The 56,705-nt window shown below is 64.0% G+C and carries 54 protein-coding genes and 1 pseudogene (2 of these 55 running past the window's edge); 33 read left to right on the forward strand and 22 right to left on the reverse strand.

What is annotated here, in order from left to right; genetic code table 11:
• The 10 genes from NKH06_RS02755 to NKH06_RS02800 all read left to right on the forward strand — a co-directional run.
• Positions 1-1,588, forward strand: the 3' portion of a protein-coding gene (locus NKH06_RS02755; protein WP_023809421.1) for an oxidoreductase. It extends 482 nt beyond the left edge of the window; 1,588 of the gene's 2,070 nt are visible here — the last part of the coding sequence; its start codon lies off the left edge, out of view; the stop codon is at positions 1,586-1,588.
• 82 nt (positions 1,589-1,670) lie between these two features.
• Positions 1,671-2,273 (forward strand): ANTAR domain-containing response regulator, encoded by a 603-nt coding sequence (locus NKH06_RS02760; RefSeq protein ID WP_013530455.1) that lies wholly within the window; start codon positions 1,671-1,673, stop codon positions 2,271-2,273.
• 2 nt (positions 2,274-2,275) lie between these two features.
• On the forward strand, positions 2,276-3,514 hold the full coding sequence (locus NKH06_RS02765; RefSeq protein WP_031212563.1) for a CmpA/NrtA family ABC transporter substrate-binding protein: 1,239 nt from the start codon (positions 2,276-2,278) through the stop codon (positions 3,512-3,514).
• Positions 3,515-3,870: 356 nt separating this feature from the next.
• Complete coding sequence (locus NKH06_RS02770; protein WP_023809419.1) at positions 3,871-5,187, forward strand: CmpA/NrtA family ABC transporter substrate-binding protein; 1,317 nt, start codon at positions 3,871-3,873, stop codon at positions 5,185-5,187.
• 70 nt (positions 5,188-5,257) lie between these two features.
• A complete protein-coding gene (ntrB, locus tag NKH06_RS02775; protein ID WP_023809418.1) occupies positions 5,258-6,148 on the forward strand; it encodes a nitrate ABC transporter permease in 891 nt (296 codons plus the stop codon).
• Between the two features lie 10 nt (positions 6,149-6,158).
• Positions 6,159-6,956 carry an ABC transporter ATP-binding protein gene (locus tag NKH06_RS02780; RefSeq protein ID WP_023809417.1) on the forward strand — a complete coding sequence of 266 codons (798 nt, stop codon included), beginning with the start codon at positions 6,159-6,161 and terminating at the stop codon, positions 6,954-6,956.
• Positions 6,957-6,960: 4 nt separating this feature from the next.
• Positions 6,961-9,411 (forward strand): nitrite reductase large subunit NirB, encoded by a 2,451-nt coding sequence (gene nirB / locus NKH06_RS02785; protein ID WP_023809416.1) that lies wholly within the window; start codon positions 6,961-6,963, stop codon positions 9,409-9,411.
• Between the two features lie 62 nt (positions 9,412-9,473).
• On the forward strand, positions 9,474-9,803 hold the full coding sequence (nirD, locus tag NKH06_RS02790) for a nitrite reductase small subunit NirD (protein ID WP_023809415.1): 330 nt from the start codon (positions 9,474-9,476) through the stop codon (positions 9,801-9,803).
• A 4-nt stretch (positions 9,804-9,807) separates the two neighbouring features.
• Complete coding sequence (locus NKH06_RS02795) at positions 9,808-12,684, forward strand: nitrate reductase (protein WP_023809414.1); 2,877 nt, start codon at positions 9,808-9,810, stop codon at positions 12,682-12,684.
• A gap of 99 nt (positions 12,685-12,783) precedes the next feature.
• A complete protein-coding gene (locus NKH06_RS02800) occupies positions 12,784-13,050 on the forward strand; it encodes a BrnA antitoxin family protein (protein ID WP_023809413.1) in 267 nt (88 codons plus the stop codon).
• 17 nt (positions 13,051-13,067) lie between these two features.
• Here the strand turns inward: NKH06_RS02800 and NKH06_RS02805 are convergent, their stop codons facing one another.
• From NKH06_RS02805 to NKH06_RS02845, 9 genes are all read right to left on the reverse strand, one after another.
• A complete protein-coding gene (locus tag NKH06_RS02805; protein WP_023809412.1) occupies positions 13,068-13,424 on the reverse strand; it encodes a cupin domain-containing protein in 357 nt (118 codons plus the stop codon).
• Between the two features lie 9 nt (positions 13,425-13,433).
• Entirely contained in the window at positions 13,434-14,816 is a 1,383-nt protein-coding gene (locus NKH06_RS02810) for an NAD(P)/FAD-dependent oxidoreductase (protein WP_023809411.1), read from the reverse strand.
• Between the two features lie 29 nt (positions 14,817-14,845).
• Positions 14,846-15,955 carry an ABC transporter ATP-binding protein gene (locus NKH06_RS02815; protein WP_023809410.1) on the reverse strand — a complete coding sequence of 370 codons (1,110 nt, stop codon included), beginning with the start codon at positions 15,953-15,955 and terminating at the stop codon, positions 14,846-14,848.
• Between the two features lies 1 nt (position 15,956).
• Positions 15,957-16,745 carry an ABC transporter permease gene (locus tag NKH06_RS02820; RefSeq protein WP_023809409.1) on the reverse strand — a complete coding sequence of 263 codons (789 nt, stop codon included), beginning with the start codon at positions 16,743-16,745 and terminating at the stop codon, positions 15,957-15,959.
• Positions 16,742-17,650: an ABC transporter permease gene (locus NKH06_RS02825; protein WP_023809408.1), complete on the reverse strand. Its 909-nt coding sequence runs from the start codon at positions 17,648-17,650 to the stop codon at positions 16,742-16,744. The genes NKH06_RS02820 and NKH06_RS02825 overlap by 4 nt, the downstream gene beginning before the upstream one ends.
• A gap of 24 nt (positions 17,651-17,674) precedes the next feature.
• The gene (locus NKH06_RS02830; protein ID WP_023809407.1) at positions 17,675-18,754 is read right to left on the reverse strand and encodes an extracellular solute-binding protein; all 1,080 of its coding nucleotides are present in this window, start codon (positions 18,752-18,754) and stop codon (positions 17,675-17,677) included.
• 3 nt (positions 18,755-18,757) lie between these two features.
• On the reverse strand, positions 18,758-19,450 hold the full coding sequence (locus tag NKH06_RS02835; RefSeq protein ID WP_023809406.1) for a helix-turn-helix domain-containing protein: 693 nt from the start codon (positions 19,448-19,450) through the stop codon (positions 18,758-18,760).
• 135 nt (positions 19,451-19,585) lie between these two features.
• On the reverse strand, positions 19,586-20,680 hold the full coding sequence (locus tag NKH06_RS02840; RefSeq protein ID WP_023809405.1) for an ROK family transcriptional regulator: 1,095 nt from the start codon (positions 20,678-20,680) through the stop codon (positions 19,586-19,588).
• A gap of 57 nt (positions 20,681-20,737) precedes the next feature.
• Positions 20,738-21,388, reverse strand: coding sequence for an SGNH/GDSL hydrolase family protein (locus tag NKH06_RS02845; protein ID WP_023809404.1), 651 nt, complete (start codon positions 21,386-21,388; stop codon positions 20,738-20,740).
• A 342-nt stretch (positions 21,389-21,730) separates the two neighbouring features.
• Between NKH06_RS02845 and NKH06_RS02850 the strand changes: the two genes are divergently transcribed.
• The 5 genes from NKH06_RS02850 (at position 21,731) to NKH06_RS02870 (ending at position 27,081) form a co-directional block, all read left to right on the forward strand.
• Positions 21,731-22,810, forward strand: a complete 1,080-nt coding sequence (locus tag NKH06_RS02850) for a substrate-binding domain-containing protein (protein ID WP_023809403.1) — start codon at positions 21,731-21,733, stop codon at positions 22,808-22,810.
• Positions 22,811-22,891: 81 nt separating this feature from the next.
• Positions 22,892-24,403: a sugar ABC transporter ATP-binding protein gene (locus NKH06_RS02855; RefSeq protein ID WP_352892136.1), complete on the forward strand. Its 1,512-nt coding sequence runs from the start codon at positions 22,892-22,894 to the stop codon at positions 24,401-24,403.
• Positions 24,404-24,413: 10 nt separating this feature from the next.
• On the forward strand, positions 24,414-25,376 hold the full coding sequence (locus NKH06_RS02860) for an ABC transporter permease (protein WP_352892137.1): 963 nt from the start codon (positions 24,414-24,416) through the stop codon (positions 25,374-25,376).
• Between the two features lie 3 nt (positions 25,377-25,379).
• Positions 25,380-26,333, forward strand: a complete 954-nt coding sequence (locus NKH06_RS02865; protein WP_023809400.1) for an ABC transporter permease — start codon at positions 25,380-25,382, stop codon at positions 26,331-26,333.
• A 64-nt stretch (positions 26,334-26,397) separates the two neighbouring features.
• Entirely contained in the window at positions 26,398-27,081 is a 684-nt protein-coding gene (locus NKH06_RS02870) for an SGNH/GDSL hydrolase family protein (RefSeq protein WP_023809399.1), read from the forward strand.
• Positions 27,082-27,228: 147 nt separating this feature from the next.
• Here NKH06_RS02870 and NKH06_RS02875 read toward each other — a convergent pair whose 3' ends face one another.
• A complete protein-coding gene (locus tag NKH06_RS02875) occupies positions 27,229-27,600 on the reverse strand; it encodes a hypothetical protein (RefSeq protein ID WP_245273087.1) in 372 nt (123 codons plus the stop codon).
• A gap of 108 nt (positions 27,601-27,708) precedes the next feature.
• The gene (locus NKH06_RS02880; RefSeq protein ID WP_023809397.1) at positions 27,709-28,812 is read right to left on the reverse strand and encodes a histidinol-phosphate transaminase; all 1,104 of its coding nucleotides are present in this window, start codon (positions 28,810-28,812) and stop codon (positions 27,709-27,711) included.
• Between the two features lie 130 nt (positions 28,813-28,942).
• Here NKH06_RS02880 and NKH06_RS02885 point away from each other — a divergent pair, with 130 nt between their 5' ends.
• The 8 genes from NKH06_RS02885 to NKH06_RS02920 all read left to right on the forward strand — a co-directional run bounded on the left by NKH06_RS02885 (position 28,943) and on the right by NKH06_RS02920 (position 37,328).
• The gene (locus tag NKH06_RS02885; RefSeq protein ID WP_023809396.1) at positions 28,943-29,716 is read left to right on the forward strand and encodes an SDR family NAD(P)-dependent oxidoreductase; all 774 of its coding nucleotides are present in this window, start codon (positions 28,943-28,945) and stop codon (positions 29,714-29,716) included.
• Between the two features lie 207 nt (positions 29,717-29,923).
• Positions 29,924-31,246 (forward strand): histidinol dehydrogenase, encoded by a 1,323-nt coding sequence (gene hisD, locus NKH06_RS02890; RefSeq protein WP_023809395.1) that lies wholly within the window; start codon positions 29,924-29,926, stop codon positions 31,244-31,246.
• 15 nt (positions 31,247-31,261) lie between these two features.
• Positions 31,262-32,287 (forward strand): zinc-dependent alcohol dehydrogenase, encoded by a 1,026-nt coding sequence (locus tag NKH06_RS02895; RefSeq protein WP_023809394.1) that lies wholly within the window; start codon positions 31,262-31,264, stop codon positions 32,285-32,287.
• Positions 32,288-32,319: 32 nt separating this feature from the next.
• A complete protein-coding gene (gene hutC, locus NKH06_RS02900; protein WP_023809393.1) occupies positions 32,320-33,051 on the forward strand; it encodes a histidine utilization transcriptional repressor HutC in 732 nt (243 codons plus the stop codon).
• 109 nt (positions 33,052-33,160) lie between these two features.
• Positions 33,161-34,459 carry a hypothetical protein gene (locus NKH06_RS02905; RefSeq protein ID WP_023809392.1) on the forward strand — a complete coding sequence of 433 codons (1,299 nt, stop codon included), beginning with the start codon at positions 33,161-33,163 and terminating at the stop codon, positions 34,457-34,459.
• A 200-nt stretch (positions 34,460-34,659) separates the two neighbouring features.
• Entirely contained in the window at positions 34,660-35,667 is a 1,008-nt protein-coding gene (locus NKH06_RS02910; protein WP_031212560.1) for an ABC transporter substrate-binding protein, read from the forward strand.
• A gap of 100 nt (positions 35,668-35,767) precedes the next feature.
• On the forward strand, positions 35,768-36,535 hold the full coding sequence (locus tag NKH06_RS02915) for an ABC transporter permease (protein WP_031212557.1): 768 nt from the start codon (positions 35,768-35,770) through the stop codon (positions 36,533-36,535).
• A 10-nt stretch (positions 36,536-36,545) separates the two neighbouring features.
• Positions 36,546-37,328, forward strand: coding sequence for an ABC transporter ATP-binding protein (locus NKH06_RS02920; RefSeq protein ID WP_023809389.1), 783 nt, complete (start codon positions 36,546-36,548; stop codon positions 37,326-37,328).
• 104 nt (positions 37,329-37,432) lie between these two features.
• Here NKH06_RS02920 and NKH06_RS02925 read toward each other — a convergent pair whose 3' ends face one another.
• From NKH06_RS02925 to NKH06_RS02945, 5 genes are all read right to left on the reverse strand, one after another.
• On the reverse strand, positions 37,433-37,879 hold the full coding sequence (locus NKH06_RS02925; protein ID WP_245273084.1) for a hypothetical protein: 447 nt from the start codon (positions 37,877-37,879) through the stop codon (positions 37,433-37,435).
• 161 nt (positions 37,880-38,040) lie between these two features.
• On the reverse strand, positions 38,041-38,481 hold the full coding sequence (locus tag NKH06_RS02930; RefSeq protein WP_023809387.1) for a DUF411 domain-containing protein: 441 nt from the start codon (positions 38,479-38,481) through the stop codon (positions 38,041-38,043).
• 41 nt (positions 38,482-38,522) lie between these two features.
• On the reverse strand, positions 38,523-39,869 hold the full coding sequence (locus tag NKH06_RS02935; RefSeq protein WP_245273082.1) for a multicopper oxidase family protein: 1,347 nt from the start codon (positions 39,867-39,869) through the stop codon (positions 38,523-38,525).
• A gap of 222 nt (positions 39,870-40,091) precedes the next feature.
• The gene (locus NKH06_RS02940) at positions 40,092-40,454 is read right to left on the reverse strand and encodes a hypothetical protein (RefSeq protein WP_245273081.1); all 363 of its coding nucleotides are present in this window, start codon (positions 40,452-40,454) and stop codon (positions 40,092-40,094) included.
• A gap of 163 nt (positions 40,455-40,617) precedes the next feature.
• Positions 40,618-42,426: a dipeptide ABC transporter ATP-binding protein gene (locus tag NKH06_RS02945; RefSeq protein ID WP_352441998.1), complete on the reverse strand. Its 1,809-nt coding sequence runs from the start codon at positions 42,424-42,426 to the stop codon at positions 40,618-40,620.
• A 190-nt stretch (positions 42,427-42,616) separates the two neighbouring features.
• On the opposite strand from NKH06_RS02945, the gene NKH06_RS02950 reads away from it, so the two are divergent.
• Together NKH06_RS02950 and NKH06_RS02955 are read left to right on the forward strand one after the other, a co-directional pair.
• Positions 42,617-43,975 (forward strand): LLM class flavin-dependent oxidoreductase, encoded by a 1,359-nt coding sequence (locus NKH06_RS02950; protein WP_023809383.1) that lies wholly within the window; start codon positions 42,617-42,619, stop codon positions 43,973-43,975.
• A 21-nt stretch (positions 43,976-43,996) separates the two neighbouring features.
• Positions 43,997-44,233, forward strand: a pseudogene (locus NKH06_RS02955) (DUF427 domain-containing protein); the annotation flags it as partial.
• Between the two features lie 8 nt (positions 44,234-44,241).
• Here the strand turns inward: NKH06_RS02955 and NKH06_RS02960 are convergent.
• Entirely contained in the window at positions 44,242-44,448 is a 207-nt protein-coding gene (locus NKH06_RS02960; RefSeq protein WP_352892185.1) for a hypothetical protein, read from the reverse strand.
• Here NKH06_RS02960 and NKH06_RS02965 point away from each other — a divergent pair, their 5' ends adjacent.
• From NKH06_RS02965 to frp, 7 genes are all read left to right on the forward strand, one after another.
• A complete protein-coding gene (locus tag NKH06_RS02965; RefSeq protein ID WP_352892142.1) occupies positions 44,449-44,772 on the forward strand; it encodes a DUF427 domain-containing protein in 324 nt (107 codons plus the stop codon).
• 34 nt (positions 44,773-44,806) lie between these two features.
• The gene (locus NKH06_RS02970; protein WP_352892145.1) at positions 44,807-46,444 is read left to right on the forward strand and encodes an ABC transporter substrate-binding protein; all 1,638 of its coding nucleotides are present in this window, start codon (positions 44,807-44,809) and stop codon (positions 46,442-46,444) included.
• Between the two features lie 7 nt (positions 46,445-46,451).
• A complete protein-coding gene (locus tag NKH06_RS02975; protein ID WP_023809380.1) occupies positions 46,452-47,411 on the forward strand; it encodes an ABC transporter permease in 960 nt (319 codons plus the stop codon).
• Positions 47,408-48,295, forward strand: coding sequence for an ABC transporter permease (locus tag NKH06_RS02980; protein WP_023809379.1), 888 nt, complete (start codon positions 47,408-47,410; stop codon positions 48,293-48,295). Before NKH06_RS02975 ends, NKH06_RS02980 begins: the two co-directional genes overlap by 4 nt.
• 70 nt (positions 48,296-48,365) lie before the next feature.
• Positions 48,366-49,388, forward strand: a complete 1,023-nt coding sequence (locus tag NKH06_RS02985; RefSeq protein ID WP_352892183.1) for an LLM class flavin-dependent oxidoreductase — start codon at positions 48,366-48,368, stop codon at positions 49,386-49,388.
• A gap of 42 nt (positions 49,389-49,430) precedes the next feature.
• Positions 49,431-50,078 (forward strand): ThuA domain-containing protein, encoded by a 648-nt coding sequence (locus tag NKH06_RS02990; RefSeq protein WP_023809377.1) that lies wholly within the window; start codon positions 49,431-49,433, stop codon positions 50,076-50,078.
• A gap of 61 nt (positions 50,079-50,139) precedes the next feature.
• The gene (frp, locus tag NKH06_RS02995; protein WP_023809376.1) at positions 50,140-50,484 is read left to right on the forward strand and encodes a fluorescence recovery protein; all 345 of its coding nucleotides are present in this window, start codon (positions 50,140-50,142) and stop codon (positions 50,482-50,484) included.
• Positions 50,485-50,825: 341 nt separating this feature from the next.
• Here the strand turns inward: frp and NKH06_RS03000 are convergent, their stop codons facing one another.
• Positions 50,826-52,847 (reverse strand): amidase, encoded by a 2,022-nt coding sequence (locus NKH06_RS03000; RefSeq protein WP_352892149.1) that lies wholly within the window; start codon positions 52,845-52,847, stop codon positions 50,826-50,828.
• A 146-nt stretch (positions 52,848-52,993) separates the two neighbouring features.
• Between NKH06_RS03000 and NKH06_RS03005 the strand changes: the two genes are divergently transcribed.
• Complete coding sequence (locus NKH06_RS03005; RefSeq protein WP_023809374.1) at positions 52,994-53,269, forward strand: hypothetical protein; 276 nt, start codon at positions 52,994-52,996, stop codon at positions 53,267-53,269.
• A 15-nt stretch (positions 53,270-53,284) separates the two neighbouring features.
• Here the strand turns inward: NKH06_RS03005 and NKH06_RS03010 are convergent, their stop codons facing one another.
• The 4 genes in view from NKH06_RS03010 to NKH06_RS03025 are tightly spaced (at most 39 nt apart) and all read right to left on the reverse strand, a layout consistent with a single transcriptional unit that may run on beyond the window.
• On the reverse strand, positions 53,285-54,370 hold the full coding sequence (locus NKH06_RS03010; RefSeq protein WP_352773605.1) for a Gfo/Idh/MocA family protein: 1,086 nt from the start codon (positions 54,368-54,370) through the stop codon (positions 53,285-53,287).
• A 39-nt stretch (positions 54,371-54,409) separates the two neighbouring features.
• Positions 54,410-55,174 carry an ATP-binding cassette domain-containing protein gene (locus NKH06_RS03015; RefSeq protein WP_023809372.1) on the reverse strand — a complete coding sequence of 255 codons (765 nt, stop codon included), beginning with the start codon at positions 55,172-55,174 and terminating at the stop codon, positions 54,410-54,412.
• A complete protein-coding gene (locus NKH06_RS03020; protein WP_023809371.1) occupies positions 55,171-56,172 on the reverse strand; it encodes an ABC transporter permease in 1,002 nt (333 codons plus the stop codon). The genes NKH06_RS03015 and NKH06_RS03020 overlap by 4 nt, the downstream gene beginning before the upstream one ends.
• A protein-coding gene (locus NKH06_RS03025) for a sugar ABC transporter substrate-binding protein (RefSeq protein WP_352551472.1) crosses the window boundary here: on the reverse strand, positions 56,169-56,705 show its 3' portion. Its footprint extends 468 nt past the window's final position; 537 of the gene's 1,005 nt are visible here — the last part of the coding sequence; the start codon falls outside the window, past its right edge; the stop codon is at positions 56,169-56,171. Before NKH06_RS03025 ends, NKH06_RS03020 begins: the two co-directional genes overlap by 4 nt.

Here is a 56,705-nt window from a genome sequence, read left to right on the forward strand (position 1 = left end):
GCTTGCGGGCTTCGACCTGGTCTGCCTCTACGGCGCGCATGGCTTCGGCATCATCCAGCACTTCCTGTCCACCGCCACCAACCAGCGCAGCGACGAATATGGCGGCTCGCTGGAAAACCGCTCGCGGTTGATGCGTGAGTTGATCGAAGAGGGCAGGGATGCCATCGGCGGCACTTGCGGCCTGACGCTGCGGCTGTCGCTGGACGAGATGATCGGCGAGCTTGGCTTCGCCAACTCCGAAGTGCGCGACATGATCGAGATGCACGCCGACCTGCCAGACCTCTGGGACCTGGCACATGGCGCCTGGGAGGATTGTTCGGGGCCGTCGCGGTTCAAGGAGGAGGGCGCGCAGGAGAGCCTGGTGTCCGGCATCAAGAAACTGACCTCGAAGCCGGTCGTCGGCGTCGGTCGCTTCACCTCGCCGGATGTGATGGTGAAGATGATCAAGTCCGGCACGCTGGATTTCATCGGCTGCGCGCGGCCATCGATCGCCGATCCCTTCCTGCCGAAGAAGGTGGAGGAGGGGCGAATCGAGGACATTCGCGAATGCATCGGCTGCAACATCTGCATCACCGGCGACATGACCATGTCGATCTCGCGCTGCACGCAGAACCCGACCTTCATGGAGGAATGGCGCAAGGGCTGGCATCCCGAACGCATGCAGGCCAAGGGCGATAGCGACAGCGTGCTGATCGTCGGCGCCGGCCCGGCCGGGCTGGAGGCGGCGCGTGCGCTCGGCCTGCGCGGCTATCAGGTGGCCATCGCCGAAGCCGGCACCGAGCTCGGCGGCCGCGTGGCGCGCGAATGCCGCTTGCCCGGTCTCTCGGCATGGGGACGCGTGCGCGACTACCGCCAGTACCAGATCAGCCAGATGTCCAATGTCGATGTCTATTTCGAAAGCCGATTGTCGGCGCAGGAGATACTGGACTTCGGCTTTCAGAACATTGCGCTTGCCACCGGCTCGACATGGCGCCGTGACGGCGTGGCGCGCGCGCATGTCGTGCCGATGCCGGCGGACCCGGCCATGCCGGTCTATACGCCGGACGATCTGATGGGCGGCAATGTGCCGACCGGCACTGTCGTGCTGTTCGATGACGATCACTATTACATGGGCGGCGTTTTGGCCGAGCTGATGGCGCGCCAGGGCGCGAAGGTGACGCTGGTGACGCCGTCCGCCTATGTGTCCGACTGGACCCGCAACACGCTGGAGCAGGGCGCCATCCACCGCCGGCTGGCCGAACTCGGCGTCGAGATCGTGTTGAACCGGATCGTGACGCGCATCGTACCGGGCGGTGTTGCCACGGCCTGCGCCTATACGGGCAGCCAATTTGACATCGCCGTGGACGCAGTAGTGCTGGTGACATCGCGCCAGCAGGACGATAGCGTCTGGCACGAGCTGAAGGCGCGGCGCGACGAGTGGGCCGACAGCGGCATCCGCTCGATCAAAATCATCGGCGATGCCGAGGCGCCGGGTCCGATCGCCTGGGCAACCTACGCCGGCCACCGCTTCGCGCGCGAGCTGGACGAAGCCGATATCGGCGACGCACTGCCCTTCCGCCGCGAGGTCACGGCGCTGGCGGCGGATTAGGCGCCTGCGGCGCGGTTAGCGAATCTCGGGTTGTTCAACCATACCGCATTGCACAATTCCTTCGCTTGGTCACAATGCAGGCATGGTTCGAACCGCACTCGCCGTCCTGGTGATCGACGAAAACCGCATCCGCGCCGCGATCATCGAGGCGGGGTTGCGCGAGGCCGGCCATGAGCGGGTCACCGTCATCCATGATGTGACCGGCATTGCGCGGCGGATCGCCGAGATCGAGCCCGATGTCATCGTCATCGATCTCGAAAACCCGAATCGCGACATGCTGGAAAACATGTTCCAGCTTTCGCGTGCCGTAAAACGGCCGATCGCCATGTTCGTCGACCGCTCGGACCAGGCCTCGATCGAGGCGGCGGTCGATGCCGGCGTTTCGGCCTATGTCGTCGACGGTCTGCGGCAAGAGCGCGTCAAACCCATTCTCGACATGGCGGTCAGCCGCTTCAACGCTTTTTCGCGCATGGCGCGCGAACTGGAAGAGGTTCGCGGCGAGCTCGAGAGCCGTAAGGTGATCGATCGTGCCAAGGGCATATTGATGAAGTCGCGCGGCCTCTCCGAAGAGGCCGCCTACACGCTGCTGCGCAAGACGGCGATGAACCAGAACCGCAAGATCGGCGACATCGCCCAGAGCCTGGTGACTGCCGCCGGGTTGCTGGGACCGGCGGAGGACGAATGAGCATGGACGCCGCGCACCAGATCACCGCTGGCTTCATGCCGCTTTTCGACAGCGCCGTGCTGGTCGCGGCCGGTGAGCTTGGCTTTGCCGCACGAGAAGGCATCGACCTCACCCTGCACCGCGAGACGTCCTGGGCTAACATCCGCGACCGCATCGCCATCGGTCACTTCCATCTGGCGCATATGCTGGGACCGATGCCGCTCGCCTGCAATCTCGGGCTGACGCCGCTCGCTTCGGAAACCATCGTGCCGTTCTCGCTCGGACTCGGAGGCAATTGCGTCACCGTCTCCAACACTGTGTGGGCCGGAATGGTGGCGCACAGCGCCGAAGCCGATCTCGACCCCGCGCGCGCCGGTGCGGCGCTGCGCGCGCTCATTCGCGAGCGCGCTGCGGCCGGTGGCGACCCGCTGCGCTTCGCCGTGGTGCATCCGCATTCCGGGCACAATTACGAATTGCGCTATTGGCTCGCCGCCTGCGGCATCGATCCGACGCGCGAAATCGAGATCGTCATCGTGCCGCCGCCCTTCATGGCCGATGCACTGGCCGCCGGCCGCATCGACGGCTACTGCGTAGGCGAACCCTGGAACAGTGCTGCGGTTGCCGCCGGCACCGGGCATATCGTCACCGTCAAGGCGCGGATATGGCGTAACAGCCCGGAGAAGGTGATCGGCGTGCGCAAGGCCTGGGCAGACGAAAACCCCGAGGCCTTGGCGGCGCTGCTGCGCGCGCTGCATCACTCGGCACGCTGGTGCCAGGATCCGGCCAACCATGGCGAATTGGCTGCCGTCATGGCGCAGGCCGGCTTTCTCGGCCTGCCGCCGGCCGTGCAGATGCCGATCCTGACCGGCCATCTCCGACTGGGCGGCGGCGCGGAGCGGAGCATCGACGACTTCTTCCTCCCCTTCGACAAGGCGGCGAACTTTCCGTGGAAGAGCCATGCGCTGTGGTTCTACACGCAGATGGTGCGTTGGGGGCATGTGGCGCATACGCCTGAAAACCTCGCCATCGCGCGGGATTGCTATCGTCCCGATCTCTATCGTTCGGCGCTGAAGCCGCTCGGCATCGCACTTCCCGGCGCCAATTCGAAGGTCGAGGGCGCGCTCCAAGTTGCAACCGCGGTCGGCGCGACAGGCGCCGGCCTTGTGCTCGGTCCGGACGGTTTCTTCGACGGCCAGATCTTCGATCCGGACGAGGTCGACGCGTACATTACCGGCCAGAAATCGGCTCGCGCGGAAGCCTGATCATTTCCGCGTCATTCTTGTGCATTGCACAAAAATTGTGCGCGCGATTGCCCGAATGAGCAATCTTTGACCTTCCGGCCATAGGACCCGGCGCGTCCGCGATCGGCGCTGGTTACTGATTTAATTGATCTTTTTCGCCTCTCTCAAAACTGGCACGGTTCCTGCTTTGAAATAGACAGGCCCTTCGCGGGTCACGGAACAGGCGCCCAATGGCGGGCGCCACAGGCAAAGCTGCCGCTCAGGTTAATACGCGCTCCCGGTCACCCGGACGCGAAGACCTGGCTGGCGGCTTTTTTGTTTTGATCAACACACAATCGACGACGCGGATCCCAAGCCGCGCCCAACCGGAGACGACGATGACGAAACGGATCAGGACTGGAACGACCCTCAAAGACATGACGCGCCGCGATTTTCTGGTCAGCAGTGCAATGACGGCCGGCCTGTTCGTGGCGGCCCGCAAGCTCTTCCCTTCCGGCGCCTATGCTGCGACCGCCACTCCGGAGGTCACCGGCGCCAAGCTCGGCTTCATTGCCCTCACCGATGCGGCACCGCTGATGATCGCCAAGGAGAAGGGGCTGTTCGCCAAGTTCGGCATGCCCGATGTCGAGGTGCTCAAGCAGGCCTCCTGGGGCGCGACGCGCGACAATCTGATGCTCGGCGGCGCCGCCAACGGCATCGACGGTGCCCATATTCTGACGCCGCTGCCTTACCTCATGCACACCGGCAAGGTGACACAGAACAACCAGCCGATGCCGATGGCGATCGTGGCGCGGCTCAACTACGACTGCCAAGGCATTTCGGTCGCCCAGGAATATGCCGGCACCGGCGTCGGCCTCGATGCCTCGAAGCTGAAAGACGCCTTTGCCGCCAAGAAGGCGGCCGGCAAGGAAATCAAGGCCGCCATGACCTTCCCGGGCGGCACCCATGATCTCTGGCTGCGCTACTGGCTGGCCGCCGGCGGCATCGATCCCGACAAGGACGTTTCGACCATCGTCGTGCCGCCGCCGCAGATGGTGGCCAACATGAAGGTTGGCAACATGGACGTGTTCTGCGTCGGCGAGCCGTGGAACGAGCAGCTCGTCCATCAGGGCGTCGGCTTCACCGCCGCCACGACGGGCGAATTGTGGAAGGGCCATCCGGAAAAGGCGCTCGGCCTGCGTGCCGAATTCATCGAGAAATACCCGAACGCCACCAAGGCGATCCTGATGGCCGTCATGGAAGCCCAGCAATGGTGCGAGGCCAGCGACAACAAGGACGAGATGGCCGCCATCATCGGCAAGCGGCAATGGATGAACGTGCCTGTCGCCGACATCATCGGCCGCCTCAAGGGCGACATCAACTACGGCAATGGCCGCGTCGCCAACGGCACCGATCTCTACATGAAGTTCTGGAAAGGTGGCGTCTCCTATCCGTTCAAGAGCCATGATGCGTGGTTCCTCGCCGAGAACATCCGCTGGGGCAAATTCGCGCCGACCACCGACATCAAGGCGCTGGTCGATCAGGTCAACCGCGAGGATCTGTGGCGCGAGGCGGCCAAGGATCTCGGCGTCGCGGCAGCCGACGTTCCGGCGTCGTCGTCGCGCGGCGTCGAGACCTTCTTCGACGGCAAGATCTTCGATCCGGCCAACCCGTCGGCCTATCTCGACAGCCTGAAGATCAAGGCATCGGCTTGAACCTCTGCGCAAACGGCGCATTGCGCCGTTTGTCGCTCGAATTATCTGCCCCACGGAGTTTTCCCCAGACATGTCGATCCAGACTATCGAGGACACCAAGGTGAAGGCCTTTCCTGCGAAGCCGGCGGAGGTCATCGCCTTCACCGCAAAGGCACGACGTCGCTTCGATCCGCTGGCGATTGCCGGCAAACTGGCGAGCGCGCTGCTACCGCCGATCGTAGTCATCGCCGTCATGCTGGTCGTCTGGCAGATCGCCTGTTCGTCGCCCACATCAAGCCTGCCGCCGCCGACCCAGGTGTGGAACGAGGCCTACGATTTGATCGCGCATCCGTTCTTCGACAATGGCCCGCAGGATATCGGCCTGGCATGGCGCGTGCTGATCTCGCTGCAGCGTGTCGCCATCGGTTTCGGCCTGGCGGCGGTGGTCGGCGTCGCGCTCGGCGCGCTGGTCGGCCAGTCGATCTGGGCGATGCGCGGCCTCGACCCGGTGTTCCAGATCCTGCGCACGGTGCCGCCGCTGGCCTGGCTGCCGCTGTCGCTGGCGGCGTTCCGCGATTCCAGCCCGTCGGCGATCTTCGTCATCTTCATCACGTCGATCTGGCCAATCATCATCAACACCGCCGTCGGCGTGCGCAACATCCCCGAGGATTACCGCAACGTCTCGCGCATCCTGCGGCTCAACCAGTTCGAATTCTTCGTCAAGATCATGGTACCGGCCGCCGCGCCCTACATCTTCACCGGCCTGAGGATCGGCATCGGCCTGTCCTGGCTCGCCATCGTCGCCGCCGAAATGCTGACCGGCGGCGTCGGCATCGGCTTCTTCATCTGGGACGCGTGGAACTCGTCGCGGCTGCCCGACATCATCGTGGCGCTCGCCTATATCGGCGTCACCGGCTTCTGCCTCGACCGTCTGGTCGCGGCGGTCGGCGCCTTCGTCACCCGCGGCACAACGGCAAAGTGAGGAGAGGGCGATGACGGCCTATCTGAAGCTCGACCATATCGACAAATCCTTCTCGCGTGGTGCCCAGGTCAGCGAGGTGTTGAAGGACATCAGGCTGACCATCGACAAGGGCGAATTCGTCTCCATCATCGGCCATTCCGGCTGCGGCAAGTCGACCCTGCTCAATCTGATCGCCGGGCTGACCAAGGTGTCCGCCGGCGCCGTGCTGCTCGAGGACAAAGAGGTCGACAGCCCCGGTCCCGAACGCGCCGTGGTGTTCCAGAACCACTCGCTGCTGCCGTGGCTGACCGTCTATGAAAACATCAACCTGGCGGTGTCGAAGGTTTTCGGTCGCTCGAAAAGCAAGGCCGAGCGGCATGACTGGATCATGCGCAATCTCGACCTCGTGCAGATGGCGCATGCCAAGGACAAGCGCCCGGCCGAGATATCGGGCGGCATGAAGCAGCGCGTCGGCATCGCCCGGGCGCTGGCCATGGAGCCGAAGATCCTGCTGCTCGACGAGCCGTTCGGCGCGCTCGACGCGCTGACGCGCGCGCATCTGCAGGACGCGGTGATGGACATCCATTCCAGGCTCGGCTCGACGACGATCATGATCACCCATGATGTCGACGAGGCGGTGCTGCTGTCCGACCGCATCGTCATGATGACCAATGGCCCGGCGGCAACCATCGGCGAAGTGCTTGCCGTGCCGCTGGCGCGGCCGCGCCGGCGCGTCGAACTCTCTTCCGACCGGACCTTCCTGCGCTGCCGCGAGGCGGTGCTGAAGTTCCTCTACGAACGCCACCGCTTCGTCGAAGCCGCGGAGTAGCACCATGAGCGAAAGACTTGTCATCATCGGCAATGGCATGGCCCCGGGGCGCATGCTGGAGCACCTGCTGGAACAGGCTCCGGGCCGCTACACCGTCACCATCTTCAACGCCGAGCCGCGCGTTAATTACGACCGCATCATGCTGTCGCCGGTGCTGTCGGGCGAGAAAGCCTATGAGGAGATCATCATCCACGGCGACGGCTGGTACATCGCCAACAACATCACCCTCTACAAGGGCCACAAGATCGTCGCCATCGACCGAGCGGCGAAGACCGTCACCTCCGATCATGGCGTCACCGAACCCTATGACAAGCTCGTCATCGCCACCGGCTCGGTGCCGTTCATCATTCCGGTGCCCGGCCATGACCTGCCGGGCGTGCTGACCTATCGCGATCTCGACGACGTGCAGGCGATGATGCTTGCCGCCCAGTCGCGGGCCAAGGCGGTGGTCATCGGCGGCGGCCTGCTCGGGCTGGAGGCGGCAGCAGGGCTGAACGCGCAAGGCATGGACGTCACCGTGCTGCATGTCATGCCGACGCTGATGGAGCGCCAGCTCGATCCCGCGGCCGGCTATCTCTTGCAGCGTGCGGTGGAACAGCGCGGCATCAAGGTCATCACCAAGGCCAACACACAGGCGATCACAGGCAACGGCAAGGTCGGGCAGGTGGAGCTCGCTGACGGCACCATTATCCCAGCAACGCTTGTGGTGATGGCCGTCGGCATCAGGCCGAATTCGGCGCTGGCGAAACAGGCCGGCATCGCCGTCAACAGGGGCATCGTCGTCGACGCCGGCATGCGCAGCAACGATCCCGACATCTACGCGCTCGGCGAATGTGCCGAGGTCAACGGCCAAGTCTACGGCCTCGTCGCACCGCTCTACGAGATGGCGCGCGTGACCGCCAGCCAGCTTGCCGGCGACGCGGCGGCGGCCTTCGTCCATATGGACACGCCGACCAAGCTCAAGGTCACCGGCATCGAGCTGTTCTCGCTCGGCGACTTCGCCGAGGGCGAGGATCGCCAGGAGATCGTGCTGCGCGACGCCGCCGCAGGCGTCTACAAGCGCCTGGTGCTGAAGGATGACCGCATCATCGGCACCGTGCTCTATGGCGAGACGGCTGACGGCGCCTGGTTCAACGACCTCAAGAAGAAGCAGACCGACATTTCCGAAATGCGCGACACGCTCATCTTCGGCCAGTCCTACCAGGGGGGTGCCCCGCTGGACCCTATGGCGGCCGTTGCAGCCTTGCCGGATGATGCGGAAATCTGCGGCTGCAACGGCGTTTGCAAGGGAAAGATCACCGGCGCGATCACGGCCAAGGGCCTGACCTCGCTTGACGACGTGCGCGCCCACACCAAGGCGTCGGCCTCCTGCGGCTCCTGCACCGGGCTGGTTGAAAAGCTGATGGTGCTGACCCTCGGCGACACGTACAACCCCGCCGCCGTGCAGCCGATGTGCTCCTGCACCACCCTCGGCCATGACGAGGTGCGCCGGCTGATCAAGGCCAAGAGCCTGAAGACCATTCCCGCCGTCATGCAGGAACTGGAATGGACGACCTCCTGCGGCTGCGCCAAATGCCGGCCGGCGCTCAACTACTACCTCGTCTGCGACTGGCCGGATGACTACGCCGACGATTACCAGTCGCGCTTCATCAACGAGCGCGTCCACGCCAACATCCAGAAGGATGGGACCTATTCGGTGGTGCCGCGCATGTGGGGTGGGGTGACCAATGCCGCCGAACTGCGCGCCATCGCCGACGTCGTCGACAAGTTCGAAATTCCGATGGTCAAGGTCACCGGCGGCCAGCGCATCGACATGCTCGGCATCCGCAAGGAGGACCTGCCGGCAGTGTGGGCCGATCTCGGTCAGGCCGGCTTCGTCTCCGGCCACGCCTATGCCAAGGGGTTGCGCACGGTGAAGACCTGCGTCGGCTCAGACTGGTGCCGGTTCGGCACGCAGGATTCTACGGGCTTCGGCGTCCGCATCGAAAAATTCATGTGGGGCTCGTGGACGCCGGCCAAGGTCAAGATGGCGGTGTCGGGCTGTCCGCGCAACTGCGCCGAGGCGACCTGCAAGGATGTCGGCGTGATCTGCGTCGACAGTGGTTATGAGATCCATTTTGCCGGGGCGGCCGGCCTCGACATCAAGGGCACCGAGGTGCTCGGCCTGGTCAGGACCGAGGACGAGGCGCTGGAGCATATCGTGGCGCTGACGCAGATGTATCGCGAGCAGGGCCGCTATCTCGAGCGCATCTACAAATGGGCCAAGCGCATCGGCATCCCCGAGATCAAGCGTCAGATCATGGACGATGGCGACAAGCGCAAGGCCTATTACGACCGTTTCGTCTTCAGCCAGAAATTCGCCCAGGTCGACCCGTGGTCGGAACGCGTTTCCGGCAAGGACAAGCACGAATTCCGGCCGATGGCCTCGGTCGGGTTTGCGCAGGCGGCGGAGTGAGCGTGTTCCCGAAAAGTGGAAACCGGTTTTCGGTCAAGAACACGCGCAAAGAGGAAATCTAGATGAACTGGGTAGCAATCGGCTCCATCTCCGACATCCCTCGCCGCGGCGCGCGCTGCGTCGCAACGCCCGAGGGAAAAATCGCCGTATTCCGCACCCTGGACGATCAGGTCTATGCCATCGACGACCATTGCCCGCACAGAGGCGGACCGCTCAGCCAGGGCATCGTGCACGGTGCGGCGGTGACCTGTCCCTTGCACAATTGGGTGATTTCGTTGGAGACGGGCAAGGCGCTCGGCGCCGACGAGGGCGCGGTGCGCACCATTCCGGTGCGGGTCGAAGGCGAGCGTCTGTTCATTGCGCTGGAAGCGCTGGCCAGCCGCGCGGCCTGAACCCATGGAGATCGACGAAGCGCGCGAGGTGAGGACCACCTGCCCCTATTGCGGGGTGGGCTGCGGCGTGCTGGCGAAGGCCACCGCGGACGGGCAGGTGTCCGTCCGCGGCGACCCCGACCACCCGGCCAATTTCGGCCGGCTCTGCTCCAAGGGCTCGGCACTCGCCGAGACCATCGACCTCGACGGCAGGCTGCTGCATCCGGAGGTCCACGGCCGCCGCGCCGGCTGGGACGAGGCGCTCGACCTTGTCGCCTCGACCTTCTCGCAAACCATCGCCGAGCATGGCCCGGATGCGGTCGCCTTCTATGTTTCGGGCCAGTTGCTGACCGAGGACTATTACGTCGCCAACAAGCTGATGAAGGGTTTTGTCGGCTCGGCCAACATCGACACCAATTCGCGCCTGTGCATGGCCTCCTCGGTCGCCGGCCACCGCCGCGCTTTCGGCTCCGACACCGTGCCGGGAACCTATGAGGATCTGGAATTGGCCGACCTGATCGTGCTGGTCGGCTCCAATCTCGCCTGGTGCCATCCGGTGCTCTACCAGCGCATCGCGGCTGCCCGGGAAAAGCGGCCGGAGATGAAGATCGTCCTGGTCGATCCGCGGCGCACCATGACCGCTGACATCGCCGACATGCATCTGGCGATCGCGCCGGATGGCGACGTCGCTTTGTTCACCGGGCTGCTCGCTTATCTCGGCCAGCACAATGCGCTCGACCGCGCCTACATCACGACGCACACGACCGGCTTCGGGCAAGCGCTTTTCGCGGCCTCCGCGCTCGACCTGGCCGGCGTCGCTGCCGGCACGGGCCTGAGCGAGGACGAGCTTGGCCGTTTCTACAGCCTGTTTGCGGCAACGGCGAAAACGGTGACGGTTTACAGCCAGGGTGTGAACCAGTCGTCATCCGGCACCGACAAGGTCAACGCCATCATCAACTGCCATCTCGCCACCGGCCGCATCGGCAAACCCGGAGCAGGGCCGTTTTCGGTGACCGGCCAGCCCAACGCCATGGGCGGCCGCGAGGTCGGCGGCATGGCCAACATGCTCGCCGCGCATATGGAAATCGAAAACCCCGACCATCGCGACCGCGTGCAGCGCTTCTGGAACGCGCCGGCCATTGCCGGAAAGCCCGGCCTGAAGGCAGTCGAGATGTTCCAGGCGCTGGCCGACGGGCGGATCAAGGCGCTGTGGATCATGGCCACCAACCCGGTCGATTCGATGCCGGACGCCGATGCCGTCGAGGCGGCGATCAAGGCGTGCCCGTTCGTGGTGGTGTCGGACGTGCTGGCCCAGACCGACACCGTCCGCCACGCCCATGTCCGGCTGCCCGCCGCCGCCTGGGGCGAGAAGGATGGCACCGTCACCAATTCAGAGCGCCGTGTGTCGCGCCAGCGCGCGTTTTTGCCCGTGCCCGGCGAGGCAAGGCCCGACTGGCGGATTGTCGCTGAGGTCGGCAAGCGGATGGGGTTTGGCGAGGCGTTTTCCTATGCGACGCCAGGGGAGGTGTTTGCCGAGCATGCCGCGCTGTCAGGATTCGAGAATGATGGCGCGCGGGATTTCGATATTGGTGCTTATGCCGGGGTTGATGCGGAGGAGTATGAGGCGCTGGAGCCGTTCCAATGGCCGGCGCCGAGCCCAGCCACCCCCCTCTGGCCTGCCGGCCATCTCCCCCGCAAGGGGGGAGATCGGCTGCCACCACGGCCTTCGCCAATTACAAACAATGCAGGAGATATGCGAGCATCAAAGCTGCCAATCTCCCTCCTTGCGGGGGAGATGTCCGGCAGGACAGAGGGGGGTGCTCAAGCTCGACATCAGTCGGACGAGCATCTTCGGGCCGGGCAGAGGCTGGAAGGTAACACCACCCGCTTCTTCGCCGACGGCAATTTCTACACGCCCGACCGCAAAGCGCGCTTCATCGCCATCCGCCCCACCACGGAAGTCCGCACCAGCCCGGACTATCCGCTGATCCTCAATACCGGCCGTATCCGCGACCATTGGCACACCATGACGCGAACCGGCAAAAGCCCGCGTTTGTCGCAGCACATCGCCGAGCCCTTCGTAGAAATCCACCCGGCGGATGCGCAGCGCTTCGGCATCGGCGACGCCGACATCGCGCGGGTTTCCAGCCCGCGCGGCGACGTGCTGGTGCGCGCGCTGGTGACGGCGCGCCAGCGCCAGGGCAGCCTGTTTGCGCCGATGCACTGGACCGATCAGTTTGCGGCAAGGGGCCGGCTCGACACGCTGACCGCGCCGCTGACCGATCCCATTTCCGGCCAGCCGGCGCTGAAACATGTCGCCGCCCGCATCGAGAAATTCGCCGCAAAGGCCTTTGGCTTTGCGGTGACGCGGCGCAGGCCTGAGCCTGATACCGCGGCCTACTGGGCCGTGGCCAAATGCAAGGGCGGCTGGCGGGTCGAGCTTGCCTTTGCCGAAGACGACATCGATTGGGCTGGCTTTGCCGGGTCACTGTTCGGCGTGTCACCGGGTGCGGAAATGCTCGCCTATCATGACCGCGACGCCGGCCAGCATCGCATCGCCGCCTTCGACGGCGATCAACTGTCAGCCGCCTTGTTCGTCGCACCCGGCCCGGTCGCCGTGTCGCGCGGCTGGGCGGCGGAACAGTTGAGTGCCGATCATGTCGACCGGCGCGGCAGGTTGGCGATCGTAGCCGGACGACCGGGCGGGATCGACGTCGACCGCGGCGCCATCGTCTGCTCCTGTTTCGGCGTCGGCGCCAACCAGATCGCGGAAGCGGTGCGCGGCGGCTGCGGCAGCGTTGCGGCGATCGGCACGGCCCTGCATGCCGGCACGAATTGCGGCTCCTGCCGCGCCGAGATCAGGGTCATCATCGACGCGCAGAGTCTTCAAGCAGCCGAGTGATTGTCCCGACCAAAGGGGCCTGCGCGACGGCGCTGGTTGGGCTATGGTGGCGCAAGCGTGCCACGTCGTGCACGAATCGTCTTCAGTCAGGGTCATCCGATGGCAAATCCCCCGCGTCGACCGACAAATCCGATGACGGCCGCCGAGGCGGCTTTCAAGCCGGTGAAGAAGCCGGCCGCGCCGGTTCGTGAGCCCTCCGCCGCTCCAGGCGTCAGGGAGCTTGTTTCGATCCGGATCGATCGCGCCGTGCTGGACCACTTCCAGGAGGATGGGCCGGGCTGGCAGGACCGCATCAACGACGCCTTGCGGCAGGCGATAGAAGGCAAGCCTGTTGTTGCCGAGGATGATCGTTCAGACGACGAGTAGCGGCTGTTCCAGTCAGCTCACGCCTCGAAGTGCAGGATATAGAGCTTGCGCGTCTTCTCGTGGATCGTCCATTCGCCTTTCCAGCCTTTCGGCAGCACCAGCATTTCGCCCGGACCGACGTCCTCGCTGCGGCCATCGGGACCATGCAGCGAGACCCGACCTGACACGATGTGGCAGGTTTCGGAATTGCTCTCGCGCGATGCGGTGAAGCGGCCCGGCGTGCACTCCCAGACGCCGACTTCCAGTGTGCCGTCAGGCGAGGTCCACAGCGTCTTCGCTGCTTCGAGCTGATCGCCGCTGATCGAGGTCGGCTTGGGCTCAGGCTCGCCGAGGTCGATGGAAGCGAGATGGGCGAAGGTCTGGAAGTCGGTCATGGCGGTCTCTCAATGTCCTGTGATGCGGTCGGCGATTGCGGCCAGTTTCGACGTATGCTGGAGGCCGGCTTCCTCGCGCTCGTCGGCGACGCGATAGAGCTGATACATCGAGTGGACGCCGAGCCAGCGCATCGGCTCGGGCTCCCATTTGCTCACCTGGCGGTTGACCCAGGGCAGGCGGGTCAGTTCGGTGTCGCGGCGCAGGATAAGGTCGCGCAGCGTGCGGCCCGAAAGGTTGGAACTTGAGACGCCGAGCCCGACATAGCCGCCGGCCCAGCCGATGCCGGTTTCAGGGTCGAGGCCTGATGTCGTGCACCAGTCGCGCGGCACGCCCAGAACGCCGCACCAGGCGTGGTCGATGCGAAGCCCGGCTGTCTGCGGCAGAAGCCGGGTGAGGATCGCGTGCAGGCTTTCGATCGTGGCCTGCTGCGTCTGGCCGCGCACATCCGTTTGCGAGCCGTAACGATAGGGCACGCCGCGCCCGCCCATGGTGATGCGGCCTTCCCGGGTGCGCTGCGCATAGCAATAGGCGTGCGCGGCGTCACCGAGAAGCTCATGGCCCTCCCAGCCGATCTCGTCCCATAGCGATTGCGGCAGCGGCTCGGTGATGATCTGCGCGCTGTTGAGCGGCAGCCAGAGCCGCTCATTGCCTGATATGCCGGCCGTGAACCCTTCCGTGGCGCGGATGATGATCGGCGCGCGCACGGTGCCGCGGTTCGTCGTGACCTTGCCCTTCTCGATGCCGGTCACGGTGGTCTGCTCGTAGATCGGCACGCCAAGCCGCTCGACGGCTTCGGAGAGCCCACGCACCAGCTTGGCCGGCTGCACGCGCGCGGTGCCGTGGTGGACATAGCCGCCAAGCACATTTTTGATGTTGATGCGGGCCTTGGCCTCTGCCTGGCCAATCAGGCTGACGCGGTCCTGCGGCACGCTCCAGCCGATCGCATCGGCATAGGCGGCCTTGATCCGTTCGAGCTGCGGCGGGTTGGTGGCGACCGTCAGATTGTCGACGCGGCGGATGTCGGCATCGATGCCTTCGGCCTCGGTCACCGCGATCACTTCGTCGACCGTGCCATGCATGGCGGTTTCCATGTCGATGACGGCGCCGCGCGTCGAGGTCCGCAGATATTTCTCGCGCGACCAGCTGAAGCCGCCGGACAGCCAGCCGCCATTGCGGCCCGACGCGCCGAAGCCGGCGAACTCCCTTTCGACGATGGCGATGCGGATCGAAGGATCGGCCTTCTTCAGATAGTAAGCTGTCCACAAGCCGGTGTAGCCGGCGCCGACGATGCAGACATCGGCTTCGAGGTCACCCGGGAGCGGCGCGCGATAGGCCGGCAGCCCGATGTCGGCATACCAGAACGAGACGTTGCCGTTGACTTTGGCGTCCATGTCTAAAAATCCTGCGGGGAAAAGAGCGATCAGGTCATCGTCATGTCGGCGCGATCGTCGTCGGCAAGAAGTTTTGCATCGACTACCGACCAGCGCAGATCGACCGTGTCACCAATCGAGAACGGTGTGGCTTCCAGCGACGAGCGCACGATGGCGACCGAGCCATCGCGAAGCGTCACCTGGTATTTCGAACCCGACCCCAGATAGATCGCCTCGCTGACCTCACCGGTGAGGCTGTTCTGCCCGGCGGCGGGAGGCGTGTTGGTGCCGGCAAGCGAGAGCTTTTCCGGCCGCAGCAGGACCACCGGTTTGCCTCCGCCGGCAAGCTTGCCGTTGGCCACGATCTTCTGGCCGGCGATCGTCAGGCTGGTCTCGTTTCCTGACGTCTGGGCGGTGCCACGCAAACTGGTCGATTCGCCGATGAACTTGGCCACGAACAAGGTCGTCGGCTCGTCATAGAGCTGGCGGCCGGTTCCGACCTGTTCGATGCGCCCCTGGTTGAACACGGCGATGCGGTCGGACAGAACCAGCGCTTCTTCCTGGTCGTGCGTCACATAGACGAAGGTGGTGCCGAGTTCGCGGTGGATGCGCTTGATCTCCAGCTGCAGCCATTCGCGCAGTTTCTTGTCGAGCGCGCCGAGCGGTTCGTCCATCAACAGCAGCGGCGGATCGAAGACGATGGCGCGCGCCAGCGCCACGCGCTGCTGCTGGCCGCCGGAAAGCTCTGAGGGATAGCGATGCGCGAAATCGGCCATCTTGACCATGTCCAGCGCTCGCACGACGAGACGGTCGCGCGCCTGCTTGTCCATGCCGCGCAAGGTGAGGGGATAGGCGACGTTCTTGCCGACGGTCATGTGCGGAAACAGCGCGTAGTGCTGGAACACGACGCCGATGTTGCGCTTGTGCGCCGGCAGGGCGACGATGCTGTTGCCGCCGACGGCAAGATCGCCTGCGGTGAGGTCGGTGAAGCCCGCAACGACGTTGAGCGTGGTCGTCTTGCCCGAGCCGCTAGGCCCCAGCAGCGTCATGAACTCGCCGGGCTCGATATGCAGGCTGACATCGTCGAGCGCGGTGAAATTGCCGTAGCGCTTGGTTGCGCCCTTGATGTCGATGGCCGCGCCACGTTCCCTCGCAGTCATCTCAACTCCTCGTCGATTTCGAGCTGATGATCAGCCCGGCGCTGATGATCAGCGTCGTGGCAATGAAGATGATGGTTCCGACGGCCGTCACCGTCGGGTCGGCGTCGCGGGTGATGCTGGTGAAGATCTGCACCGGCAAGGTCTTGAGGTAGGGACTGGTGATGAACAGCGCGACGATGATTTCATCGAAGGAGGTGACGAAGGCAAACAAAAGCCCGGACAGGATACCGGGCGCGATCAGCGGCAAGGTCACGGTGCGGAATGTGGTGAAGCGGTTGGCGCCGAGGCTGGCCGCCGCCGTTTCCAGCCGCACGTCGAAGACTTCGAGGCTTGCCGATACGGCGATGATGACGAAGGGGATCGCCAGCATCGTGTGCGCGATGACGAAGCCGGTGGTGGTGCCGACAAGCTGGTAGTCGAGGTAAACGGCATAGATGCCGATCGCCAGCACCACGCCGGGCACGATCATCGGCGTGATCAGGATGGCGCGCAGCAGGCCGGCGCCGGAATGTTTCATGCGGCTGAGGCCAAGCGACGCCAGCGTGCCGATCAGCGTGGCGGCAACGGCGACGAGGCCCGCGACCCTGAGCGAATTGAAGAAGCTCGACAGCCAATCGGGATTGGTGAAGAAATTCGCGTACCACTGCCAGGAGAAGCCGGACGGCGGGAAAGCGAGCGACTTCTTCTCGTTGAACGACATCGGGATGATGACCAGCGTCGGCATCACCAGCCAGACGGCGACCAGCAGGCAGAACAGGCCGAGCAGAATGCGGAACGGCGTTTGTCTCATGATCTGGACGCCTGCTTGTGGCGCTGGCGCATCAGCGGTGCGGCGAGCGCCAGCAGCACGAAGGTCGCGACCAGCAGGACGACGCCCATGGCGCCGCCTCGGCCCCAGTTGAGCAGGCTGAGCACCTGGCTCTGCACCAGCGTCGACAGCATGGTGCTGCGCGGGCCGCCGAGCAGGGCCGGCGTGATGTAGAAGCCGAGCGACAGGATGAAGACGATGATGGCGCCGGCGAAGACGCCGGGCAGCGACAACGGCAGATAGATTTCCAGGAAGGCGCGTGCCGGGCGCGCACCAAGGCTGCGCGCCGCCTGCACGAGGCGCAAATCGATGCCGCGCATGACCGAATAGAGCGGCAGGATCATGAACGGCAGCAACACCTGCGCCATGCCGATGACGACTCCGGTCTGCGTGCGGATCAGCTTCACGCCGTCAAAGCCGAGCAGCCTGATCACCGAATTGATGATGCCGGAATCTTGCAGCAGGATGACCCAGGCCAAGGTGCGCACCACGCCGCTGACCCAGAACGGCACCAAAACGCACAAGATGAGGACGAGTCGCAGGCGCGGCTCGACGGCCGTCATGAGATAGGCGTAGGGGTAGGCCGCGATGACGCAGACGATGGTGACCCAGGCGGCGATGGAAAAGGTGCGCCACAGGACGGTGACGTTCACCGGCGTGGAGAAGAACCAGACGTAGTTCTGCAGGCCCCAGGCCGGGTCCGAAAAACTGCGCAGCGTGACGGTCAGCAAGGGATAGCCCATAGCCGCGATAAGCAGGAGCAGGGCCGGCATCGCCAGCAGGGACGGATAGGCGGCAAGGCGCAGGCGCCGCTGCGGCCCCTGCACGGCACCTGACGGCCGGGAATGATCACCCCCGGCCGTCGGCGTATGCGATGTCTGGCTCACGCCGTCACCTCAGTGATAGCCGGCTCAGTTGCCGGCCATCAGCGCCGTCCACTTGTCGGACGCGGCGGCGAAATTGGCGACCCAGAACTTGATGTTCTGCTGGTAGCCGAGCTTCGCGTGGTCCGGCGTGTTGGTCAGGAAGGCGGCGACGGATGCGTCGACCTTGGGCTGCGCCTCGTTGTTGATCGGCGAGTAGGACGTCTGCTCGGTCAGGATCTCCTGCGACTTCTTGCCGAGATAGGCGTTGATCAGCGCGTAGGAGGCATCGGTGTCCTTGGCGCCGACCGGGATGGTCAGCTGATCCATGACGACCAGCCAGTCCTTCCACACCGGCGTATAGGCAGCGCCATTCTTGACCGCCGTCATGGCGCGGCCAGTCCACATGATGATCATGTCGGCCTCGCCGGATTCGGCAAGCTGCTGGGATTCTGCGCCGGTCTTCCAGAAGATGGTGTCGGGGCCGATCGCCTTGATCTTGGCGATGCCCTTGTCGATATCGGCAGGCGTCATGGCGTCGACCTTGCCGCCGTCGGCCAGGATGGCCTGTTCGATCAGGCCGCCGAGCGGGCTGCCACTGCCGTCGATGGCACGGGTGCCGGGGAATTTCGCGGTGTCGAAGAAATCCTTCCAGTCCTTTGGCGGATTGTCCTTGTACGTGTCGTTCTTGTACATCAGGACCATGCCGTAGTTCATCGCCGGCACGCTGCATTCGCCGACCTGTCCGGGCGGGATGTGCGAGATGTCGAGCTTGGTCAGATCGAGTTTCTGGAACAGTTTTCCGCAATGCACGAAGGGCGGAAAATCGTCTGTGTCGACGACATCCCAGGTCACATTGCCTGATTCGACCTGCGCCTGAAGCTTGGCGATTTCGGTCGGTCCGTCGTTCAAAAGCTTGACGCCGCTCTTGTCGACGAATTCCTTGAGCGCGGCAACCTGGCCGTCCTGGTAGATGCCGCCATAGGAGACGAAGGTCAGCGTCTTGCCCTTCAACGAGCCGTCGACCACGGTTCCGGCCGGCGGCGCGTTCTGCGCGTGAGCGGCGGCTGCGAGCAAGGCCAGTGCGGCGGCGCCGACAAATCCGGCCAATCTTGATCTGCTTCCCATTTTCTAACCCTCCGATGGCTCGCTGTTTGATTTTGGCAGGCCGGGCGCGAGCGTTTTCCGGGCTACATATTGATCGAGGTCGACAGCGCCGCTTGTCGGCGGCGCGATGATCCACAGCACCTCGGCCACCGCATCGCCGACATTGATCGTCCGGTGCGGCGTCGAGGTCGAATATTCGATGCTGTCGCCCTCTTCGAGGGTGAAGCTCTCGTCGCCGAGCGTCAGTTGCACGCGTCCGCGCAGCACGAGGAACATCTCGCTCGCGTTGCCATGCGTATAGGGCACGTCGCCGGTGGAGCCGCCGACGGCGAACTCGCCGCAATAGACTTCCATCTCGCGGATCGGCCGGCGCGACAGCAGCGTCTTGCGGTAGCCTTCGCTGGTCGGCAGCGCCGGCCGCTCGGCGCGTGTCAGCACCGCGTGCGGCGACACTTCGCAGTCGTCGAAAAGATCGGCGAGGCTGATGCCGAGCGCATTGGCGATCAGCATCAATGTGCTGGTGTTGGCGCCGGAAAGGCCGCGCTCGAGCTGGCTCAGGAAGCTGGCGGTGGTGCCGATCATGCCGCCGAGCTGGCGCAGCGTCAGGCGCCGCGTGGTGCGATAGGCCTTGATGCGATCGCCCAATACCGTCGAGCGGCGCGCTTCGGCGCTGGTTGCGGCATTGTCATTGAGTGCGTGATCCGCAGCGATTTTCATGGCGATCTCAGGGTTCACTTAACATGCTATTAAGTGAGGCGTCCTGGCAAGTAGATTCGCTTGGTCACCTGAAAATCATCGATGGACCTGCAGAGGGTGCATGATCGGCAGACCGGCAACGCCGGTTCGGCTCGATCACTGGATCATGAAGCGCGAACTGAACGGCAGGCTTGCCGCGCCGACGGCCTTCGGGCTGATGCTGACCCGCGCGGGCAGCGCTTCGATGCCGGGGAATTCCCGGCCGATGTCGTCGCACAAGGCCTCGGCGATCTTTTGCGGCGCATAGCTGGACAGGACGACCGAACTGAACTCGACAAACTGGGTCAGCGCGGAGATCGACGCTTTCAGGCGGTCGGAACACTCGCCCAGCCATGCGCTGTAGGCCTCGCCCAGGTCAGGCCACTCAGGGCTGCTGCTCCAGATGATTTCGGACGGGCGCCCGCGCATGGCCAGTTCGCTCTCCAGGCGCATCAGGCCATGATCGAAGCTGGCGCTGGAGTTTCCCTTGTAGATCTGGTGGTTGAGGATGAGCCTGCTCTGCAGCCGTGCTCCCAGATAGAAGAACAGATAGTCGTTGAGCGGCTTTGCGACGCCGAACATGCTCTCGCCGCCAGCTGCCGCGGTGATGTCGTTCTGCACGAAAACCGGCAGCTTGATCTGTTCCTCGATCTCCCCCTGCAAGGCTTTCAGCGAGGTGCTCGATCCGTTGCGGGTTGCAGCCATCGTGTCGACATCGTCGGGAACGGCCAGGCCGATGCCGGCAACCCGGCTGCGCGCCTCGACCGGCAGGCTGGTCATGGCTTGCCTGATCGCGCCGAACAGATCGCCGCTTTGCGGAAAGGGATTGGCTTCATCCGCCGGCAATTGCGTGTGGAAGCGCACGGTGCCGATGAAATCGATGAGTGCGATGTCGATCCGGCGTCGGCTGAAGCCGACGCCAACCGCATAGGCGCCCTCCGGGTTGAGCGAAAGCGGGATGGTGGGCGGCCCGACGCGGCCGCGCTGCGCCTCGCCTTGCGAGACCAGGCCTTCCTGCTCGAGCGAGCGGACGATAACCGATGCCGTCTGCGCCGAGAGGCCGGTTTTTTCGCCGATTTCCATCCGCGAAATGCCTTCGTTCTGAAGCAGCAGCGACAGCACCAGCCGCTCATTGTAGCTGCGGACGCTCAACGCATTCAGCCCGCTCGCGCGATCGGCGATGCGCAATGGATTGGGTGGTGCGAACCTCATGTCAGGCAAGGGTCGCCCCGTCGGTTGGAGCTCGTTGCCCGGTGGCTTTAGTGTTGCTCATGTCGAGCGGCTCCAGCCGATGGCATCGACCGCGCGGGCAAGTGCGGTGCCCAGCAATCTGTGCGCCTCGGCATCGATGTGAAAGCCGTCCGCTTCGCTGCACGACACCACCGAGCCGGCATCGAAAAAGTGGAGTTCGAGCGAGTCCGCCAGAACCTCGAACTCGAGCGCGAGCAGGCGCGATTTCTCCGGCGCACCGGCGAAGATGGACTTCCATTCCTTGACGTCGTCCTGCATCGGCGGCGGCGCCACGATCATGATCTCGGGCGTCGAGCCGCCTGGCCCAGGCGCCAGCTCCTTGATGTCATAGACGAGGCAGCCGATCCCCATCGCCACTTCCGACGGCGGCTTGTTGAAGCGGATCTTCAGGTCGTTGGTGCCGAGCATGATGATGACGAGGTCGAGCGTCGCATGGCTCTGCAGGCAGGGGCGAAGATAGGTTCTGCCGTTTTTGTGGGCGCCCTCGATCGGGTCGTCGTGGACGGTGGTGCGGCCGCTCAATCCTTCCTCGATGACATACCAGTCGGGGCCTAGCTGAGAACGCAATATTCCCGGCCAGCGTTCACCCGGCCCATAGCGCTCGAGCGGCCCCCTGCCGGGGATCTGGCCGTGCGTGTTGGAGTCGCCGTAGCACAAGACTGATCGCATGTTTTTCCCGCCGGGACTGACAGCGCGCCGAAGCCGGCGAGCGCCATTCATGATGGATAGCGGAGCGGTGAAAGGCAAGCAAGGGAATAGTCATTCAACATGACTAACTATTGACAGGGCGAATCCGCTGTGCTTCTAAAGTGCCGGAGGAGTTCTCAACCGTCACCATCGTCCAGCCCGGGTTGGGCCTCGACACGCATGTGTTCGGGGACGGGAGAATCGCGTGCATCGGTCGGTTTGCGACGACGAGCATGCATCGGGAGAGCGTCTCGCGGCAGTACACATTCGTACGGCCGGCCATACGAATTCGTAGGCCGGGACAACCACAAGGAGGAGAGTTGAATGTTAGGATTGCTGAAAACCGTCGGCCTGGGGATGCTAGTTGCGTCCACGCTTGCCGTGACGTCCCTGGCGCATGCGGAAGACATCAAGCTGATGGACGGCGTCGCGCCGCGCCCCGACGACACGCGCATGACCGCGGCCGGTGCGTTCAAGAAGGACCCGCCCTGGGTCATCGGAATGAGCGACTTCGGCGTCAACGCAAACACGTGGACGGTACAGGTGGCGCATGAGGCGGAGAATGCCGCGGCCAAGGACAAGCGCATCTCGAAATTCATCCTGCTCGATGCCGGCTTCGACCAGAAGAAGCAGGTGGCGGATATCGAGGACCTGATTGCGCAGCATGTCGACGCGATCATCGTGCAGCCGGTGACCAGCACATCGGCGAATGCCAGCATCGCCAAGGCGGTCGCCGCCGGCATTCCCGTCATTCTCCACACCGGTCGCATCGATTCCGACGCCTACACCACCGAAATCCAGGGCGGCGCCGAGCATTTCGGCAAGGTGATGGGCGACTGGCTGGTCAAGACCGTCGGCGACAACGGCAAGATCTGGGTCCTGCGTGGCCTGGCCGGACATCCGGAAGACACCAACCGCTACAACGGACTCCTGGAGTCGCTCAAGGGCACGCATGTGCAGATCATCGCCGAGGAGCATGGTGACTGGCAGTACGACAAGGCCAAGAAGCTGTGCGAGACGCTTTATCTGAACAACCCACAGGTTGACGGCATCTGGTCGTCCGGCGCTGACATGACGCGCGCCTGCGTCGATGTCTTCAAGCAGTTCGGCACGCCCGTTCCGCCGATTTCGGGCGAGGGCAACAATGGCTATTTCGGCCAGTGGATCACGGACGGGTTCAAGTCGATCTCGCCGGAATACAGCCCCGCCCAAGGTGCGGCCGGCGTGCGCGCCGCTGTTGCCCTTCTGGAAGGCAAGCAGCTCTACAAACGCTATGTCTATAATCCCGACGGATGGGACCAGGACAAGGCCAAAAAATACTATCGCGACGACCTGACCGCCAATGTCTGGTGGCCGAGCGAACTGCCCGAGGACAAGCTCAAGGAATATTACGGCAAGAAGTGACGGCGCCGTGGCTGGCGGGGAGTGGACAAGCATTCCCCGCAGGCCGTTCCATGTGTTGAATTTGGTTCGTTCGAGGGTTTCGTGACCAATCTTATCGAGATGTCCCACATTTCGAAGGCATTCGGAGGGAGCAAGGCGCTCCATTCCGTTTCCCTCGATCTCAAGGCGGGCAGCGTCCACGCCCTGATGGGCGAGAACGGCGCCGGCAAATCGACGTTGATGAAGATCCTGGCGGGCGTGCATCAGCCCGATTCCGGCGAGATCTTCATGAACGGGGAGAAGCTCGATCTGAAATCGCCGCGCGCCGCACTCGATGCCGGCATTTCGACCGTTTTCCAGGAGCATTCGCTGCTGCCCAATCTGTCGATCGCCGAAAACATGTTTCTGGGCCGGGAGCCGACGACCCGGTTCGGCTCGATCGATTATCGGGCGATGAAAAGCCAGACCGCCAAGGCGCTTGGCGAACTCGGCCTCACGCTCGACCCGTCGCAACTCGTTTCCAACCTGACCATAGCCGAGCGGCAATTCGTCGAGATCGCGCATTGCATCCAGGCGGACGCCAGCGTGCTTATCCTCGACGAGCCGACGGCTGCTCTCAACGCGGCCGATGTCGATGTGCTCAACCGCAACATCCGCCGGCTGCGCGATAAGGGAAAAGCCATCGTCTACATCTCGCATCGCATGGAGGAGATCTTCGAGCTGTGCGACACGGTGACGGTGCTGAAGGACGGCGCACTGGTCGGCACCAGGATGGTGTCCGAGATCACCACCGACGACCTCATCGCCATGATGGTCGGACGCGAACTCCAGGACCTTTTTCCCGATCGCACGGGCGATAAGGGTGATGAGATCCTGCGAGTCGAGAACCTCAGAATCACCGACACATCGCGGCCGCTGTCGCTGTCTTTGCACAAGGGTGAGATCGTAGCCCTGGCCGGACTGGAGGGGCAGGGCCAGCAGCGCTTCCTGAGATCGCTGATCGGCCGCTATCATCCCTCCGCCGGGACGATTTCCGTCAACGGCAAAGCGCTGAAAATGCCGCTCCCGGCATCATCAGGCGTTCGCCATTTGCAGCAGCTGAGGGTCGGCTTCGTTCCCGAGGACCGCAAGGAGGAGGGGCTCTTCCTCGCTTTGCCGATCGCCCACAACATCGCCATCGGATTGCATTCGAGGCGATTCGAACTCGCGCCGGCGCAGCCGTATCGAAACGTCATCGCCCGCATGATGGAGGTCATGAACATAAAGGCGGCAGGGCCGTCCGCGCCGGTCGGCTCCCTGTCGGGCGGCAACCAGCAAAAGGTTCTCCTCGGCCGCTACCTGGCCGCCGATCTCGATCTTCTGCTGGTCGAGGAGCCGACCCGCGGCGTCGACATCGGCGCCAAGTCCGAGATCTACCACCTGCTGCGCGACTTTACCGCCAAGGGCGGCGCCGTGCTGGTGCTGTCGCGCGAGACGATCGAGTTGATCGGGCTCTGCGATCGCATCTACGTCGTCCACGACGACACCATCGTTGCCGAAATGCCGGCGGCGCAGGCGACGGAACACAAGATCCTCGACGCGGCCCTGAAGGGCGGCTCCGCGCGCCAGCACTAGGGGGGCTGCCATGGTTCGCTCGCTGTTCAACATCCTGAGTGGCCGGAACACGCGGCAAGGCCTGTGGGGCCTGCCACTGCTGGTCGCCTTGTTCATTTCGCTGTGGCTGACCGTCGAGACGACACAATTTGCCACGGCCGAAAACCTCTTCAACCTGGTGGCCCAGGCAATGCCGCTGATCATCGCGGCCATCGGACAGTTGGTGGTCGTGCTCATCGGCGGGCTCGATCTGTCGGTCGGCTCCGTCATCAGCTTCACCACGGCGGTGCTGGCGCTCGATCAGCCGGCTGTCGTGCTGATCCCGGCGGTCTTCGTGCTGGCGGCACTCATCGGGCTGATCAACGGCCTGGCGATCACCCGTTTCAACGTCCATCCGATCATCGCGACGCTGTCGACGCAGTACATCGTGCTCGGCATCACGCGCATCCTGCGTCCTGTGTCCGGCGGTACGGTGCCGGAGATCGTCATCGATGCCGTCTCAAGCAGTTTCCTCGGCGTTCCCTATCCGGTTTTCTGGGGCATCGTCGTGATCCTGGCAGCGTGGAAACTGCTCTACGGATCGCGATACGGGCTGCATCTGTTTGCGATTGGCGGCGGCATTGCTTCGGGCGCTGAAAGTGCTGCCCGCAATTTCGGCGTCTCCGACCGTCGCAACATCATCCTCGCCTATGTGGTCTGTTCCTGTTTCGCGGCCGTTGCCGGTGTCTTCCTGGCCGGGCGCATCGTGTCGGGCGATCCGAATGTCGGGCTGCTTTTCGAACTCGACACCGTCACCGCCGTCGCCCTTGGAGGCACCCAGCTCTCCGGCAGCATAGGCAGCCTGCACGGCACGGTGATCGGCGCGCTGGTCATGGCGCTGCTGGCCAATGGCATGAACCTCGCCAACGTCTCCCCCTTTGTCCAGACCGCGATCAAGGGCGGCATCCTGCTGGCGGTGGTCGGGCTGCAATCCCGCAAGAAGATGGGGCTCTAAAAGATGGCTGCCGTTCTCGCAAATCCGATCGCCCGGCGCCTGCTGCGCATACCGCCGTCCTATTTTGTCTTTCTCGTGCTGCTGGCGACGCTGTGGATCGCGCGACCGAACATGCTCAACCTCAACATCATGGGTATCTTCGTCAGGCAGATCGTCCCGCTCGGCATCCTGGTGCTGGGGCAGCTCGTCGTCATGCGGGTGAAGTCGATCGACCTCTCCGGCGGCGGCATCATCCTGCTCATCAACTATTTCATCTCGTCGGGCACTTTCCCCGGCGCGTCGATGCCTTTCTTCGTCGTGCTGGCGCTCGCCACCGGCCTCGTCATCGGCCTGTTCAACGGCTTCATGATAGGGAGCCGGCGGGTGTCGGCTGTCATCGTCACGCTGGCGGTCAGCATCATCCTGGTAGGGCTGGTGCAGTTCCTGTCGAGCGGCAATCCGCCCGGCGATGTGCCGAAGCTGTTCAACGACCTCTACAACACGAAATTCCTGTCGGTTCCGACGCCGGTGCTGTTCTGGGTCCTGCTGACCGCTTCGGTGTGGCTGCTTCTGTCGCGGACCGTCTTTGGCCGCTACGTCGCCTCGGTCGGGGAGAATGCCGAAGCCGCGCATTTTTCCGGCGTGCCGGTCCAGCGCACGGTCATCCTGGCGCATACGCTCGCCGGCCTGATCGCGGCGATCGCGGCCCTGGTGCAGACCGGTTCGATCGCCGTCGGCAGCGTCCGTGTCGGCCTCGACCTGCCGATCCTGGCGGTCGCGGCAACGATCCTCGGCGGCGTCGTCTTCGGTCGTGGCGACGGCGGCGTCTGGGGGCCCTTCTTCGGGGCGCTGTGCTTTGCGCTGCTGTTCGTGGTGATGACGGTGCTCGGCATCGACGAGCCCGGCAAGCTCATCGCGCAGGGCGTCATCATCCTCGGCGCGGCGATCTTCTACGGAGTGCGCGTGCGAAACCCCTGACTTAAGACGGCGAAAAGCAAGTGCGCCGGCGTTCAGACAATTGCAAACAGATGGAGAAACATGGATGTCACCGCCAAAAAACATCATGTGCTACGGCGACTCGCTGACCTGGGGCTGGGTTCCGGTCAAGGAGGGGTCGCCGACCTACCGCTACCCCTATGACCAGCGCTGGACCGGTGTGATGTCGGCGGCGCTGGGGGCGGGCTACCATATCATCGAAGAAGGCCTGAGCGCGCGCACCACCTGTCTCGACGACCCCAACGATCCGCGCCTGAACGGGGCCAATTATCTGCCCTCGGCCATCGCCAGCCATCTGCCGCTGGACCTGGTCATTGTCATGCTCGGCACCAACGACACCAAGTCTTATTTCCGCCGGACGCCTTATGAGATCGCCAATGGAATGGCGAAACTGGTCGGGCAGATCCTGACCAGTGCCGGCGGCATCGGCACGCCTTATCCGGCGCCGAAGGCGCTGGTCATTGCGCCGCCGCCGCTGACCCCGATGCCCGATCCGTGGTTCGAGGGCATGTTCGGCGGCGGGCACGAAAAATCCAGGGATCTGGCCAGGCAGTACAAGGCGATGGCGGATTTCATGAAGATCGACTTCCTCAATGCCGGCGATTACCTCACCACGGACGGTGTCGACGGAATTCATTTCACCGCCGCAAACAACGCCGATCTGGGACGCGCGGTGGCCGGCAAGGTCAAGTCGATCCTCGAGCCGGGCCAGGTCAGCACCGCCGCTTGAAGCCGCCACGCCCGTCGGCTTGCGGCACACAGGCCCACGGCGCAGGTGTATCGCAGGTTCCTCCGGCGATGCACATCGATGCGGGGCCGAACGATGCGTTTGGCCCCGTATTGATATGACGCCCTGCGCCGGCAGATGTGCGTCGATCTAGGGGCTTGGCCTCGGAGCTACGTCATCGGCGGACGCTTTGGTTTGGCGGTCGAAAACGACCGCCAGACCGTTCTTCACGGCAAGCGAGGCGACCATGTCGTCGAGTTCGCGGTCGGGAATGACGGGTTTGAGGACCTGCCGGATGGCCCGATAGGCCTGCTCGGTCGACACATAGCCGTATCGTTTTTTGCGCGCTTCCACATATTGCTCGATGAGAATGCCCAATCGGCGGGCGGCGATGTCATCTGGTTGCTGCAAGGGAGCCTCCTCAAGCGTCGATCGTTTGCAGACCCCAGAGATGTAAAAACCCACGCCGCGAAAGTTAAGGCCTGCTGTCGGCCTGAAGCTCAAAAAAATCTGCTGCCTCATTCGACGAATTGCGCCGCAGCGTGACATCGTGCCCGAACTGGTACCTCGCTGCCGCAAGGAGCAGGTCAATTTGGCTGGTCCGTTCCGAATCCCGATCAAAGCGTGTATTCACAACAGCTCCGACAGAACGGCCATGAAGTGGTCGTTCTCCGCAGCCGAGCCGATGCTGACGCGCACATAGGTGTCAAAACCCTGCTGCTTCCACGGCTTGACGATGACGCCTTGCCGCAACAGGCTTTCGACGAACACGGAAGCATCTCGCCGGCAGTTGAAGAACAGGAAGTTGCCCCTGGAGGCGGCGACGTCGAGGCCCTTGCTCGCCAGAAAAGTCTCGACGCGTTTTCTCTCCGCCCTGGCCAGCGCGACGACCCTGGCGAGGTGTTCGTCGTCGGCCAGCGCCGCGAGTGCGGCGGCTTGGGCCATGCCGTTGGCGTTGAAAGGCGTGCGGACGCGGTCGAGCAGCGCGCGCAGCTCCGGGTCACCGACGATGCCGAAGCCGATCCGCAATCCGGCCAGACCGAACGCCTTGGAAAAGGTCCGCAGCACGATCCAGGGCCGGTCCAGCTTTTCGAGATAGGGCAGGGACGACGCATAGTCGTCGCCCTCGGCATATTCGGCATAGGCTTCGTCGATGACGATCAGCGTCTCGTCGCTCGTCGCATCCAGAACCCTCGACAGATCGCCGCCGGAGAGCCAGCTGCCGACCGGGTTCATCGGGTTCGAGAACAGCAGCATGCGCGGCCGCTCGCGCGCCGCCTCGACCAGCGCATCGACATTAATGGTCAGATCGTCGTTGACGACAACGCGCTTGACGGTAGCGCCCATCAACGTCGCGTAGTCCTCATGCAGCGGAAACGACGGATAGAGCGTGACGACCGCGTCGCCCGGCCGCAACACGGCACGGCTGATGACGGAGAGAAGGTCTTCGGAACCGTTGCCGAGGATAATCTGGTCCTCGGTGACGGCATATTTGTCGCCGATCGCCTGGCGCAGCTTGCGCCCGGCAGGGTCCGGATAGAGGCGGAACATCTCGGAGCCGGCATGCATCGTCGTGGCGAGGGTCGGGCTGGGCCCGAGCGGGTTTTCGTTCGAGCACAGTTTGGCGATTCTGGCCGGTGCGTATCGCTCCATGACCTCGTCAATTGTCAGCCCGGAATTGTAGGGCGACAGGCGGTTGACTTCGGTACGGACCATATCCGAGGCTTTCGACAAGGGCGGGCTCCTCTGCGGTGGATTTCGTCATCCGTACCGTAGCCCAAACAGTTTGTATATGCTTGTATATGCAACTTGATCTGATAGTCTCGACGCTGAAGCGGAAACCGACACCGATCAGGAGGATCACATGCGCAACGCTTCTCTCTTCGATCTCTCCGGCAGGAAGGCGCTTGTCACCGGTGCAAGCCGGGGCATCGGGCGCAGCATCGCCGAGGCGCTGAGTGCTGCCGGCGCAGACGTCGCGGTCACGGCGCGCAGCCTGGCCTCGCTGGAGGCCACCACGGCAGCCATCCGCGCCGCCGGCGGAGTGGCGCACGCCATCGCTCTCGACGTCACCGATGTCGGCCGCTGCCGGGCAGCAACCGCAGAGGCTGCCAGCCTGCTTGGCGGTCTCGACATTCTCGTCAACAATGCCGGCGTGGAGGAGGTGCGGCCCTCGCTCGATGTCGACGAGGCGCTGTGGGACAGGATCGTCGACACGAATCTCAAGGGAGCGTTCTTCTGCGCCCAGGCCGCCGCGCGGCAGATGCGCGACGCCGGACGCCCTGGTGCCATCATCAATCTGTGCTCGCTGACATCCGAAGTCGGAATCCCCACCGCGGTGCCGTATGGCTCGTCGAAGTCGGGCCTGCTCGGCATGACCCGCGCCCTTGCGGCGGAGTGGGCGGAGCTTGGCATAAGGGTCAACGCCATCGCGCCGGGCTATTTCAGGACGGCGATGACCGACGTTTTTTACAGCGACGAGGCATGGCAGCACTCCATGCTGGCCAAGATCCCGCAGCGGCGTTTCGGTGATCTCCACGACTTGCACGGCATCGCCGTGTTCCTCGCTTCGGATGCGGCTGCCTACATAACCGGCCAGTCCATTCCGGTCGATGGCGGCTTTCTCGCCTCGATCTGATGAGGCAGGTTTGCCTCCGCAGTTTCGACGGGAAGGATGATGGAAAAATTGCTGGCGACCATCATACATACATGTATATACTTTTGCCTGAGTGAAGCCTCTCGACGGCTTTGATCCTTGCCCCGGTCGGCTTGTCGACCCGCAGAACTATGGCCATCCACGGGCCAACCGTCATTGCGTTCCAAGAGTTCCAGGAGACGAGCAATCATGTCCGACATCAGCTTCCACGATCTGTCATCCATCGATGCCGACCAGCGCGCCAGTCTGCTGAAGCGCGCCGAGGCCGATCTGACGGTCTTCGTTGAGAAGGTCCGGCCGATCATCCAGGCCGTCAAGGACGAAGGCGACGCCGCCTTGATCCGCTTCGCCGGGGAACTCGACAAGGCCAATGTCGCCGAGGGCGAACTGCAGGTGTCGGAAGCCGAGTTCGATGCGGCGTTCGACAAGGTGGAAAGGGACGTCGTCGAGAGCATCCAGTTCGGCATCGACAACATCAGGCGCTTCCATGAGGAGCAGAAGCCGGAGACGATGTGGCTCAAGGAAGTCCGGCCGGGCGCCTATGCCGGGGACAGGTACACGCCCATCGCATCCGTTGCGCTCTACGTGCCGCGCGGCAAGGGCGCTTTCCCGTCGGTGACGATGATGACGTCGGTGCCGGCGGTGATTGCCGGCGTGCCGCAGATTGCCATCGTGACGCCGCCGACATCGGATGGTTCGGTGGACGCGGCAACGCTCGTCGCCGCGCGTCTCGCCGGCGTGGGCACGGTCTACAAATGCGGCGGCGCCCAGGCAGTTGCCGCCGTCGCTTACGGCACCGAGACGGTGAAGCCCGCACTCAAGATCGTCGGTCCCGGCAGCCCGTGGGTGGTGGCGGCCAAGAGCGTGCTGTCATCGGTCATCAACACAGGCCTTCCGGCGGGCCCGTCGGAAGCGATTATCTTTGCCGATGACAGCGTCGACGGCGGGCTTGCCGCGCTCGACCTGTTGATCGAAGCCGAGCACGGGCCAGATTCCTCGGCCTATCTGGTGACGCACAGCCGCAAGATCGCAGAAGCAGCACTCGCCGCACTTCCCGAGCACTGGTCGCGGATGACCGAGCAGCGTGTGGAGTTTTCGCGCGCGGTGCTGACCGGCAAGCGCGGCGGCATCGTGCTGACCGCATCGCTGGAAGACAGCTACCGCTTCATCAACGACTATGCGCCCGAACATCTCGAGATCCTGTCGACGGAGCCGTTCGCCCATCTCGGACGCATCACCGAGGCGGCCGAAATCCTCATGGGACCGCATACGCCGGTGACCCTTGCCAACTTCGTCCTTGGACCCAATGCAGTGCTGCCGACCAGCCGGTGGGCGCGGACCTACGGCCCGCTTTCGGTGACGGATTTCGTCAAGCGCTCGTCGGTCGGCTATGTCACCTCGGCCGCCTATCCGGAACTCGCTCTGCATGCCCGCAGGCTTGCCCGCTATGAGGGCTTCAGTTCGCACGAGAACGCGGTCTCGGAAATCCGCGACCGCTATCTCGCCGGCTGAGCGGAAACGATCGCGATGAGGGCTGCTCGACTTTATCAACCTGGTGACCTGCGTGTCGAGGACATCGCTCCGCCAGGCGCGCCGGATCCGGGCTGGGTGAAGCTGAGGGTCGATGCCGCCGGCATCTGTGGTTCTGATCTGCACAATTTCCGCACGGGGCAATGGATAAGCCGGTCGCCGTCGACGGCCGGCCATGAACTGGCCGGCACGGTGACCGCCATCGGCGCAGGCGTTGATAGCGTCGCCGTCGGTGACAGGGTGGTTGCCGATTCACGGTTCTGGTGCGGAGACTGCGCGCAATGTCATGCCGGCAGGCGGCATCTCTGTGCGTCGCTGGGCTTTGTGGGGGAGATCTGCGACGGTGGGTTTGCCGAACAGGCGGTGCTGCCCGCACGGCTCTTGCATATCATCGATGCCGGGCTCGACGAGCGGGTCGCGGCGATGGCCGAGCCGCTGGCGGTGGCGTTGCATGCGGTGCGGCGGCTGCCGAAAACGGCAGGCGCGGTGCTGGTCGTCGGCTGCGGGCCCATCGGCGGTCTTGCCGCGCTGCTGCTGTCGCGGACCTTCGCCGGCATCGTGCTCGTCGCCGACCGCAACCAGAGCCGCTGCGCCCGGGTGGCGCGGGTGACGGGTGCCACGATGGTCGATCTGAACCGGGATGCCGTTGCCGCCGCAACCGCCAATGCCCCGCTGCTCGCGGCCATTGAGGCGACCGGCAGCGTCGCGGCGCTCAACCAGTTGCTTGGCGTTCTCGATCCCGGCGGCACGATCGCCATGGTGGGCATCTTTCACGGCCGCCTCAACATTGATCCCAATACGCTGGTCGAACGCGAAATCGGGTTGCTGGGATGCCACGCCTTTGCCGATGAGCTGCCCGAGGCCGTGCGGATGCTAGGTGAGCTCAGCGAACCGCTGTTGGCGCTGATCGACCAGGAGATTGGCCTGGATGACATTCCGGCTGCCTATGAGCGGCTGTTGGCGGGACACAGCGACGGCTTGAAAACAATCATCCGCATGCGGCAACCTGTCGAGCGGTCGTGATTTCCGATGAATCGCCGGAAAGGACTTTGGAAATGGTCACTTTGCCTGACACGGCCAGCCCTCTCTACGAGAAGGTGAAGGACTACATCCTGGCCAACATCGGAACGGGCCGGTGGGGCAAGGATCGCAAGCTGCCGTCCGAGAATGAGTTGGTGGCTTCACTCGGCGTGTCGCGGATGACGGTTCACCGGGCGCTCAGAGAGTTGACCTCGGCCGGGTTCCTGATCCGTCTGCAAGGTGTGGGAACTTTCATCGCGCCACCGCGGCCGCAATCGACACTGATCGAGATCAACAACATCGCAGCCGAGATCGTCGAGCGCGGCAACAGGCATCGTTCCGAAGTCCTCGTCCTCGAAACCATCATGCCGACAAAGGAGCTGGCGCTGTCGTTCGAGTTCGCAAAGCGCGTCCCGATCTATCATTCTGTCGTCGTCAATTTCGAGAATGATTTGCCGGTGCAACTGGAAGAGCGCTTCGTCAATCCGAGCCTCATCCCCGACTATGACAAGCAGGATTTTTCGAAGACGGCGACCTATGACTACCTCATGCAGAAAACCCCGGTGACCGAGGTCGAGCATATCATTTCCGCCATCCCGGCGGATGCCGAGACGGCGCGGCATCTGGGCATCGATGTCGGCGCCTGCTGCCTCTTCCTGCACCGCCGGACATGGACAGGCGCGGTGGTGGCGACGATCAGCAAGCTGACTTATGCCGGCAGCCGCTACTCGCTCGGCAGCCGCTATTCACCTTCAAAAAGCAGCTAACGGAAGCAGGTCGAATGCAAGTCGGAGCGGCCCCGCTGCCAATGTATATACATGTATCGATGAAAACGGTTTCGCCCTCGGCGAACGAACTGGCTGGAAGGAGCGACAGATGACGCCGGCACTGAGCCGCACGGCGCGGATCCGGGCACTCGCGCAGCATGATGTTGCCGAAGCACAAAGCGCGCTGGCGGCATTGCTGGGCGACCTGTTCGCGATGACCCCCCGCAATGTGCGCATCAACTTCGACAAGTACAGCCTCAATTCGTTGAACGGCTTCTTCGAGGACGATGGCAAGGCCTACTTCTTCAAGTTCCATCAGGAGGAGCGGGAAGAGGCGATGACGGGCGAGTATTACCGCGCCGAGATTCTGTCGCGCGCCGGCCTGCCGGTCGACCAACCCGTGCATATGTCTGCCCAACCAGGCGAGCAGATCCTTGTCTATCGCCGCCGCACGGATCCAAGATTTTCGGATGTGCTGTTCGCGCTGGATGGGCAGGACGATGCCTGCAAGCGGCAAGAAGCCGTTCTTGCCGAGCGCGACCTGTCGGCCAGGCTGCTCAAGGTCTATCTCGAGACGCTGCATCCCGTCACTGTCGAGGACGTGGCGGCGGAGCCGATCCACAGGCTGTTTCATGAGCGGCTGATCGATGCCGAGACACGCTTGTCACCAGGCGGAAGGCTGGCCGATTTCTATGTCGGCAAGCCGTTCGTCTTTCCCGGTGCCGAGCTGGATTGGGATCGGTTTTCCCGGCTGAAATTCGTCATCAACGACCAGCAGTACACCGACAGCATCGGTGAGCTTTTCGATGCCGCGGCTGTGCGCTTACGGCCCGACCGCCTTGCCGATGCCGGCGGCGTGGTCGCGCATGGCGACGCCCACAACGCCAATGTCTGGTACACGGCGAAGGCGGGGAGGGCGGAGCTGTCCTTCTTCGATCCCGCCTTTGCCGGCTCGCACATCCCGACGCTGCTGGCCGAGGTGAAGGCGACGTTCCACAACATCTTCGCCCACCCGTTCTGGCTCTATGATCCGGCGACCGCGACAGAGGCTTTTCGCGCCCAGGCGCGGCTGGACGGAAATCTGCTCCATGTCGACACGGACTGGGACCTGAGCCTCGTCCGCCGCGACCTGCTGGAGGTCAAGGCGACAGCGCTGTGGCGGCCATTGCTGCTGGAGCTCAAACGGCGCGGCATGCTGCCGGCCGATTGGCGCGCGGTGCTGCGAGCCGGTCTTTTCCTGTCGCCGACGCTGGTTATGAACCTGCGGGCTGGCGCGCGCAGCCACACGCCGGTCTCCTCCCTCATTGCCTTCTCAGTCGCGGTCATGGTCGGCAGCGAACCCGTTGCCGGAGCCGATCGGGTGACAGGTTTCCTCGACCGGATCGATCCGGCCAAGGTGGGAAATTGAGTCTTTCCAACTTGTATATGCATGTATGTATTTTAGCCTTGACATCCGCTCCCGCTGACGCTGAAATATCCTCGCACTTCACCATGAAGTGGCAGGTAAGACGCCGAGGCACAGTGCCGCAAGAGCAGAAACCCGCAGTCTCACCAGACCGGCTACCTCAGCTAGAAAAAGCGGTCTGATCATCAAGGGGAACAAAGATGATGCGTAACCTAACAGGACAGTTTCGCGCGCTCGTGATGGCCGCCGCCATCGGACTCGCCGCCGCCCCGGCAGCCTACGCGGCCGATGCGGCCATTCCCACCACGCCCGAGGCAGGAGCGTTCAAGATCGGCATCGAGCCCTGGCTCGGCTATGGCCAGTGGCATGTCGCCGAGGCCAAGGGTCTGTTCAAGACAAACGGGCTGAGCGACGTCCAGATCGTCAACTTCGCCGAGGACAAGGACATCAATGCAGCACTTGCAAGCGGCCAGCTCGACGCCGCCAACATCGCCACCCACACGGCGATGGGCATGGTTGCGGCCGGCCTGCCGGTGAAGATCGTGCTGCTGCTCGACGTCTCCATGACCGCCGACGCCATCATCGCCGGCAAGGACGTCACCTCCATCGCGGACCTTAAGGGCAAGCAGGTCGCCTTCGAGGAAGGCACGACGAGCGACATCCTGCTCAAATACGCGCTCGCCAGGAACGGCATGTCGATCGACGATGTGAAGCCGGTCCCGATGCCGGCGTCCGATGCCGGCAGCGCCTTGATCGCCGGTCAGGTGCCGGTCGCGGTGACTTATGAACCGTACCTCACCGTCGCCATGGCGCAGAACAAGGACCTCAAGCTTCTGTTCACCGCCGGCGAGGATCCCGGCCTGATCAGCGACGTGCTGGTGGTGCGTGACGAGGTGATCAAGTCGCGGCCCGGCCAGGTGCTGGCCATGATCAAGAGCTGGGACGCAGCGCTCAAGGACTACAATGCTGATACGCCCGGCGGCCGCGCCATCATCGCCAAGGCTGTCGGTTCGGACGTCAAGGACCTCAACACCGCCTTTGACGGCGTGCGCTACTACTCGCTGGCCGAAAACAAGACGGCGCTCACCGGCGACTTCACCACCAAGACCTTCGCCGATGTCGAAGCCGCCGCCAAGAACGCCAAGCTGCTGCAGGCCGATGTGACGCCGGAGCAGATGATCGACCCGTCCTTCGTCAAGGCGGCGGAATGATCAAGGCCGGATCGCGGTGGTGACACAGATGCCCGGGGAGCGACCGGCGCCAGGACCGATCGCGAAACAGGCGAGGCGCCGCCGATCCTCCGGGATCGGCGTGCCCATCGCCAGGTCGCGCTTTCTGATCATCGCGGTGGCCGTGTTCGTTGGGCTGGGCCTTGCCTGGTGGGCGGCGACCGGACTGGGGTTGGTAAAGCCGATCTTCCTGCCTTCGCCGGGCAGCGTCGCGACGCAGATCGCCAAGCTCGCTGCCGACGGCACGTTGTGGCTGGACCTCAAAGCCTCGATGTATCGCATCTCCATCGGCTTCCTCATCGCCTCGGTACTGTCGATACCGATCGGCGTTCTGATTGGCAGTTTCCGTTCTTGGGAAGCGGCCATCGAGCCGCTGGTTGATTTCATCCGCTACATGCCGGTCGTCGCTTTCGTGCCGCTCTCCATTCTTTGGGCCGGCACCGGAGATTCGCAGAAGTTCCTGATCATCTTCATCGGCACCTTCTTCCAGCAGGTCCTTATGATCATGGACAACGTCAAACGGGTTCCCACCGATTTCATCGGCCTTGGGCGCACACTCGGCCTGCCGGATCGCAAGATCCTGACGCGCATCGTCGTCCCCAGCGCCTTGCCGGGTATCTGGGATACGCTGCGCATCAGCCTGGGCTGGGCATGGACCTGGCTGGTGCTGGCCGAACTTGTCGCCGCGACTTCGGGGCTCGGCTATCGCATCACCGTGTCGCAGCGCTATTTCCAGACCAACACGATCATCGGCTACATCCTGCTGCTTGGCCTGCTTGGCCTCATCACCGACCAGGTGATGAAGGCGCTGGAGAAGGTGCTGTTCAAGCAAGAGGGCCGCTCGCAATGAGGTCCAGCCGATGAGTTTCCCCAAATTGCGGATCGCCGGCCTCCGCAAGAGCTTCGGCACGGGCGAACGGCGCACGGAAGTGCTGCGCGATATCAACCTCGATCTTGCCGACAACGAGTTTGTGTCCCTGGTCGGTACGTCGGGCTGCGGCAAGAGCACGCTGCTGTCGATCGTTGCCGGACTGCAGGACTTCGACGCGGGCGATCTCAGCATCGACGGCGCGCCGATCCTGCAGCCGGGTCTCGACCGTGGCGTCGTCTTCCAGTCCTACACGCTGCTTCCCTGGCTGACGGCGCGGCAGAACATCGAGTTTGCCCTCAAGGCCGCCGGCTACGATCGCCCGACCTGCCGCAGGATCGCGCTGGAGCATCTCGAACTCGTCAAGCTGTCCGACAGCGCCGACCGCTACCCGGCCGAACTCTCGGGCGGCATGAAACAGCGCGTCGCCATTGCGCGCGCGCTTTCCTACCGGCCCAAGATGCTGTTGATGGACGAGCCCTTCGGCGCGCTCGATGCCTTGACCCGGCACCAGATGCAGGAACTGCTCACCCAGATCTGGGAGGAACACAGGTTGACCGTCCTGTTTGTCACCCATGATGTGGAGGAGGCCGTCTATCTGTCGGACCGCATCGTCGTCATGGGCATCGGCCCGGGCCGCATCACCCAGACCTTCAACGTCGATATCGAGCGCCCGCGCCGCGAAGAGGTGATGGAAAGCCCTGCATTCATGGATCTGCAGCGCGGCGTGCACAAGGCCATCCGCGAGGGTTCAAAACGCCCCGAAATGGCGTAGGCGCTTGTGGTAGGCCCAATCATGCCGGACGAGGCTAGCACCCGGCGATACGCAAACGACGGCCGGACAGCATGCAAGCCGCCTGTCCGGCCGGAACTCCAACGCTACGCAGGTATCAGGACGGCGATACGATGCACGCCGACCTCTTTGCTTGTATTCGTCGCCTCGTCGGTCTTGCCCTTGGCGCAGGTGTACATGTCACCCGTCTTGAGCTTGAATTCCTTGTCTGCCTTCTTGATGGTGAACGCGCCTGAAGTGATGGTGCATACCATGTCGTTGTCCATCATCATCGCGGAAGCGTGCGCTCCGGGCTGAAACACCACATCGACGATCGCGATGCTCTTGTAAGCGGCGATGTCGGAGTCGCCGGTGCCGACCTCCACCACCCTTACACCGGGCGCAATCTCCTTGCCTTCCTTCGGGCCGTATTTCTTGACCTTCGCGGATGCCGCCAGGGTGAACAGAGGCGTAATCGCGGCGGCCGTCACACCGAGAGCAATTGCAGACCTGCGATTTATGGTTTTCATTGCATCCTCCCATTGGTTGGTCACGCACGAAGGTGCATGGCCATTGTATATTAGCACAAACTCATGTCCTTGTATGCGAAATGGCGCAAAAGCAGGACACGAGGCCGTGCGAAGGACCGGAACATCATGGCGAGCCAGGTTCGGGCAGGGCAATCCGACATATCGGCAGACATCGCGGTTGCCTTTCAGTCCGTCGCGTAGACGGTGGGCGCCTTGCCGTCCTTGGTGAAGGCGTAGACGATGAACGGGCCGGCCTTCTCGCCACCCATGCCGGGAGCGCCGGTCGGCATGCCGGCTAGCGTGATGCCGGTGATGGCGGGCCGCTCCGTCAGCAGTTTCTTGACGATATCGACCGGCACCAAGCCATCGACGACATAGCCGTCGACCATCAGCGTGTGGCAGCCTTCGAGGTCGGCCGGCACGCCGGCATCGCTGCTGATCTGGGACAGGTTGTTGACCGGCTTGATGTCGACCTTGAAGCCGTTGTGTTCCAGATAGTTGGCATAGGATTCGCAGCAGCTGCATTGCGGGTTCTTGTACATCACCGCGTTGATGGTCGCCGCGACAGCTGGCAGCGGCATGGCGATCGCGACCGCTAAGGCGGCGAGGGAGTAAGTCAGTTTCATCGCAGTTCTCCTTGTTGTCTTGACGTTGTTTGACGAGAAAATCAGGTCACTCGAAACACCGTCATGAGGCCGGCCATCTGGTGGTCGGCGACATGGCAGTGCAGCATCCAGTCGCCTGGATTGTCGGCGACGAAAGCGCATTCGATCGTGTCCTTGGGGGCGAGCAGCACCGTGTCCTGCCATTGCCGGTGCGTCACCGGCGAACCGTTGCGCGCAAGCACCAGCATGCTGAAGCCGTGGATGTGCATCGGGTGCCACCAGGCGGTTTCGTTGCGCATGGTGAGATGACAGGTTGCGCCGCGCGGCAAGGTGAACTGCGGCGCCATGCCGGCGTGGCCGTCACCGGTCATCGACATGCCGTTGATCGCCCAGGCCGCGCCACCCTTCATGCCGGGTGTCGCCATGCCCATCATGCCGCCGACGCCGGCGAGCTTGCCGCCACCCATCATGCCGCCCTGCAGGACGATCTCCTGACGTTCGGCGCTTGCGAGATCGGGTTGCTGCAACGGGTTGCGCGGCAGGCCAAGCGGCGTGTCGAGAGGATGGGTCCGAAGCGGCGATGCGCTGTCATAGGCAAGCGTGGTCAGCGTATAGGCGAGACCGTCATAGAAGTCGTCGATCACCGCGTAACGCTTGCCCGGGTCGCCCTGCGTGTCGATCATGACATCGATGCGCATGGCGGGTGCCAGAACAAGACGGCCGTCATCCGGTTCGTGCGGATCACAGGGCTGGCCGTCGATCGCCACGACGACCGGGCGGTGGCCTTCGAAGCGCAACGCCATGATGCGGGCGAGCGAGGCATTGGCCAGCCGCAGCCTGACGCGTTCGCCCGCCCTTGCGCTCTGGTCGGCCGGCGCCGTGCCGTTGATGGTGACGACGTTGCCGACGCGGCCGGACATCGCCGCGTCCATCGCGCTGCCGAAGCCGAGGGCCATCTGCCCGTCGTCGGCAAGCCGCCAGTCCTGCAGCAACCACAGGAGGTCGCGGTCGACGGCGACAGGTTCGGTCTCCTCGACAACGAGGACGCCGGCCAGCCCGCGGCCGAGCTGCACGAGGCTGTTGGCATGCGGATGGTACCAGAAGGTGCCGGCGTCGGGCGGCGTGAATTCATAGACGCAATCTGTCCCCGGCTTGATCGGCGGCTGTGTCAGGCCGGGCACGCCGTCCATGGCGTTTTGCAGGCGGATGCCATGCCAGTGGACTGTCGTGTCCTCGTTCAATCCGTTCTCGACGACGATACGGGCGGGCTGGCCTTGGCGTAAGCGCAGCACCGGGCCTGGGACCGTCCCATCATAGGTCCAGACAGGCGTAAGCGGACCGCTAGCGCCGGTGAACATGGCCTGGCCCGGCGCCATCCTTATGCGGCGCTCATCGACGGCGGATGCCATCGACGATACGGGGCGCACTACGGTGGCCGCCGCAACGCCCGCCGCCGCGAGGACAAACCTGCGGCGTGAAATGGAATGACTGAAATCGATACTCACTCTCAAGCCCTTTGCGATCTCGATCGACGGCGAGCCTCTCGACGTCGAGTTGCCGTGTGCTCGCCGGCGCAAAGCGCCAGCGGTAATCAAACGCCAGAAGTCAGCCGCGAGGCGGCTGAAACTGCGTCAGACGAGATCGGTGGATTTGGGAGGGAATGGGTCGGGCAAGGAACTTCGCCCATGAAGGAACGGGGTCGGCAGTGCCGACGGCAGCGATGCCCGGGTCAAAGTCATCGCCGCGAACTCGAGCGGCAACACCGCGAGCACCGGTGCGACGCAGGTCGGCGGACAATGCATCGATTTGCCACTGTCGGCGGCGCCCTTGAGGCACGCGCTACAATCGCCATTCATGGCGGTGTCGGCCATCCTGGCCATGCCGGTGCCGGCAGGCATGCCGCTGCCAGTCGTCATCATCATCTTCGCCGACATGACGCTCGCCTGAGCGGCAGACAGGCTGAACCCGGCGGTCAGGAATACCGCGAGCAGCATGACAAGAATATGTTTTGGCGACCGGCGTGCCATCATCCGTCTAGGCTGGCCTCAAAAGATGGCTTTTGCAAGCTGGATTCCAATGCTGCGACAATCCCGGCATCGCATCGCGCCTGCCGCTAAAACCGAGCTGCCGCGGGCCTTCGGGCTGCTGTTGAGCCGCTCAAAAACCCTGGCTGTGCCGCCAGCAGGCGATCCGGTGGCCGTGCGCGACCTCGTTAGCGGGCGACTCTGCCTTTCTGCAGTCGGGCAGGACCAGCGGGCAGCGGTCGGCGAAGGAGCATCCCGTGTTCGGGATGCCGGTGGCCTCTGTCTCGACCGAAGCGGAAAGCTTTGGCGCGGCCTCATCGGAAGATGCCGCCAGAAGCAGTGCGGTGTAGGGGTGGTTCGGGCCGCGAAAGATCTGGTCGGATGAGCCTGTCTCGACCAAGCGGCCGCGATAGAGCACGCCAATTCTGTCGGCCATGTAGCGCACCACCCTGAGGTCGTGGCTGATGAACAGATAGGTGGTGTCCTTGTCGCGCTGCAGGTCGTTGAGCAGGTTGAGCACTGTCGCCTGGACCGAGACGTCGAGTGCGGAGGTGGGTTCGTCGAGCACGACGACCTTCGGCACGCCGGCGAAGGCGCGCGCGATCGCCGCCCGTTGCCGTTGTCCGCCGGAAAGCGACCGCGATTTCTGCTCGGCCGTGGCGCCGGCGAGGCGGACCGATTGCAGCAGGTCGCTGACGCGCGCTCTCACCTCACTGCCGCGCAGCCCGGCGAGCCGCCGCAACGGGCGGCCAAGGATCCTGCCGATCCGCTGGCGCGGGTTGAGCGTGCGATCCGGCGACTGGAAGACCATCTGCACGTCGCGGCGTTCGGCAAGGTTTCTCTTCTCGACGCGCGGCGCGACCGTTCTGCCGAACAGCTCGACCGATCCGGCGCTGGGCGTCTGCAGGCCGGTGACGATGCGTGCCAGGGTCGACTTGCCGGAACCGGACTCGCCGATCAGCCCGAAGGTTTCGCCTTGGCCGATGTCGAGATCGATGCCGTGCAGCACTGGCTGGCTGCCGAAGGCATGACTGATGCCTTTGCAGGCGATCGCGATCCGGCGTTCTTTTGGCAAGCCGGCGTCTTCGCCTTGGGCTGTGGGGTGCGCTGGCATGCCGTCCGTCTCCGCCAGTCTTCCGTCCCGCTTGGTGTAGTTGAGCGCCGGGATCGAGGCGATGAGCGCCTTTGTGTAGGCATGAGAGGGGTTGTCGAATACATCGCCGACGGCGCCGCTCTCGACCACCGTGCCCTCCTGCATTACCGCCACACGGTCGCAGGAGCAGCGGATCATATGGATGTCGTGGCTGATCAGCAGGATGCTGGTTTTGTGATCCTTGCGAAGGTCATGCAGGATGGCGATGATCTCGGACTGGACGCTGGCATCGAGCGCCGTCGTTGGCTCGTCCAGCACCAGCAGCGACGGATCGAGCGCAATCGCAATGGCGATGTTGGCGCGCTGCTGCATGCCACCGGACAATTCGTGCGGATAGAGATCCAGCACACGCTCCGGATGGCTGACGCGGACCCGTCCGAGCAGTTCCGCGGCACGCTCGCGCGCCTCGTCGGGGCGAACCGGGCGGTGCCGCATGATCGTTTCGGTGATCTGCCGGCCGATCGTCATGCTCGGATTGAGGGCCGCGCCCGGATGCTGGTAGACGGCGGCGATGTGATTTCCCCGGAGCTGGCGCAGCTGCTCGGCGGAGAGGTCGCGGATTTCCCGGCCCTGGAATTCGAGCGCTGACACCGCCATGCGGGCATTCTTCGGCAGATAGCGCAGGATGGCGAGCGCCACCGAGCTTTTCCCAGATCCCGACTCGCCGACCAGGCCGAGCGCTTCGCCTTCGCCTATATGCAGCGACACGCCGCTGACGGCGGGATGCGATCCCTTGTGCCCGTCATAGGCGATGGACAGCTGGTCGACGTTCAGAACCGAGGAGGACATGGGGACTTGAAACCACTTTCTTCGCGGGCTGCGATCGAGGGCAATCGCTTCCGCTTTCGCAACGCATTATCTCTATAAAATTACTCGGATTAAGCCGGAGCGCAATCTACCTTTCTCGGATCAGCAGAGATTGTCGCCGCCTGCCGAAGCAGCGCGACGGTCTCCGGAGCAGATCTGGAAGGAGGCCGGCATGGCTCGAGACCACATGATCCTCAGCGCATTCTTCTTCAACCCGCAGGGCGATCATCGAATGTCGTGGCGCCATCCGCGGGCACCGGGCCGGGAAGTGCTGGACTTCGAGTTCTACCGCGATCTCGTGCAGGCGGCCGAGCGCGCCAGGATCGACACCATCTTCGTCGCCGACCACGTGTCGATCTGGGATTCGGTCAAGAGCGGCGTTGCCCACTATGCCAATGCCCGCCTCGAACCGCTGACGCTGTTGTCGGCGCTAGCCGGCGTGACCAAGCATATCGGCCTGATCACCACGGCGTCGAGCTCCTACAGCGAGCCCTACAATGTGGCGCGCATGTTCGCGTCGCTCGACCATATCAGCAAGGGCAGGGCGTCTTGGAACGTCGTCACCTCGGCTATGGACGAGGAGGCGCGCAATTTCGGCCGCGACGGCAATATCGAACATGCATTCCGCTATGAGCGCGCGGCCGAATTCCTCGATATCGTCAAAGCGCTGTGGGACAGTTGGGAAGACGAGGCGCTGCTGATCGACAAGGCGTCGGGCTATTTCGCCGATCCCGACAAGGTCCACCCCATCGACCATAAGGGCAAGCATTTCAAGGTGCGCGGGCCGCTCAACGTCTCGCGGCCGCCGCAAGGTCATCCGCTGATCGTCCAGGCCGGATCCTCCGAAGACGGCAAGAACTTCGCCACCGCCCAGGCCGATGCGCACTTCGCCATCTACAGCACCAAGGAGGATGGCATCAAATACCGTCAGGATATCAACGAGCGGCTGGCCCGCCACGGCAGGCGGCCGGAGAGCTTCAAGATCCTGCCCGGCATCCTGCCTGTTGTCGCCGCCTCCGAGGCGGAAGGCCGGGAAAAGCAGGAATATCTGCAGACCTTGCTTCCCGATCAGGTCGGCATCGACCTTCTGTCCAGCTGGAGCGGGTTGGACCTGTCGCTGTTCCCGCCGGACGGGCCATTGCCGCCTCTGCCGGACGAGAGCACGTTCAATGGCGGACGCACGTCGCTCAACCGGGTCAAGCAGTGGGCGAAGCAGAATCTCAGCCTGCGCGAGATCGCCCGCAAGCTTGCCAACAGCGGTTCGGTGCCGACCGTCGCCGGCACGCCGGTACAGATCGCCGACCAATTGCAGGACTGGTTCGTTTCGGGTGCCGCCGATGGCTTCAACCTGATGTTCCCGCTGCTGCCCGAGGACTGGGTGAATTTCGCCGAACAGGTGGTTCCGGAGCTGCAGCGGCGCGGCGTATTCCCCCTCGAATACGCGCCGGGAACGTTGCGCGACCGCTTCGGCCTGGCGCGACCAGCCAATCGCTTCGCCGAACAGCGCGACAATGCGCGCGCGGTGTCCTGACGTCAGGCCGGGAGAACGATCATGACCGTTGCACCAAGATTGCAGCCCCGCGAAGCCACCGCGCCGCAGCTCGTCAATGTCCTGCACAGCCCCAAGCGCGTGCGTGTCAAATTCGGCGGCCGCACCATCGCCGACAGCCGCAACGTGCTGGTGTTGCGCTCCAACCATTTCCTGCCGATCTATTTCTTCCCGCCGTCAGCGGTCGACCCGTCGGTGCTGAGACCCTCATTGCATCGCGAACCGCATCCGGTCGGTGGCGAGACAGCCTATTGGGATATTGATACCGGTGACAGGCGCAGCGCCAACGCGGCCTGGCGTTCGTTTCGCCGCCGGATGAAAACCTGTCGCCGCTGGCTGGCCGCATCGCCTTCACCTGGAAGGCCGTCGACCAGTGGTTCGAGGAGGATGAAGAAGTCTTCGTCCACGCTCGAGACCCGTATGCGCGCATCGATGTGCTGCAGAGCTCCAGCCATGTGCAAATCTGGTTCGACGGCGAGCCAATCGCCGACAGCCACCGTCCGGTTCTGCTGTTCGAGACGCATCTGCCGACGCGTTTCTATCTGCCGGCGGAAGACATCCGGCTGGAGCGGCTGACGGCGTCCGTCACAACGACGCGATGTCCTTACAAGGGCATCGCCTCCTACTGGTCCGGCCTGCTGAGCGACGGAACGGTGCGCCCGGACATCGCCTGGAGCTACCGGGATCCGATAGAGGAAATGCCGAAGATCAAAGGGCTCATCGCCTTCTATCCGCAGGCCGTAGACCGCATCCATCTCGACGGCGAACCCGTCGCATAGCATTTCAATCTTCATTTCAGAGCAGGGGTTTAACATGACCAAACGCAGAGATATCGACGCAGTTCGCAACCTGTCGGGGGACATCTGGAATGTCGCCGTCGACGAATACCAGGGCGGCTTTCTCAAGCGCCGCGATCTCCTGAAATACGCCGCACTGCTCGGCCTGACCGGCTTTGCCGCCTCGCAGGGGCTTGGAGGCGCGCGCGCCGCGACTGCTGCCGGCGGCACGGTTCGCGTCGGGCTCGGCCAGCCGACCAAGGCGATCGATCCGGTTTCAGTGACCGATCCGGCCAGCATCGGGGTGCTCAGCCAGGTCGGCGAATATCTGATCCTCGACGATCCGAAGGACGGTCTGCAGCCGAAGCTCGCTCTGTCCTGGGAGGCAAACGAGACGGCCAGCCGCTGGACCTTCAAATTGCGGCCAGGGGTGAAATTCCACGATGGTCGCGCGGTCACCGCTAGGGATGTTGTGGCGAGCTTCGAGCGGCTGGTCGATCCGGCCAGCGGCTCGTCGGCGTTGTCGGCCTACAAGGGCATCCTGTCCAAGGGCGGCGCCAAGCTGGTCGACGACGAAACCGTCGCCTTCGATCTCGACGGTCCCAACAGCAACTTCCCCTTCTATGTCTCCTCAGACGTCTACAATGCCGTGATCCTGCCGGCCGACTATGCCGGCGATTTCGAGAAGAATTTCAACGGCACGGGTCCGTTCAAGCTGGAATCCTTCCGTCCCAAGCAAGGCGCCAGCTTCGTGCGCAATGAGGACTACTGGGGCGACAAGGCGCTGCCCGACCGGGTCGAGATCAAGTTTTTCGACGACGAGCAGGCGCAGGTGCTGGCGCTGCAGGCCGGCCAGCTCGACGTCATCCCGAGCACGACGCGCCTGGAACTCGCGATCGAAGGCAATCCCAACTTCAAGCTGCTCAGCGTGCAGGCAAGCTCGCATGACCAGGTGCATCTCAGAACCGACCAGGCTCCGTTCACCGACAAGCGGGTCCGCCGCGCGCTGGCGCTCACGCTCGATCGCGAGGCGATCGTCAAGGGCCTGCTGAAGGGCCGCGCCATCGTCGGCAACGACACCCCGTTCGCGCCGATCTTCCCATCGGCCGATCCATCGGTGCCGCAGCGCAAGCAAGACATTGCCGAGGCCAAGCGCCTGCTTGGCGAGGCGGGCGTGCCCAACGGCTTCGAGGTGACGCTGACCACCGAACGCGCCTATGACATTCCCGACTATGCGGTGATCATCCAGAACTTCGCCAGGAAGGCCGGCATCGACATCAAGCTCAATGTCCTGCCGCAGGACGCCTATTACGGCTCGGCGACCTTCGGCAGCTCGCCATGGCTGGATTCGGTGCTCGGCATCACCGACTACGGCCATCGCGGCACTCCCGACATCTTCCTCAACGCCACGCTGAAGAGTTCGGGAGCCTGGAACGCGGCGCATTTCAACAACCCGGCCTATGATGCGCTGCTGCTCGATTACTCGAAGGCGCGTGATCTGCAGGCACAGCGCCTCGTTGCCGGCAAGATCCAGACCTTGCTGCTCGACGAAACGCCGGCGATCATCAGCTACTTCTCGCAATACAGCCGAATCGTCAGCTCCAAGGTCGAGGGCGTGCGCTTCACGGCGATCTCGCATCTGCTGCTCGACCGCGTTTCCTTCGTCCAGGCATGATCGAGACATGCTGACGGGCCGCACTTTGTCAACGCGTGTGGGCACACTTGTCCTCACGCTGTGGCTGGTCAGCATCCTGGTGTTCTTCGCCGGGCAGGTCCTGCCCGGCGATGTCGGCCGCGTGATGCTCGGTCCGTTTGCCGACGCGCAGGCGGTGGCGGAACTGAACAAGCGGCTCGGCGCCGACCAGCCGATTCTCGTCCAGTACTGGCTATGGTTCAGCAAGGCCGTGACCGGTGACTTCGGCACCTCGTTGTCTATGCGCGGGCCGGTGGCGCCGTTCGTGCTCGAAAGCCTCAAGCGCTCTGCTGCCCTTGCCGGCATTATTCTGATTTTTCTCGTGCCGCTTGGTGTAGGGGCCGGCGTCATCGCGGGTCTCAATGCCGGCCGCCTGATCGACCGGCTGATCGTGATGGCGGGCGTTTCCTTCGGCATCGTGCCTGATTTCGTTTCCGGGCTGATGCTCCTTATCCTCTTCGGCCTGTGGCTGAACTGGTTCCCGATCTCCGGCGTTGCGCCCGATGGCGCGGGCTTCTGGACGCATGGCTATTATCTGATCCTGCCGGCGCTGCCGCTGGTGCTGAACCTTGCCGGCTACATCGCCCGGATGACGCGGGCAGGGGTGATCGAGGCAATGGCCGCCGACTATACGCGCACCGCCGTCCTGAAAGGGCTGGAGCGGCGCGAGATCATCTTTCGGCACGTGCTGCGCAACGCGCTGACGCCGACCATCGCGGTGCTGGCGACGCAGACCGGCTACATGCTTGGCGGGCTGGTGGTGATCGAGGCGCTGTTCGGCATCCAGGGGCTTGGCAATCTGGTTCTGAATGCGGCCAAGGCACGCGATTTCCCGATGCTCGAGGCCGGCGTGCTGGTGATGGCGGCAATCTTCGTGCTGTCGGCGGCGGCCGGCGACCTCGTGCTGGCGCTGCTCGATCCGCGGCAACGCCGCCGGACCTCGCCATGACGGATCTGGCGGAGTTTCCCGCACCACGGCGCGCGGTGGCCGGCTTTCCGGCAGTGCGCAGGATCCGCAGTGTTTTCTCCGGACTGGCCCCGTCGGTCGTGGTCGGATCGCTGCTGCTTCTGTTCTGGGTCGTTTGCGCACTGTTCGGCAACCTCTTCGTTCCCTACGATCCCTATGCCGAGGATTTTCTGGCGATGCTGACGCCGCCCGATGCGCTGCACTGGTTCGGCACCGATCATCTCGGCCGCGACGTGCTGTCCCGCATAGTCGTCGGATCGCGCGATATCCTGCTGGTTGCGCCGCTGGCGACGCTGGCCGGCGTTGCCGCCGGCAGCATCATCGGTCTGGTGCTCGGCTATTTCGACGGCCTGGTCGATGCCATCGGCGCGCGGCTGCTCGATACGCTGATGGCGTTTCCGTTCATTGTTCTCGTCACCATGACGCTGGTGGCGATCGGCCCGTCGAACCTGACCGTCATCCTGGTGATCGGCATCGCCTACGCGCCGCTGGTGGCTCGCACCGTCCGCGCCGCCGTGCGCGAGCAGAAGGAGCGCGACTATGTCAGCGCTGCGCGGCTTGGCGGCGAGGGCCCGCTCGCCATCATGTTTCTGGAGATACTGCCCAACATCAGGGAAACGATCTTGATCGAGCTGGTCACAAGGCTGGGCTACGCGTTCTTTTCGATCGCGACGCTGAGCTTTCTCGGCCTCGGCATCCAGCCGCCATCGGCCGACTGGGGACTGGCCGTCGCCGACGGCTACGGCTTCCTGACTGGCGGCAAATGGTGGGTGGTCGTCTTCAATTCCGCGGCAATCGTCTCGCTGGTCATGGCGACCAACCTGATCGCACAAGGCATCGGTGCCTTCGAAAACAGCGATGCATGAGTTTTGATCCAGACGTCCCGGAAATCTCTTTTGCATTGAAGCCTGACGCGCATCCTTATATCGCATGGCTATGAAGAAAATTGGTTTCCTGTCGTTCGGGCACTGGACGCCCTCGTCGCAATCGCAAGTGCGCTCGGCTTCGGACGCGCTTTTGCAATCCATCGAGCTGGCTGTCGCCGCCGAGCAGCTGGGCGCGGACGGCGCGTATTTTCGCGTGCATCACTTCGCCCGCCAGCTCGCGTCGCCGTTCCCGCTGCTGGCAGCCGTCGGCGCCAAGACCAGCCGCATCGAGATTGGCACTGCAGTAATCGACATGCGCTATGAGAATCCGCTCTACATGGCGGAAGATGCCGGTGCCGCCGACATCATCGCCGGCGGCCGCCTGCAGCTTGGCATCAGCCGTGGCTCGCCCGAGCAGGTGATCGATGGCTGGCGCCATTTTGGCTACGCGCCACCGGAAGGCAAAAGCGACGCCGACATGGCGCGGCATCATGCCGAGGTATTCCTCGAGACGCTGCGGGGCGAGGGGTTCGCCCAGCCCAATCCGCGGCCGATGTTCCCCAATCCGCCCGGCCTCTTGCGCCTCGAGCCGCATTCGGAGGGTTTGCGCGAGCGGATCTGGTGGGGTGCGGCTACCAACGCCACGTCGGAATGGGCGGCCAAGCTCGGCATGAACCTGCAGAGCTCGACGCTCAAATTCGACGAGAGCGGCAAGCCGTTCCACATCCAGCAGGCCGAGCAGATCCGCATCTATCGCGAGGCCTGGAAGGCGGCCGGCCACAAGCGCGAGCCGCGCGTCTCGGTCAGCCGCAGCATCTTCGCGCTGGTCGACGATCACGACCGTGCCTATTTCGGCCGCGGCAACGAAAGCCGCGACCAGATCGGCTTCATCGAGGAGAACACCAAGGCGATCTTCGGGCGCAGCTATGCGGCTGAGCCGGATGTGCTGATCAAGGAATTGGCGCAGGACGAGGCGATCGCCGAGGCCGACACGCTGCTGCTCACCGTTCCGAACCAGCTCGGCGTCGACTATAATGCGCATGTCATCGAGGCGATCCTGACCCATGTCGCGCCGGCTCTGGGCTGGCGCTGACGCCGGATCGATCGAAGCGGAGTGCTCCAAGGGAGGTACACCATGCCAAAGAAGGCCTTGATCGCCTGGGGCGGCTGGGAGGGCCATACGCCGGAGCAGAGCGCGAAGATCGTTCGCACCTTGCTTGAGCGAAACGGCTTCGACGTCACGTTGGGCGAGGGCACGGCGATGTTCGCCGATCCGGAGCTGTCGTCATTCGATCTCATCGTGCCCGTCATCACCATGTCGACGATCGAGAAGACCGAACTGCAGAACCTGACGCATGCGGTTCTCGGGGGGAGCGGACTCGGCGGTTTCCACGGGACGATGGGCGACAGTTTCCGCAACGAGCCCGACTATCAGTTCATGACCGGCGGTCAATGGGTCGCGCATCCCGGCAACATCATCGACTATCACGTCGCCATCACCCGGCCGGACGATCCGATCACAAAAGGTATCAGCGATTTCGCCTACCGGTCGGAGCAATATTACATGCATGTCGACCCAAGCAACGAGGTGCTGGCGACCACCACCTTCACCGACGCGCATTTTCCGGGGATAGGCGGCGTCGTCATGCCGGTCGTCTGGAAACGGCGCTATGGGGCGGGGAAGGTTTTCTACAGTTCCCTTGGTCACACGGCGGATGAGTTCGCGGTGCCGGAAATGGCGCTGATGGTGGAGCGGGGTTTGCTTTGGGCGGCGCGGGGGTAGCAGCAGGCACGTTTTCGTGAAAACCTGGGTTGAATTCACAGGGCATCCATGGAGATATCAAATGAGTGATTTCGAGTGGTCCGGATCCGAAAAGAAGCTCGCGCGCCATGCCTTCGATACCGCTCTTGAGGCGGCGCTCGCAAAGACGATGGCCGACTTCAAAAGCAAGGCGAGTGCGGTGACGCAGCCCTCCGAGATGTGGGAGCTCGAAGGCTATTTGCGTGAACAGCGACGGGAAATCGATCGCACATTCGACTATCGCTATTCGCAGCTTCTCTTCGTGTTCGCGCAGCTTATTCGAGCAGGATATCTCGATGAAAAGCTGCTTGGCGGTCTGTCGCAAGACAAGCGGGATGTCATTCAGCGGGACCTGGCCTATGTCGAGAGTCGCTTTGCAAGTGGATGACGAGGGGAACGGCGCTGCCAGAACTGCGAGAGGTTGGCGATCGTTGATTGACGACACTTTTGCGAACCCCACGCTTCGTCATCCTAGGGCGTAGCAGTCGCGAAGCGACGTGGCGAAGACCCTAGGATCCATGCCGCGACTTCCGTGCGGTGCGACGGTGGAGAACTTTCAGTCGCAATCGCTGCATCTGGAAAGAAAAGTTGACCTCAATTGCTCTGGACCGATGCATTCTTCGGTCACAGTCCTGGCATGGATCCTAGGGTCTGCGCCGCGTCGCTTCGCTCCTTGCTCCGCCCTAGGATGACGAATTCGGGGAGGCTTAAGGCACGAATTGCGCAACCTCACCCAATCCCGCCCGTAACCAGATAGGCGCCGGCGCTGCGCCCATCCTCCAGCCACACCACCGCTGTGACGATCGAACCGTAGGAGCCACGCCAGACGCTGTGGAAGCGCTGATGCTCGGCGGCCGGAATGAGCGCGTGCCCGCTGAAGCGCGCACCGCTTCGCTGCAGCGCGACGGCCTCTCCGTTGACATGTACCTTGAGGCAGGCCGTCCCAGACACCTCATTTGGCAGGTCGAGCGTGATGACGATCTCGTCCTGATCGCCGAAAGGCCGCGTCTCGGCGGCAAGCGTGATGGCGAACGCTGACGCCTTGCTGTCGTCGGCTCGGGCGGGGCGGCCTGAAAACACATCGGCGGCAAGTTCTGGCGTGCGCGGCGGGCGGGTGCGGCGCTGCGTGGAGCGTTCGAAATCGCCGGCCATGCGCAGCAGCCTTTCGTCGTCATAGGCCTTGCCGGCGAAAGTCAGGCCGACCGGCATACCGATATCGGCCATCGTACCCATCGGCACGGTGACGGTGGGGATGCCGAAATGGCGCCAGACCAGATTGCCGTTGGCGACCCAGGTGCCATTGCGCCAGGCAAAGGCGGCGGACGCCTCGTCGATGTCTGCATCGGCCGGCCCGACATCGGCAGCGGCGGGCAGCACCACGGCGTCGATGCCTTGCGCGTCCAGCCAGTCCTCGAAATCGATCCGCCTTGTCGCTTCCAGTCCCTTCAGTCCCTCTTCCAGCGTTGGAATGTCCACGAGGGGCGTGACGCCGGACCGTGCCCGCTCGACATATACCCTCAGGTCGAAGCCGCCTTCGTATCGGTCGGACAGCGTGCCGGGCGGTTGCGGGAAGATCTTTGGGCCATCGACCGAGACGAGATCGGGAAGCGCCGGATCGGCATTGGCGCGCAAAAAGTCGTCCCAGCTCCAGATGCAGAGGTCCCAGAGCTCGCGCTCGGCGAACTCTGGGGGCACCAGCCCGCGCTCGACCATGCTGCGCGCGCCGGGACGGTCGCGTTCATAGTTGGAGACGACGGGAAAATCGACCTCGATCACCTCGGCGCCAAGCCGCCTCAGATCGGCCGCCGCCTGCTCCCACAGGGCAAGTACCGAGGCGCGGGTTTCGATCGGCTTGTCGGCCTCGGTGTCGCGGCCGATATACATTCTGGGCACGCCAAGCCGCATGCCTTTCAACGACCCCGCCAGTGTGAGGTCGGTATAGCGCGGCGGCCGCACGTCGGAGCTTTTCGGCAGCTTGACCCAGGGCTGCGCGCGCCAGAAATCGCCGTGCGTCTCGGGGTCGTCGGCGACAATCACGTCGAGCAGTTCGAGCATGTCGGGGACGCTGCGCGTGTGCGGCGCGACGACATCCATGGTCGGGACCAGCGGCCAGTTGCCGCGCACCGAAATGACACCGCGCGACGGCGTATAGGCGACCAGCGCATTGTTGGTGGCCGGCGCGCGGCCGGACGACCAGGTTTCCTCGCCAAGCCCGAAGGCGCAGAAGCTGGCCGCTGTCGCTGTGCCGGAGCCATTGGATGAGCCCGATGCGAAGGCGGCGGTGAGATAGTCGCCATTGTACGGACTTTCGGCGCGGCCATAGACGCCGCGCTGCATGCCGCCATTGGCCATCGGCGGCATGTTGGTCAGCCCGATCAGCACCGCGCCGCCGGCCCGCAGCCGGGCGATGGTGAAGGCGTCCTCATTGGCAATGAGATGCTCGAAGGCCGGCGAGCCGGCGGCGACCGTCAGGCCTGATACCTTGTAGCTGTCCTTGGCGGTGTAGGGGATGCCGTCGAGTGGCCCGAGCACGGTGCCGTTGCGGCGGCGCTGGTCGGAGGCGGCAGCCTCCTCGAACATGCCAGGGTTGAGCAACGGGACGGCATTGAGGCTGATGCCGTGCCGGTCGAAATGCGCGATGCGCCTGAGATACGCCCCGACCAGTTCGACGCTGGTGACGGTGCCGTCATCGAGCGCGCGGCGCAATTGGTCGATCGTCGCTTCGACGAGATGAAAGCCGGCATCGGTCATCACGGGTCCCACATTTCCACGCACCATGGATGAGCGAGGCAGCTGGCTTCGGCAAGAGCCTATCGCGGTCATCTCCGGAACTTTTGTCCGGCTGGCGGTTTTGGATGTATGGTGTGATTCCGGAAATGGCCAGGAGGGTATTGGCGATGACCACGAAATGCGTTGCGATCCTAGCTCTCGCTGTCGCCATGGGCTCAAGCGTTTGCGCCCCGGCTTTCGCTGGCGACCGGTATCACGACCGCCGGGTCCACTCCGAACGCTACGTTCCCGCCGAAGGCGATCTCATCGACATCCTGTTCGGCGGCCCGCGCTACTACGATCAGCAGTTGGTCACGACAGCAGCCGGCGCGTGCTCCTATCATCGCGTCGGACCCGACGCGAATGCGTTGAACAAGATCAACGATCATCACTGTGGGAAGTAGGCGGCAGGCAGCGCCTCAGCGCCCGCCACTCTCCTTCATCCGCTCGATGATCTCGGCCATCAGCGCCAGGTCGCGGCGGGAATCGGCGAGGTCGGTCAGCGGCTTTGTGCCTTCGGTGATGTGGCGGTGGAAAGTCTCGAGTTCTTTCGAGAAAGCATCGCCGTAGAGAGGCCCGAGGGTTTTCGTCACCGGGCCGAACGGGCCGGCATCGGTGACCTCCAGCCGCGTCGGCAGGCTGCGGATGTAGGGCGTGTCGTAGATGATGCGCACCCGCCTGTTGTTCGAGCGCACCTCGATCATGGCGTCGAATAAGCCGAGATCGTCGACCACCGCGTCGTAGAGACAGGCGAAATGGCCGTAGTCGAAGGTGACTGATGTGTTGGCGCCGCCGTTGGTGCGGTGCGCGGCCAGCACGCGCGTCGGCTCGCCGATCAGCCCACGCATCGCCGAAATGTGGTGCGAGGAAAGTGCCGTCAGCCCGCGATAGGCGCGCACCACATCGGCCGGCGCGTCGGCGCCCACCACCTCGCGGATCAGCGCGTCGCGTTCGCTTGCGCCACGCGCCAGCAGGGCAGGGTCGATGTCCTGGGGGTAAAGGACGTTCTGGCTCTTCTTGAGGAAATGCCGGCCCTCCGAGATCAGGTCGAAGATGCGGACATGGGTGATGTCGGCGAAGGCGGGCAGCTCGTCCCTGGCGGCCAGATAGGCGGGCGCATAGCGGCGCATATAGCCGACGAACAGGGTCTTGTCGTAGCCCGGCATCAGCGCCAGCAGATCGTCGATTTCGCGCACCGTGAGGCAAGCGGGCTTTTCCAGCAGGATATGTTTGTTGGCAGCAATCGCCGCCCGCACGAAGCGGCTGTGGGTATCGTCGGATGACAGCACGAACACAGCGTCGATGTCGGGCGAATTAATCAGCGCCTCGGCCGTGTCGAAGGCCTTTGCCGTCGCAAATTCGGAGGTGACGAGTGACACCAGGCTGGGCGACACGTCGTACACGCCCGCGATCACCCAGCGGTCGCGCTGATCGCCCAGCACAGGCAGATGGATCGACTGCGCGACCTCTCCAAGACCTATCAGTCCGACACGAATTGGTGCCACAGGCGAACTCCCTTTGATTTCAAGTCTGATGCTGCAGGACTATGCCGCGCCGGTTACCAGCGCGACGAGCTCATTTCCGGACGTTTCGGAAGCGCGCACGGTCGCCGCCATCTTTCCCGCCCGCATCACCCAGATCTGGTCGGACAGGCGGCGGACCTGATCGAAATTGTGGCTGACCAGGATGACGCTGACGGATTGCTCGCGCAGGCGCCGGATCAGCGCCTCGACATTGGCCGTCTCCTGCACGCCGAGCGCCGCCGTCGGTTCGTCCATCACCACCAGCTTGGCGCCGGAGCCGACAGCGCGGCAGATCGAGATCGCCTGCCGCTGGCCGCCCGACAGACGCCGCACACGCTGGTTGATCGACGGCACGTTGATCGACAGCCGCGACAGCATTAAGCGGGCCTCGCGCTTCATCGCCTTGCGGTCGAGGAAAGCGAACGGGCCGATGCGGCGCACGATCTCGCGGTTGAGGAACAGGTTCTGCGCGACCGTCAGTTCGTCGATCAGCGCCAGGTTCTGGTGCACGGTCTCGATGCCGGCCTTGCGTGCCTCGTCGGGATTGGCGAAGGGCCGCGCCCGTCCGTCGAAGAACAAATTGCCGGTGTCCGGCTGATGCACGCCGACCAGGCTGCGGATCAGCGTCGACTTGCCGGCGCCATTGTCGCCGATGACGGCGGTGACCTCGCCGCGACGGGCCTGGAAGGCGACGTCGGTGAAGGCGCGGATGCCGCCGAAATGCTTGCTCAGCCCTTCGCAGGCGATGATCGCCTCAGTGGCGGGGATATGATGGGGAGCGCTCATTTCTGATACCGCATGATCAGCGCCGCCAGCACCACGATGGCCCCCACGGCAAGCGGTTGGTAGAAAGCCGAGACGTTGAGCAAGGTCAGGCCGTTGACGAGTGCTGTGAGCATCAGCGCGCCGATCGCCGGTCCCAGAATGCTGGCGCGGCCGCCGAACAGGCTGACGCCGCCCAGCACCACCGCCGCCACCGAATTCAAGAGCAGGCTGGTGTTGATCTGCGGTTCGGCCGAGCCGATGCGGGCGACCAGGAGAATGGCCGCGATGCCGGCGCAGAGACCGGAAATCGTATAGGCGGCGATCTTGACCCGGTTGGTGCGGATGCCCAGCGCGCCGGCACTTTCAGCCTGGCCGCCGGTCGCCAGCAGATGCACGCCGAAGCGCGTGTGGTAGAGCGCGATATGGGCGACGATGACGGCTGCGATCGCTACCCAGACCGGATAGCCGAACGGTCCGAACGAGCCCGAGGCGAGCCTGAGCAGGAAGGTCGAGCCGACCATGGTCGGTTCGCCGCCCGACAGGATGAGCCCAAGCCCGGTGATGCCCGACAGCGTGCCGAGCGTCACCACGAAGTCGGGGATCTTGCCTGCCGTAATGATCAGCCCGTTGAGGAAGCCGACGGCGCTGGTGGCGAGAACCGCGAGCATGCAGGCGATGAAGATGCCGTAGTCGGCGGCATTGACGAGGCCGAGGATGATGGCGCCGAGCATGACGGCGGCCGCCAGCGACAGGTCGATGCCCGAGGTGGCGATGACGAAGGTCTGGCCGATCGACAGCACGACCAGGATCGCAGCCGCCAGCAACAGCGCCTGCAGATTGGCGACGCTGAGAAAGACCGGCTGGGCGATGCCGAAGACGATGACGAGGCCGACCAGGCCGACGACGGATGCCCAGTCGGCCCAGAAGGAGGGATCGAGGAGGAGAGCCGCCAGGGAGGGACGGCTCTCCTCCGCACCCGCCGAATGGGCGGCGGGCGCGTTGTCTGCAGGTGTGCTCACTTCAGCATCTCGCGGAAGGGATCGGGATAGTCGCCGCCCGGACGCGGAAAATTCTTCAGCGAGGCTTCGGCATTGTCCTTGTTGATCAACAGCACCGGTGCTGGCACGTTGGCCGGCAGTTCCTTGCCCTTGGCGGCCACTGCACAGGCCTCGAGGCCCATGGCGCCGACGACATAGGGATATTGGGCGACGGTGGCGGTGAGTTCGCCTGATGCGATCGACTTCAGCGCGTCGACGATGCCGTCGAGGCCGATCACCTTGACGTCCTTGCCCGAGGTCCGCACGGCGCGCTCGACGCCGAGTGCCATGATGTCGTTGGCGGCGAAGAAGCCGGCGAGGTCCGGATGGGCAGCGAGGATATCGGTTGCGGCGGTCAGCGCCTTTTCGCGATCCCAGTCGGCGCTGACCATCACCACGATGTCGAGTTTACCTTCCACCGCCTGCTTGAAGCCCTTGATGCGGGCGTTGGAGCCGACATCGCCGACGATGCCGGCGACCAGCGCGACCTTGGAGCCCTTCGGCACCAGCTTCAG

The sequence above is a fragment of the Mesorhizobium sp. M1342 genome (genome assembly GCF_040317955.1).
GTDB lineage: Bacteria > Pseudomonadota > Alphaproteobacteria > Rhizobiales > Rhizobiaceae > Mesorhizobium.

What these genes read in the sequence shown, in the direction of transcription:
- NKH06_RS02910 (WP_031212560.1), top strand. Translation starts at nt 34,660, where the DNA reads ATGCGTAACCTAACAGGACAGTTTCGCGCGCTCGTGATGGCCGCCGCC.
- NKH06_RS02895 (WP_023809394.1), top strand. Translation starts at nt 31,262, where the DNA reads ATGAGGGCTGCTCGACTTTATCAACCTGGTGACCTGCGTGTCGAGGAC.
- NKH06_RS02935 (WP_245273082.1), bottom strand. Translation starts at nt 39,869, where the DNA reads ATGGCATCCGCCGTCGATGAGCGCCGCATAAGGATGGCGCCGGGCCAG.
- NKH06_RS02835 (WP_023809406.1), bottom strand. Translation starts at nt 19,450, where the DNA reads ATGAAAATCGCTGCGGATCACGCACTCAATGACAATGCCGCAACCAGC.
- NKH06_RS02870 (WP_023809399.1), top strand. Translation starts at nt 26,398, where the DNA reads ATGTCACCGCCAAAAAACATCATGTGCTACGGCGACTCGCTGACCTGG.
- NKH06_RS02905 (WP_023809392.1), top strand. Translation starts at nt 33,161, where the DNA reads ATGACGCCGGCACTGAGCCGCACGGCGCGGATCCGGGCACTCGCGCAG.
- NKH06_RS02945 (WP_352441998.1), bottom strand. Translation starts at nt 42,426, where the DNA reads ATGTCCTCCTCGGTTCTGAACGTCGACCAGCTGTCCATCGCCTATGAC.
- NKH06_RS02930 (WP_023809387.1), bottom strand. Translation starts at nt 38,481, where the DNA reads ATGAAACTGACTTACTCCCTCGCCGCCTTAGCGGTCGCGATCGCCATG.
- NKH06_RS02810 (WP_023809411.1), bottom strand. Translation starts at nt 14,816, where the DNA reads ATGGACGCCAAAGTCAACGGCAACGTCTCGTTCTGGTATGCCGACATC.
- NKH06_RS02860 (WP_352892137.1), top strand. Translation starts at nt 24,414, where the DNA reads ATGGTTCGCTCGCTGTTCAACATCCTGAGTGGCCGGAACACGCGGCAA.
- NKH06_RS02990 (WP_023809377.1), top strand. Translation starts at nt 49,431, where the DNA reads ATGCCAAAGAAGGCCTTGATCGCCTGGGGCGGCTGGGAGGGCCATACG.
- NKH06_RS02940 (WP_245273081.1), bottom strand. Translation starts at nt 40,454, where the DNA reads ATGCTGCTCGCGGTATTCCTGACCGCCGGGTTCAGCCTGTCTGCCGCT.
- NKH06_RS03005 (WP_023809374.1), top strand. Translation starts at nt 52,994, where the DNA reads ATGACCACGAAATGCGTTGCGATCCTAGCTCTCGCTGTCGCCATGGGC.
- NKH06_RS02865 (WP_023809400.1), top strand. Translation starts at nt 25,380, where the DNA reads ATGGCTGCCGTTCTCGCAAATCCGATCGCCCGGCGCCTGCTGCGCATA.
- NKH06_RS02840 (WP_023809405.1), bottom strand. Translation starts at nt 20,680, where the DNA reads ATGAGGTTCGCACCACCCAATCCATTGCGCATCGCCGATCGCGCGAGC.
- NKH06_RS02800 (WP_023809413.1), top strand. Translation starts at nt 12,784, where the DNA reads ATGGCAAATCCCCCGCGTCGACCGACAAATCCGATGACGGCCGCCGAG.
- NKH06_RS03015 (WP_023809372.1), bottom strand. Translation starts at nt 55,174, where the DNA reads ATGAGCGCTCCCCATCATATCCCCGCCACTGAGGCGATCATCGCCTGC.
- NKH06_RS02975 (WP_023809380.1), top strand. Translation starts at nt 46,452, where the DNA reads ATGCTGACGGGCCGCACTTTGTCAACGCGTGTGGGCACACTTGTCCTC.
- NKH06_RS02765 (WP_031212563.1), top strand. Translation starts at nt 2,276, where the DNA reads ATGGACGCCGCGCACCAGATCACCGCTGGCTTCATGCCGCTTTTCGAC.
- NKH06_RS02960 (WP_352892185.1), bottom strand. Translation starts at nt 44,448, where the DNA reads ATGGCTGGAGCTCTGCAGCACATCGATGCGCGCATACGGGTCTCGAGC.
- NKH06_RS03000 (WP_352892149.1), bottom strand. Translation starts at nt 52,847, where the DNA reads ATGACCGATGCCGGCTTTCATCTCGTCGAAGCGACGATCGACCAATTG.
- NKH06_RS02845 (WP_023809404.1), bottom strand. Translation starts at nt 21,388, where the DNA reads ATGCGATCAGTCTTGTGCTACGGCGACTCCAACACGCACGGCCAGATC.
- nirD (WP_023809415.1), top strand. Translation starts at nt 9,474, where the DNA reads ATGAACTGGGTAGCAATCGGCTCCATCTCCGACATCCCTCGCCGCGGC.
- NKH06_RS02875 (WP_245273087.1), bottom strand. Translation starts at nt 27,600, where the DNA reads ATGAGGCAGCAGATTTTTTTGAGCTTCAGGCCGACAGCAGGCCTTAAC.
- hutC (WP_023809393.1), top strand. Translation starts at nt 32,320, where the DNA reads ATGGTCACTTTGCCTGACACGGCCAGCCCTCTCTACGAGAAGGTGAAG.
- ntrB (WP_023809418.1), top strand. Translation starts at nt 5,258, where the DNA reads ATGTCGATCCAGACTATCGAGGACACCAAGGTGAAGGCCTTTCCTGCG.
- NKH06_RS02850 (WP_023809403.1), top strand. Translation starts at nt 21,731, where the DNA reads ATGTTAGGATTGCTGAAAACCGTCGGCCTGGGGATGCTAGTTGCGTCC.
- NKH06_RS02780 (WP_023809417.1), top strand. Translation starts at nt 6,159, where the DNA reads ATGACGGCCTATCTGAAGCTCGACCATATCGACAAATCCTTCTCGCGT.
- NKH06_RS02805 (WP_023809412.1), bottom strand. Translation starts at nt 13,424, where the DNA reads ATGACCGACTTCCAGACCTTCGCCCATCTCGCTTCCATCGACCTCGGC.
- NKH06_RS02830 (WP_023809407.1), bottom strand. Translation starts at nt 18,754, where the DNA reads ATGGGAAGCAGATCAAGATTGGCCGGATTTGTCGGCGCCGCCGCACTG.
- NKH06_RS02815 (WP_023809410.1), bottom strand. Translation starts at nt 15,955, where the DNA reads ATGACTGCGAGGGAACGTGGCGCGGCCATCGACATCAAGGGCGCAACC.
- NKH06_RS02820 (WP_023809409.1), bottom strand. Translation starts at nt 16,745, where the DNA reads ATGAGACAAACGCCGTTCCGCATTCTGCTCGGCCTGTTCTGCCTGCTG.
- NKH06_RS02760 (WP_013530455.1), top strand. Translation starts at nt 1,671, where the DNA reads ATGGTTCGAACCGCACTCGCCGTCCTGGTGATCGACGAAAACCGCATC.
- NKH06_RS02795 (WP_023809414.1), top strand. Translation starts at nt 9,808, where the DNA reads ATGGAGATCGACGAAGCGCGCGAGGTGAGGACCACCTGCCCCTATTGC.
- NKH06_RS02885 (WP_023809396.1), top strand. Translation starts at nt 28,943, where the DNA reads ATGCGCAACGCTTCTCTCTTCGATCTCTCCGGCAGGAAGGCGCTTGTC.
- NKH06_RS02985 (WP_352892183.1), top strand. Translation starts at nt 48,366, where the DNA reads ATGAAGAAAATTGGTTTCCTGTCGTTCGGGCACTGGACGCCCTCGTCG.
- NKH06_RS02950 (WP_023809383.1), top strand. Translation starts at nt 42,617, where the DNA reads ATGGCTCGAGACCACATGATCCTCAGCGCATTCTTCTTCAACCCGCAG.
- hisD (WP_023809395.1), top strand. Translation starts at nt 29,924, where the DNA reads ATGTCCGACATCAGCTTCCACGATCTGTCATCCATCGATGCCGACCAG.
- frp (WP_023809376.1), top strand. Translation starts at nt 50,140, where the DNA reads ATGAGTGATTTCGAGTGGTCCGGATCCGAAAAGAAGCTCGCGCGCCAT.
- nirB (WP_023809416.1), top strand. Translation starts at nt 6,961, where the DNA reads ATGAGCGAAAGACTTGTCATCATCGGCAATGGCATGGCCCCGGGGCGC.
- NKH06_RS02980 (WP_023809379.1), top strand. Translation starts at nt 47,408, where the DNA reads ATGACGGATCTGGCGGAGTTTCCCGCACCACGGCGCGCGGTGGCCGGC.
- NKH06_RS02770 (WP_023809419.1), top strand. Translation starts at nt 3,871, where the DNA reads ATGACGAAACGGATCAGGACTGGAACGACCCTCAAAGACATGACGCGC.
- NKH06_RS02970 (WP_352892145.1), top strand. Translation starts at nt 44,807, where the DNA reads ATGACCAAACGCAGAGATATCGACGCAGTTCGCAACCTGTCGGGGGAC.
- NKH06_RS02920 (WP_023809389.1), top strand. Translation starts at nt 36,546, where the DNA reads ATGAGTTTCCCCAAATTGCGGATCGCCGGCCTCCGCAAGAGCTTCGGC.